50 protein-coding genes and 1 pseudogene (1 of these 51 running past the window's edge) are annotated in these 56,012 nt (G+C 72.5%); 22 read left to right on the plus strand and 29 right to left on the minus strand.

Annotated features, from left to right (window positions below):
* Positions 1–123 precede the first annotated feature (123 nt).
* The 3 genes from ACBJ32_RS23250 to ACBJ32_RS23260 all read right to left on the minus strand — a co-directional run bounded on the left by ACBJ32_RS23250 (position 124) and on the right by ACBJ32_RS23260 (position 4,450).
* A complete protein-coding gene (locus tag ACBJ32_RS23250; protein WP_375128469.1) occupies positions 124–1,623 on the minus strand; it encodes a glycoside hydrolase family 43 protein in 1,500 nt (499 codons plus the stop codon).
* Between the two features lie 2 nt (positions 1,624–1,625).
* Positions 1,626–4,004 (minus strand): glycoside hydrolase family 3 N-terminal domain-containing protein, encoded by a 2,379-nt coding sequence (locus ACBJ32_RS23255; protein ID WP_375128470.1) that lies wholly within the window; start codon positions 4,002–4,004, stop codon positions 1,626–1,628.
* Positions 4,005–4,258: 254 nt separating this feature from the next.
* The gene (locus ACBJ32_RS23260) at positions 4,259–4,450 is read right to left on the minus strand and encodes a hypothetical protein (protein WP_225272985.1); all 192 of its coding nucleotides are present in this window, start codon (positions 4,448–4,450) and stop codon (positions 4,259–4,261) included.
* Positions 4,451–4,853: 403 nt separating this feature from the next.
* On the opposite strand from ACBJ32_RS23260, the gene ACBJ32_RS23265 reads away from it, so the two are divergent.
* Complete coding sequence (locus tag ACBJ32_RS23265; RefSeq protein WP_375128471.1) at positions 4,854–5,168, plus strand: hypothetical protein; 315 nt, start codon at positions 4,854–4,856, stop codon at positions 5,166–5,168.
* A 168-nt stretch (positions 5,169–5,336) separates the two neighbouring features.
* Here ACBJ32_RS23265 and ACBJ32_RS23270 read toward each other — a convergent pair whose 3' ends face one another.
* The 7 genes and pseudogenes from ACBJ32_RS23270 to ACBJ32_RS23300 form a co-directional block, all read right to left on the minus strand.
* A complete protein-coding gene (locus ACBJ32_RS23270) occupies positions 5,337–6,065 on the minus strand; it encodes a class I SAM-dependent methyltransferase (RefSeq protein ID WP_375128472.1) in 729 nt (242 codons plus the stop codon).
* A 38-nt stretch (positions 6,066–6,103) separates the two neighbouring features.
* Positions 6,104–7,126 (minus strand): LacI family DNA-binding transcriptional regulator, encoded by a 1,023-nt coding sequence (locus ACBJ32_RS23275; protein ID WP_375128473.1) that lies wholly within the window; start codon positions 7,124–7,126, stop codon positions 6,104–6,106.
* Positions 7,127–7,202: 76 nt separating this feature from the next.
* Positions 7,203–7,895, minus strand: coding sequence for a cupin domain-containing protein (locus ACBJ32_RS23280; RefSeq protein WP_375128474.1), 693 nt, complete (start codon positions 7,893–7,895; stop codon positions 7,203–7,205).
* Complete coding sequence (locus tag ACBJ32_RS23285; RefSeq protein WP_375128475.1) at positions 7,892–8,794, minus strand: PmoA family protein; 903 nt, start codon at positions 8,792–8,794, stop codon at positions 7,892–7,894. The genes ACBJ32_RS23280 and ACBJ32_RS23285 overlap by 4 nt, the downstream gene beginning before the upstream one ends.
* On the minus strand, positions 8,791–9,885 hold the full coding sequence (locus tag ACBJ32_RS23290) for a Gfo/Idh/MocA family protein (RefSeq protein ID WP_375128476.1): 1,095 nt from the start codon (positions 9,883–9,885) through the stop codon (positions 8,791–8,793). The genes ACBJ32_RS23285 and ACBJ32_RS23290 overlap by 4 nt, the downstream gene beginning before the upstream one ends.
* Positions 9,886–10,014: 129 nt before the next feature.
* Positions 10,015–10,824, minus strand: coding sequence for a LacI family DNA-binding transcriptional regulator (locus ACBJ32_RS23295; protein WP_375128984.1), 810 nt, complete (start codon positions 10,822–10,824; stop codon positions 10,015–10,017).
* A 111-nt stretch (positions 10,825–10,935) separates the two neighbouring features.
* Positions 10,936–11,037, minus strand: a pseudogene (locus tag ACBJ32_RS23300) (LacI family DNA-binding transcriptional regulator); the annotation flags it as partial.
* 186 nt (positions 11,038–11,223) lie between these two features.
* On the opposite strand from ACBJ32_RS23300, the gene ACBJ32_RS23305 reads away from it, so the two are divergent.
* A complete protein-coding gene (locus ACBJ32_RS23305) occupies positions 11,224–12,492 on the plus strand; it encodes a serine hydrolase domain-containing protein (RefSeq protein WP_375128477.1) in 1,269 nt (422 codons plus the stop codon).
* Positions 12,493–12,614: 122 nt separating this feature from the next.
* Positions 12,615–13,034 (plus strand): hypothetical protein, encoded by a 420-nt coding sequence (locus ACBJ32_RS23310; protein ID WP_375128478.1) that lies wholly within the window; start codon positions 12,615–12,617, stop codon positions 13,032–13,034.
* Positions 13,035–13,063: 29 nt separating this feature from the next.
* On the opposite strand, the gene ACBJ32_RS23315 is transcribed toward ACBJ32_RS23310, so the two are convergent.
* From ACBJ32_RS23315 to ACBJ32_RS23340, 6 genes are all read right to left on the minus strand, one after another.
* Complete coding sequence (locus ACBJ32_RS23315) at positions 13,064–14,041, minus strand: phosphotransferase enzyme family protein (protein WP_375128479.1); 978 nt, start codon at positions 14,039–14,041, stop codon at positions 13,064–13,066.
* Positions 14,042–14,095: 54 nt separating this feature from the next.
* Positions 14,096–15,310: an amidohydrolase family protein gene (locus tag ACBJ32_RS23320; protein ID WP_375128480.1), complete on the minus strand. Its 1,215-nt coding sequence runs from the start codon at positions 15,308–15,310 to the stop codon at positions 14,096–14,098.
* A 134-nt stretch (positions 15,311–15,444) separates the two neighbouring features.
* Complete coding sequence (locus ACBJ32_RS23325) at positions 15,445–18,339, minus strand: M36 family metallopeptidase (RefSeq protein ID WP_375128481.1); 2,895 nt, start codon at positions 18,337–18,339, stop codon at positions 15,445–15,447.
* A 270-nt stretch (positions 18,340–18,609) separates the two neighbouring features.
* A complete protein-coding gene (locus ACBJ32_RS23330) occupies positions 18,610–19,560 on the minus strand; it encodes an ARPP-1 family domain-containing protein (RefSeq protein ID WP_375128482.1) in 951 nt (316 codons plus the stop codon).
* Positions 19,560–20,849 carry a hypothetical protein gene (locus ACBJ32_RS23335; protein ID WP_375128483.1) on the minus strand — a complete coding sequence of 430 codons (1,290 nt, stop codon included), beginning with the start codon at positions 20,847–20,849 and terminating at the stop codon, positions 19,560–19,562. Before ACBJ32_RS23335 ends, ACBJ32_RS23330 begins: the two co-directional genes overlap by 1 nt.
* A 120-nt stretch (positions 20,850–20,969) precedes the next feature.
* On the minus strand, positions 20,970–21,545 hold the full coding sequence (locus tag ACBJ32_RS23340) for a TetR/AcrR family transcriptional regulator (protein ID WP_357871296.1): 576 nt from the start codon (positions 21,543–21,545) through the stop codon (positions 20,970–20,972).
* A gap of 99 nt (positions 21,546–21,644) precedes the next feature.
* Here ACBJ32_RS23340 and ACBJ32_RS23345 point away from each other — a divergent pair, with 99 nt between their 5' ends.
* Complete coding sequence (locus ACBJ32_RS23345; protein WP_375128484.1) at positions 21,645–22,832, plus strand: MFS transporter; 1,188 nt, start codon at positions 21,645–21,647, stop codon at positions 22,830–22,832.
* Between the two features lie 66 nt (positions 22,833–22,898).
* Here ACBJ32_RS23345 and ACBJ32_RS23350 read toward each other — a convergent pair whose 3' ends face one another.
* The 4 genes from ACBJ32_RS23350 to ACBJ32_RS23365 all read right to left on the minus strand — a co-directional run bounded on the left by ACBJ32_RS23350 (position 22,899) and on the right by ACBJ32_RS23365 (position 25,578).
* Positions 22,899–24,092: an endonuclease/exonuclease/phosphatase family protein gene (locus tag ACBJ32_RS23350; RefSeq protein ID WP_375128485.1), complete on the minus strand. Its 1,194-nt coding sequence runs from the start codon at positions 24,090–24,092 to the stop codon at positions 22,899–22,901.
* An 82-nt stretch (positions 24,093–24,174) separates the two neighbouring features.
* Positions 24,175–24,696, minus strand: a complete 522-nt coding sequence (locus ACBJ32_RS23355) for an NADPH-dependent FMN reductase (RefSeq protein ID WP_375128486.1) — start codon at positions 24,694–24,696, stop codon at positions 24,175–24,177.
* Entirely contained in the window at positions 24,693–24,827 is a 135-nt protein-coding gene (locus ACBJ32_RS23360; RefSeq protein WP_357871285.1) for a hypothetical protein, read from the minus strand. The genes ACBJ32_RS23355 and ACBJ32_RS23360 overlap by 4 nt, the downstream gene beginning before the upstream one ends.
* A gap of 1 nt (position 24,828) precedes the next feature.
* Positions 24,829–25,578, minus strand: a complete 750-nt coding sequence (locus ACBJ32_RS23365; RefSeq protein ID WP_375128487.1) for an ABC transporter ATP-binding protein — start codon at positions 25,576–25,578, stop codon at positions 24,829–24,831.
* Positions 25,579–25,693: 115 nt separating this feature from the next.
* Here ACBJ32_RS23365 and ACBJ32_RS23370 point away from each other — a divergent pair, with 115 nt between their 5' ends.
* A complete protein-coding gene (locus ACBJ32_RS23370; RefSeq protein ID WP_375128488.1) occupies positions 25,694–26,023 on the plus strand; it encodes a putative quinol monooxygenase in 330 nt (109 codons plus the stop codon).
* Between the two features lie 37 nt (positions 26,024–26,060).
* Here the strand turns inward: ACBJ32_RS23370 and ACBJ32_RS23375 are convergent, their stop codons facing one another.
* Positions 26,061–27,098, minus strand: coding sequence for a BtrH N-terminal domain-containing protein (locus ACBJ32_RS23375; protein ID WP_375128489.1), 1,038 nt, complete (start codon positions 27,096–27,098; stop codon positions 26,061–26,063).
* Positions 27,099–27,437: 339 nt separating this feature from the next.
* Between ACBJ32_RS23375 and ACBJ32_RS23380 the strand changes: the two genes are divergently transcribed.
* The 8 genes from ACBJ32_RS23380 (at position 27,438) to ACBJ32_RS23415 (ending at position 36,352) form a co-directional block, all read left to right on the plus strand.
* A complete protein-coding gene (locus ACBJ32_RS23380; RefSeq protein ID WP_375128490.1) occupies positions 27,438–28,655 on the plus strand; it encodes an ROK family protein in 1,218 nt (405 codons plus the stop codon).
* Positions 28,652–29,461 (plus strand): ABC transporter permease, encoded by an 810-nt coding sequence (locus tag ACBJ32_RS23385; RefSeq protein ID WP_375128491.1) that lies wholly within the window; start codon positions 28,652–28,654, stop codon positions 29,459–29,461. Before ACBJ32_RS23380 ends, ACBJ32_RS23385 begins: the two co-directional genes overlap by 4 nt.
* Positions 29,458–30,237, plus strand: a complete 780-nt coding sequence (locus ACBJ32_RS23390; RefSeq protein WP_357871268.1) for an ABC transporter ATP-binding protein — start codon at positions 29,458–29,460, stop codon at positions 30,235–30,237. The genes ACBJ32_RS23385 and ACBJ32_RS23390 overlap by 4 nt, the downstream gene beginning before the upstream one ends.
* A gap of 31 nt (positions 30,238–30,268) precedes the next feature.
* Entirely contained in the window at positions 30,269–31,237 is a 969-nt protein-coding gene (locus ACBJ32_RS23395; protein WP_375128492.1) for an aliphatic sulfonate ABC transporter substrate-binding protein, read from the plus strand.
* Positions 31,234–32,700, plus strand: a complete 1,467-nt coding sequence (locus ACBJ32_RS23400) for a sulfatase-like hydrolase/transferase (protein WP_375128493.1) — start codon at positions 31,234–31,236, stop codon at positions 32,698–32,700. The genes ACBJ32_RS23395 and ACBJ32_RS23400 overlap by 4 nt, the downstream gene beginning before the upstream one ends.
* 201 nt (positions 32,701–32,901) lie before the next feature.
* Positions 32,902–33,765, plus strand: a complete 864-nt coding sequence (locus tag ACBJ32_RS23405; RefSeq protein ID WP_375128494.1) for a hypothetical protein — start codon at positions 32,902–32,904, stop codon at positions 33,763–33,765.
* The gene (locus tag ACBJ32_RS23410) at positions 33,732–34,061 is read left to right on the plus strand and encodes a hypothetical protein (RefSeq protein WP_375128495.1); all 330 of its coding nucleotides are present in this window, start codon (positions 33,732–33,734) and stop codon (positions 34,059–34,061) included. Before ACBJ32_RS23405 ends, ACBJ32_RS23410 begins: the two co-directional genes overlap by 34 nt.
* A gap of 305 nt (positions 34,062–34,366) precedes the next feature.
* Positions 34,367–36,352, plus strand: coding sequence for a glycosyl hydrolase family 28-related protein (locus ACBJ32_RS23415; RefSeq protein WP_375128496.1), 1,986 nt, complete (start codon positions 34,367–34,369; stop codon positions 36,350–36,352).
* 47 nt (positions 36,353–36,399) lie between these two features.
* On the opposite strand, the gene ACBJ32_RS23420 is transcribed toward ACBJ32_RS23415, so the two are convergent.
* From ACBJ32_RS23420 to ACBJ32_RS23435, 4 genes are all read right to left on the minus strand, one after another.
* On the minus strand, positions 36,400–37,284 hold the full coding sequence (locus tag ACBJ32_RS23420; protein WP_375128497.1) for a LysR family transcriptional regulator: 885 nt from the start codon (positions 37,282–37,284) through the stop codon (positions 36,400–36,402).
* A 175-nt stretch (positions 37,285–37,459) separates the two neighbouring features.
* Positions 37,460–38,326, minus strand: a complete 867-nt coding sequence (locus ACBJ32_RS23425; RefSeq protein WP_375128498.1) for a fumarylacetoacetate hydrolase family protein — start codon at positions 38,324–38,326, stop codon at positions 37,460–37,462.
* Between the two features lie 97 nt (positions 38,327–38,423).
* Positions 38,424–40,013, minus strand: coding sequence for a multicopper oxidase family protein (locus tag ACBJ32_RS23430; protein WP_375128499.1), 1,590 nt, complete (start codon positions 40,011–40,013; stop codon positions 38,424–38,426).
* Positions 40,010–40,426, minus strand: coding sequence for a hypothetical protein (locus tag ACBJ32_RS23435; RefSeq protein ID WP_357871243.1), 417 nt, complete (start codon positions 40,424–40,426; stop codon positions 40,010–40,012). The genes ACBJ32_RS23430 and ACBJ32_RS23435 overlap by 4 nt, the downstream gene beginning before the upstream one ends.
* A gap of 152 nt (positions 40,427–40,578) precedes the next feature.
* Here ACBJ32_RS23435 and ACBJ32_RS23440 point away from each other — a divergent pair, with 152 nt between their 5' ends.
* Together ACBJ32_RS23440 and ACBJ32_RS23445 are read left to right on the plus strand one after the other, a co-directional pair.
* Positions 40,579–41,727, plus strand: a complete 1,149-nt coding sequence (locus ACBJ32_RS23440; RefSeq protein WP_375128500.1) for a sensor histidine kinase — start codon at positions 40,579–40,581, stop codon at positions 41,725–41,727.
* Positions 41,724–42,401, plus strand: coding sequence for a response regulator (locus ACBJ32_RS23445; protein ID WP_375128501.1), 678 nt, complete (start codon positions 41,724–41,726; stop codon positions 42,399–42,401). Before ACBJ32_RS23440 ends, ACBJ32_RS23445 begins: the two co-directional genes overlap by 4 nt.
* A gap of 695 nt (positions 42,402–43,096) precedes the next feature.
* On the opposite strand, the gene ACBJ32_RS23450 is transcribed toward ACBJ32_RS23445, so the two are convergent.
* Positions 43,097–44,290: an Ig-like domain-containing protein gene (locus tag ACBJ32_RS23450; RefSeq protein WP_375128502.1), complete on the minus strand. Its 1,194-nt coding sequence runs from the start codon at positions 44,288–44,290 to the stop codon at positions 43,097–43,099.
* Between the two features lie 164 nt (positions 44,291–44,454).
* Here ACBJ32_RS23450 and ACBJ32_RS23455 point away from each other — a divergent pair, with 164 nt between their 5' ends.
* The 3 genes from ACBJ32_RS23455 (at position 44,455) to ACBJ32_RS23465 (ending at position 48,214) form a co-directional block, all read left to right on the plus strand.
* Positions 44,455–45,108: a hypothetical protein gene (locus ACBJ32_RS23455; RefSeq protein WP_357871235.1), complete on the plus strand. Its 654-nt coding sequence runs from the start codon at positions 44,455–44,457 to the stop codon at positions 45,106–45,108.
* Positions 45,109–45,194: 86 nt separating this feature from the next.
* Positions 45,195–46,634 (plus strand): cytochrome bc complex cytochrome b subunit, encoded by a 1,440-nt coding sequence (locus ACBJ32_RS23460; RefSeq protein WP_375128503.1) that lies wholly within the window; start codon positions 45,195–45,197, stop codon positions 46,632–46,634.
* Between the two features lie 68 nt (positions 46,635–46,702).
* Positions 46,703–48,214, plus strand: a complete 1,512-nt coding sequence (locus tag ACBJ32_RS23465; RefSeq protein WP_375128504.1) for a cytochrome bc complex cytochrome b subunit — start codon at positions 46,703–46,705, stop codon at positions 48,212–48,214.
* Between the two features lie 84 nt (positions 48,215–48,298).
* Here ACBJ32_RS23465 and ACBJ32_RS23470 read toward each other — a convergent pair whose 3' ends face one another.
* The 3 genes from ACBJ32_RS23470 to ACBJ32_RS23480 are packed head-to-tail and all read right to left on the minus strand — an operon-like array spanning position 48,299 to position 51,945.
* Positions 48,299–49,612 (minus strand): MFS transporter, encoded by a 1,314-nt coding sequence (locus ACBJ32_RS23470; RefSeq protein WP_375128505.1) that lies wholly within the window; start codon positions 49,610–49,612, stop codon positions 48,299–48,301.
* Between the two features lie 9 nt (positions 49,613–49,621).
* Positions 49,622–51,187 (minus strand): acyl-CoA synthetase, encoded by a 1,566-nt coding sequence (locus ACBJ32_RS23475; protein WP_375128506.1) that lies wholly within the window; start codon positions 51,185–51,187, stop codon positions 49,622–49,624.
* The gene (locus tag ACBJ32_RS23480) at positions 51,184–51,945 is read right to left on the minus strand and encodes an enoyl-CoA hydratase/isomerase family protein (protein ID WP_375128507.1); all 762 of its coding nucleotides are present in this window, start codon (positions 51,943–51,945) and stop codon (positions 51,184–51,186) included. Before ACBJ32_RS23480 ends, ACBJ32_RS23475 begins: the two co-directional genes overlap by 4 nt.
* Positions 51,946–52,056: 111 nt before the next feature.
* On the opposite strand from ACBJ32_RS23480, the gene ACBJ32_RS23485 reads away from it, so the two are divergent.
* The 4 genes from ACBJ32_RS23485 to ACBJ32_RS23500 form a co-directional block, all read left to right on the plus strand.
* A complete protein-coding gene (locus tag ACBJ32_RS23485) occupies positions 52,057–52,950 on the plus strand; it encodes a LysR substrate-binding domain-containing protein (protein WP_375128508.1) in 894 nt (297 codons plus the stop codon).
* A gap of 142 nt (positions 52,951–53,092) precedes the next feature.
* Positions 53,093–53,923 (plus strand): polysaccharide deacetylase family protein, encoded by an 831-nt coding sequence (locus ACBJ32_RS23490; protein ID WP_375128509.1) that lies wholly within the window; start codon positions 53,093–53,095, stop codon positions 53,921–53,923.
* 90 nt (positions 53,924–54,013) lie between these two features.
* On the plus strand, positions 54,014–54,724 hold the full coding sequence (locus tag ACBJ32_RS23495; RefSeq protein ID WP_375128510.1) for a hypothetical protein: 711 nt from the start codon (positions 54,014–54,016) through the stop codon (positions 54,722–54,724).
* 221 nt (positions 54,725–54,945) lie between these two features.
* Positions 54,946–56,012, plus strand: the 5' portion of a protein-coding gene (locus tag ACBJ32_RS23500) for a PepSY-associated TM helix domain-containing protein (RefSeq protein ID WP_375128511.1). Its footprint extends 388 nt past the window's final position; the window shows 1,067 of its 1,455 coding nt (coding positions 1–1,067); the start codon lies at positions 54,946–54,948; the stop codon falls past the right edge of the window.

Consider the following 56,012-nt stretch of genomic DNA (forward strand, 5'->3'; position numbering starts at 1 on the left):
TACAGCCGGCCACCGGCTGAGGCCATCCAGCGGGCAACAACCCAGGGCCGCTTCACCATCAAACCTCGATCGCCAGACCCTCAGCCCGTGATCCATCACGCCAGCAACATCTTCAGAGGGGTCCTAGGTGGCGGGCTGGTAGTCGAACCAGTCGAAGGCGACGCTGCCGCGCGTGACGTACATGCCGGCGACCCGCCCGGTGAAGCCGCCGGCGACCTGCGTGGCGACGTACCGGCCGTCGAGCTCGGCGAGCACCTGCCCGTCCACGGCGAAGGCGATCGTGTCGGGGCCGCCCGCGCCGACGCCGAGCGGCTCGGTGGCCGGGGCCGTCACGGAGGGCGGGAGCAGGTCCGTCGTGCGGAAGGTCAGGGTGAGCGTGACGGGCCCGGCAGGCACCGGCCGCTCGGCCACGCACTGCCGCACCGGCCCGATGCGGGCGATCACCCGGGCCGTTCCCTCGCCCACCTCCAGGTCGTAGTGGTGAGCCTCGTCCAGGCGGACCGACAGCCCGCCGGTGCCGGACCCCGGGTCGAGGCGGGCGCGGATACGGCAGTCGGGATGCTGCTGCCGGCGGCCGATGAACGTGTACCCGGGCCGGTCGAGCGTCGGGCCGGTGGCGTGCAGGGTGAGCAGCCCCGGCCGCTCCGACAGCGACCAGGAGCCCTCGGGTCGGGTGCGGGGCGAGATCCAGTACGGGGCCAGCGTGCCGGCGTCGAAGTCGTCACGCGACGGCGCCGGCGGGAACGGGTGCCAGGCGGCGGGCGCCGGATGCCGTTCGAGCACCGGGCCCGCGACGGGCCAGCCGTCCCGCCACTCGACCGGCACCAGGAACGTCTCCCGTCCCAGCACGTGGAAGCCCGGGGTGTGCCCGCGCGGCCGGGTGCCGAGCAGCACCATCCACCACGTCCCGTCGGCGGCCTGCACGAGGTCGGCGTGGCCGGTGCACTGGATCGGCAGGTCGGTGCTGCGGTGGGACAGGATCGGGTTCGCCGGCGCGGGCTCGAACGGGCCGCGCGGCGAGCGGGCGCGCGCGATCGAGACGGCGTGCCCCCGGTCGGTGCCGCCCTCGGCGATCAGCAGGTACCACCACTCGCCGATGTGGTAGAGGTGCGGCGCCTCCGGCCACTGCAGCCCGGTGCCGGACCAGGTCGGGAACGGCCCCTCCAGCACCTTGCCCGTCTCCGGGTCGATGCGCGCCAGCTTGACCCCGGACACGGCGCACCAGCACGAGCCGTCCTCGTCCCACGCCAGGTCGGGATCGACGCCCGGCAGGTCGATCCAGACCGGGTCGGACCACGGGCCCTCGGGGCGGTCGGCGCTGACGATGAAGTTGCCGCGGTCGCTCACGTTCGTGTCGACCAGGTAGAACCGGCCGTCGTGGTGGCGCAGCGTGGGCGCGAACACGCCGCCCGACGACGCGGTCCCGGGCGGGAGCCTGAGCTGCTCGGGCCGGTCGAGCGCGTTGCCGATCTGCCGCCAGTGCACCAGGTCTCGGCTGTGGAAGATCGGGATGCCGGGGAAGTACTCGAAGCTGGAGCAGGCGAGGTAGTAGTCCTCGCCGACCCGGCACACGCTGGGGTCGGGGTGGAAGCCACCGAGCACCGGGTTGTCGTAGGTCCGCACGTTCAGCCCTCCAGGAGGCGGGTTCGGGTGGTGAGGCGCCGCGCGCCACGTAGCTCGCGGGTGTCGCCGGTGAGCCGGATGACCTGGCGCAGCGGCGGCTCGTCCGCGGACGGGCCGGCGGCGAGCGTGACGATCCCCGGCTCGACGATGCGGCGCAGCTCGACGCCGGTGTAGGAGAACGCGTCCGCGGGCACGTCGAACGCCACCACGCGGCTCTCCCCCGGCGCCAGCGCCACCCGCGCGAAGCCGACGAGCTGGATCGCGGGCCTGGCGACCTGCGCGACCGGGTCGGAGGCGTAGAGCTGCACGACCTCCTCGGCCGGTCTGTCGCCGGCGTTGCGCACGGTCACCGACACCTCGATCTCGCCGTCCACGGGGTACTCCGCGAGTCCGGTGGTCATGGCGACGTACTCGATGGCCGCGTACGACAGCCCGTGCCCGAACGCGTACGCCGGGGTCGGGTCGAGCACCGTGATGCCCTCGGCCTTCCTGCCCAGGGGCGGCTGCAGGTAGGTGGAGGGGTTGATGGCCGGCGAGGCGGGGATCTGGACGGGCAGCCGCCCCGACGGGTTCACCCGGCCGCTGAGCACGCCGGCCAGCGCCGCGCCGCCCTCGACGCCGGGGAAGAACGCCTGGATCGCCGCCGCGACCCGCTCCTTGTACGCGCCCAGCGCGTACGGCCGCCCCGACACCACCACGAGCACCGTCGGCGTGCCGGTGGCCAGCACCGCCTCGACCAGGTCGGGTTGGAGGCCGGGCAGCCGCAGGTCGGCCGCGTCGCAGCCCTCGCCGGAGGTGCCGCCGCCGAACAGCCCGGCCCGGTCGCCGACGAACAGCAGCGCCAGGTCGCACCCGGCGGCCAGCTCCGCCGCCGGCCCGATGCCCGACCGGTCGTCGCCCGTCACGTCGGCCCCGGGCGCGTGGCACAGCTCCGCGTGCGGGAACTCCTCCGCCAGCCGCTGCCTGACGGAGGGGATCGGCAGGCCCGTGCCGTGCTCGGGGTAGCGGTCGAGCACGTGGTTGGGGAAGGCGTAGCAGCCCAGCAGCGTGCGCGGGTCGTCGGCGCACGGCCCGATGACCGCGACGCGGGAGGTGGTGTCCGGGGGGAGGGGCAGGACGCGGGCGGTGTTGCCGAGCAGGACGATGGACCGTTCCGCGACGGTGGCGGCGAGGCGGCGGTTGCGCGGGCTGTCCAGGTCCAGCGCGTCGGCGGTGCCGGGGACCGGCGAGGGGGCCGGGCCGGCGCCGTTCCCGCCGGCCTGCGGGGGCGCCGCCGGGTCGCCGTCGAGGAGGCCGAGCTCGATCTTCTGCCGCAGCACCCGCCGCGCCGACTCGTCCACCAGCGTCTCGTCCACCCGCCCCGCGCGGACGTGGCCCACCAGGTGCTCGCCGTAGCCGTGGGTCTCGGGCAGTTCCACGTCGATGCCCGCCAGCATGGCCAGCGCCCCCGCCGCCGGCAGGTCCTCGGCCACCCCGTGCATGGACGCCAGGAACGGGATCGCCCAGTAGTCGGCCACCACCGTCCCCTCGAACCCCCACTCCTCGCGCAGCAGGCGGCGCAGCAGGTGCGGGTTCGCGCCGACCGGCACGCCGTCGAGGTCGGTGTAGGAGTTCATCACCGAGCGCGCCCCGCCCTCGCGCAGCGCCGTCTCGAACGGCGGCAGGATCACGTCGGCCAGCTCCCGCGGCCCGATGCTGACCGGCGCCTGGTTGCGGGCCGCGCGCGAGGCGGCGTACCCGGCGAAGTGCTTGAGCGTGGCGATGATCCCGGCGCCCTCCAGGCCGCGCACGTACGCCGCGCCGAGCTGCCCCACCAGGTACGGGTCCTCGCCCAGCGTCTCCTCGACCCGCCCCCACCGGTAGTCGCGCACCACGTCCAGGACGGGCGAGAGCCCCTGGTGCACCCCGGCCGCGCGCAGGTCGGCGCCGATCGCCGCGGCCATGCGCTCGATCAGGCCGGGGTCGAAGGTGGCCGCCCAGGCCAGCGGCGTCGGGTACGCGGTCGCCCCGTACGTGGCGAACCCGGTCAGGCACTCCTCGTGGGCGATCGCCGGGATGCCGTGCCGGTTGGCGGCCATCACCTGCTCCTGCAGCGAGCGCAGGCGGGCCGCGCCCTCGGCGGGGCTCAGCGGCGCGGTGCCGTAGACGCGGGTGAGGTGCCCGAGCCCGTAGCGCAGCCGCTCCTCCATGCCGCCGTCCACCACGAAGCGGTCCTGCAGGGGCGCGACGTTGCCGGGCTCGTCGCTCTGGATCCAGATGGATCCGAGCTGGGCCACCTTCTCCTCGAGGGTGAGCTCGGCCAGCAGGCTCTCCACCCGCTCCTCGGTCGTACGGGCGGCGTCCTGCCAGGGCGCGAGGCCCGGCACGTTGACAGATGTCATGGTTGCGACCTTCGAGAGATTCATCCCGATCATTAAGCCGGGACTTTAGGTGCCGGCCGCAAACTCGTCAAGAATATTTCGAAGCCGTACCGAAAATTTCGGTGCCACCTTTCCGGAAGGCTGGAACGGATCCGTCGACCTGGGTTCTGACCAGCGATCCCCTTTCGTCGCTACCGGTGAAACTTTCAGGAAACCTGCCGGAACGGAAGCGCCCGCCCCCTTGCGGGGAGCGGGCGCCGTCGTGCTGCGGAAGGTCAGGCCACGTTGCTCTGCTCGGCCTGGCGGTTGAGCGTTTCGAGGTCGAACGCGCCGGACTTGACGGCCGCGGTGAACGCCTCCCAGTCACGGCGAGGAACTTCCAGCACCGTGTCCGGGTTGTCCGCGTGGATGACCTCCACGTGGTCGTTGATCCGCTTCGCCGCGACGCGGCTGGCGTCGTGTGACATCTGCAGCACTCCTCTCGGTGCACTTGCGGGGCTCCGCCCCGGTCACCCGTTCGCAGGAGGACCGGGGCGGTTGCGGGCAGCCTCGCATCCCGGCGGGCGATCGGCCACCGGTATGTCGACCGCACCGGGTGAGGAAAACCCATCCACAGATGACGATCTTTAGACCTCGGTGGTAGAAAGGCTGACCGCCATGCCGGACACACCCGACATAGGCCGCATCCGTCACAGGGTTCGCTCCCGGCCGAGCATGGGCTCCAACGGGCCGCCGGCCGGGTGCGCGGCGGCGGGCGCAATTCATCGGGACAAAGCATGGGAAGCGGGTCGGTTTCTGACTTGAGAACGATGAATGATCAGTGAATGACATCGGCCCTTGACCGCGGTCGCGTGTTACAGGGTGGATGGCGTGAATCCGGATACGCGTCACGTCACCCCTGACGCCATCGGGGAGGTCCGGCGCAGCATCAGGGAAGAGCTGCTGCCGATCTTCACCGAGGTGCGCCAGATCTTCGAGGAGAACAAGGCGGTCGACTTCCCCGGCTGGGGGGCCGCGGGCGAGTGGACGGTCGGCGCGCTCTACCGGTCACTGCTCGACTCCTTCCTGCGCGACGCCGACGCGGTGCTCGCCGTGCTCGGCCGGTGGGAGGGCGAGGACCCCAAGCACGCGGAGCAGAACTGGCGCACGGCCGAGGCCCTGGCCGTCCAGCGGGCCAAGCCCTGAGCCGGCCGCTCCAGCCCGCGCCTGACCTGCCGGTGTCCGAGCTCCGGATGCCGGGAGACGTCCGGGTCAGGGGGCGTGCCGGTGCCGGTCCTCGACGGACTGGAGCTGCTCGGCCATCGAGGCGGCGCGCGGCGCGAGCTCGACGTGCGCGAGCCGGCCCTGGGCGGGTTACCGGGCGACGGCCAGCAGGGCGAAGCGGCGGGCGGTGGCCCTCAGGGGGCGGCCCCGGGCCATGTCCTGGTGGACGGCGCGCAGCCGGTCCCCGTACGCGGACACGTCGAAGCCCGGCACCTGCCAGGGGACGGCGCGCAGGAACAGCACGAGCGCGCCGACGTCGTGGAACGTGGTGGTGAAGGACGCCTCCTCGCTCCAGGTGATCTCCAGGCGGTCGAGGGCGGCCGTCGCCGAGGCGAGGTCCCAGGCGTGGTGCGGGTGCGGGGGGCCGCCGAGCGCCGCGTTGAGCTCCTCCAGGTCGCGCCCGGACACCTGCTGGGTGAGGTACCTGCCACCGGGGGCGAGCAGGCGGCGGACCTCGGCCGGGTCGTAGGACTCGTGGCGGTTGAGCACGAGGTCGAAGGAGGCGTCGGGGAACGGGCGCGTGTCCTCGGCGACCTCGACGCCCAGCGGCTCCAGGCGGGCCCTGGCGATCGGCAGGTTCGGCGCGTACCCCTCGGTGGCCGCCGTGCGCGGGGGCAGCGGCGCCAGGCCCGCCAGCAGCTCGCCGCCGCCCGTGCCCAGGTCGAGGAGGGAGGCGGCGTTCCGCAGGTGCTCGCGGGCCAGGCGCTCGTAGTCCCAGGGCAGCTCGCCCTCGTAGGTGACGCGGCCGCGGAGGAAGGAGAAGTCCCAGCCCTCGAAGGGGGTGTCCCGCGCCTGGTGGATCAGCTCCTCGAAGTCCATGCGCGTGATCTTGCCGCGTGGAGCCGGGAGCTCGCACCTCAATTGCGGGGCGGGGTGCTCTCGCGGAGGACGACGGTGGCCGGGAGGCGCGTCTCCTCCGGCGCGTCGTCCGACAGTGCCAGCCGCATGGCGCTCAGCCCCGCCTCGCGCAGCGGCACCGCCACCGAGGTCAGCGCGGGCACGACGTCCACCGTCGAGGCGATGTCGTCGAAGCCCGCCACCCCGATGTCCCTGCCCGGCAGCACGCCGGCGTCGCGGAAGGCCGTCATCGCGCCGATCGCCATCACGTCGTTGACCGCGAACACCGCCTCCACGTCCTCGAATCCCCGCTCCACCAGCCGCCGCGCCGCCTCGTAGCCGCCCGCGCGGGTGAAGCCGGTCTCGAAGGCGAGCACGCTTCCCGCTCCGTCCAGGCCGGACAGGAAACCCTCGTGGCGGTCGCGGGAGGTGCGCAGCGAGGGCGGGGCGTGGAAGACGGCGAAGCGCCGGTAGCCCGTGCCCAGCAGGGCTCGGGCCAGGCCGGCGGAGCCGCCGTGGTTGTCGATGGTGACGGTGCCGAACGGCAGGTCGCGCTGGCTGATCAGGACGGCCCGGCCCCCGGCCGTCCGGTACGCCTCCAGCTCGTCGGCGAGCTCGTCCCTGGTGCCCGCCCCGTCGATGCGGCTGCCCGCGACGATGATGACGCGCGGGCGCTGGCCGCGCAGGGTCCTGACGATCTCCAGCTCGCGCTCCGGCGAGCCGCCGGCCACCGCCATGGTGACGATGAGCCCGGCCTCCTCCGCCGCCTGGCCGACGCCTGCGGCGATGGAGGAGAAGTACGGGTCGGCCACGTCGCGCACCACCAGCGCGACGGTCCTGGTCGAGCCCTTGGCGATGGCCTGGGCCGACAGGTGCGGCTCGTAGCCGAGGCGGGCCGCCGCCGCGCGTACCCGATCGGCGTTCTCCGTCCTGACGTTGCGCGAGCTGCCGTTGAGCGCGCGGGAGGCGGTGGCGACGGACACCCCCGCCTCCCGGGCGACGTCGTGCAGGGTGGGCGCGGGCCCCTCGTCCATGGCGGTCATCTTGTCACCACGCGCAGCGGTTCGCTGCCGCGTCGTACCTGCCTTCCTCGTGGTGGGGAGCTGGCGTTGGCGAAGATCAGTGCACGACGGGGTCGGCGACGTCGTGGGCGCGCAGGTGGCCGCACATGCCCCAGCGCTCCTGCGGCGGGCTCTCCATCAGGGCGGACTCCTGGAGGTGCGTGCCGTCGCCGCGCTCCAGGGCGTCGAGGATCCCGGCGGTGCGGCGGGCCTGCTCGGCGACCGTCGACTCCCAGATCTCCCGCCAGCCCGCCACCTTCGGCCGGACCAGGGCGACCGCGCCGGCGTAGAAGCGCCGCAGCGCCTCGGGGCCGCCCTCGACCAACCGGTGGAAGCCGTCCACGGCCAGCTCCCGCCGCCGCTCGACCGCCTGCTCGACATCGACGGCGGGCAGGCTCGCCGCGGCGGAGTAGCGGCCGGGGTCGGCCACCACCTCGGGCGGGAACGTCATGACGGCGTCCCCCGCCTCCGGCAGCCCGGCGTTCGACATCACCACCACGACCTCCAGCCCGCCGCGGTTGACGGCGCGGTGGATCGTGCCGGGCGTGAACCAGACGGTCGAGCCGGGGCCGAGCTCCGTCTCCCGCAGGCCGTTCACGTCGAGCGTCTGCAGCGTGCCGCGCCCGCCGATCACCACGTACGCCTCGGTGGAGGCCGTGTGCAGGTGCGGCGTGCCGCCTTCCAGGCCGTCGGCGCAGGCCCCGGTGTAGACGGTGAGCCGGCTGATCGACGTGCCGCCGGGGAAGCTCATCGCAGCGCGTCCCTGCCCTGCTTCGCCAGCACCGCGCAGCCGTCCTCGCCCCGGTCGCCGTCGGCGATCACGACCGCGTACCGGAAGCGGATGGTCTCGCCGCCGGGCAACGGCACCTCCTCGCTGAAGAACGGCGCCGGGTTCAGGCAGGCGAACTGCTGCGTGCGGGCGAACCACTGCGGCGGGTGCTGCGGGTTGGCGGTGTCGTCCACGATGACGATCGTCGAGCTGTCGCCGGTCTCGTCGTGCCTGCCGCGGAAGCCGAACCACTCGGCGCGCTTGCCACGCAGCTCGTCGCCGCCCGCCCCGTCAGGGGACTGGATGACGCCGTCGGTGAACGAGCGGGGCCCCCGCCAGAACAGGCCGCCGTAGCCGGCGTTCTCGCGGCCCTTCGTGGTCGGGGAGCCGAAGTCGATGGTGGCGCCCGACACGTTCGTCATGGCCGTCTCGAAGACCAGCGCCCAGGTCTCGCCGTCGACCAGCGTCGCGGTCAGCGCGCGCCGCTCCTCGATGACGGGCGCGCCGTCCTGGGCGGTCCAGTCGAGCGCGTGCCCGATCACGGCCCGGTCGGGCCCGGCCGTCAGGGTGGTCATCTCGCGGTGGGTGGCGCTGCCGTTGTTGTCGAGCTGGACGTACTCGCCCGCGACGTACGTGGGCCCGCCCCAGAAGTTGTGCTCGCCCACGCACGGCAGCGACCAGGCGATGCCCTTGTGCCAGACGTGGTCGTGCGGCCGGAACAGCGACACCAGCCGGCCGCCGCGGGTGCGGATCGGGTGCAGGTACGGCTTCGGCGACTCCAGCACCGGCGTGTCCGGGCGGTAGACGTAGGTGAACAGCTCGACGTCGCCCGCCGTGACGGCGATCGAGCGGCCGAGCGCGTGCGTGGCCTGCAGGGTCACTTCTCGTTCCTCCAAGGGGCGCCCGTGCCGTCCATGCGCAGGGCGAACGGGCTGTCTGCGGTGATCTGTCCGGCCTGGACGCGCTCGCCGGTGAAGGCGGAGGCGTACAGGGCGGCGATGAACTCCATCGTCCGCCGGGCGTCGGCGGTGCCGACCGGCGGCGCCTGGCCCTGGTCGAGGGCGTCGAGCACGGCCGCGAGCCAGCCGCCGTGGCCGCTGGAGGCGCTGCTGCGATCCTGGCCCCACAGCTCGGACAGGGCGTCGTGGCCGGGCGCGGGGGTGATCGTCCAGTCGTCGTCGGTGTAGCCGTACAGGTGCTCGACCTCGACCGTGGCGTGCTCGTAGTCGAAGCGCAGCTCGGAGGTCTGCCGCGGGGACAGCACCGAGTTGACCACGGTGGCGACCGCGCCGCTCTCGAACGTCACCAGCGCCATCGACACGTCCTCGGTGTCCACGTCGCGGGCCTGCCGCGCGGCCACGGCCGTGACCTCGCGCCACGGGCCGAGCACCGACAGCAGCAGGTCGAACTGGTGGATGCCGTGCCCCATCGTCGGCCCGCCGCCCTCCGACTCCCAGGTGCCGCGCCACGGGACCGCGTAGTACGCCTCGTCCCGGTACCACTGCGTGTCGCAGGTGGCCAGCAGCGCGCGGCCCAGCCTGCCCTCGCCGGCCAGCCGCCGCAGCCGTACGGCGCCCGCGCCGAAGCGGTGCTGCAGCACGGTCGCGACGCGCGCCGTGGAGCGCCCTTCCGCCTCGATCAGGGTGTCGAGCTCGGCGAGCGACAGCGTCGGCGGCTTCTCCACCAGCGCCGTCACCCCGGCCTCCAGGCACGCGAGGGCGAGCGGGGTGTGCAGCGCGGGCGGGGTGCACAGGTGCGCGAGGTCGAGCTCCTGCGCGGCCAGCAGCTCCTCGGCGCTCCCGTACGCGTCCGGCACCCCGTACTTGGCGGCGAACTCGCGGGCCCGCCCGGCGTCCACGTCGGCCACGGCGACGAGCTCGGCCCGGCCGCCGGAGGCCTGCACGGCCTGGGCGTGCGCGTGGGCGATGCCGCCGGTGCCGATGATCGCGGCCCGGTATGTGCGTTGAGACAAGGTGTTCCTTCACGTCGATGGGGAGAGGGTCAGGCGCCGTCGATCCCGGCCTGGGCGGGAAAACGTATTCCGCAGTTTGCATGCCCCGTCGCACGAGCGTCAAGGGTGCCGCCGAGGGAGCCGGGGCGGTTACGGGCGCCGGCGCGTGCTGTCGCGGACGATCAGGCGGCCTTCCAGAATCAGGCGCCGGGGAGCGTCCGACTTCTCCAGCGCGAAACGAATCGCCTGCACGCCCCATTGCGCGAGCGGCAGCGCCACTGTGGTCAGTCGCGGCGTCACGTCACAAGCGAGGGGAATGTCGTCGATCCCCGTCACGGAAATGTCGTCGGGCACCTTCACACCGGCTTCCCGAAAGGCCGAAAGGGCGCCTATCGCGAGCGCGTCATTGGTGGCCAGAACGGCCTGCCCGGGAGCCATTCCCCCGGCCGCCAGCCTTTGGGCCGCGTCGAATCCGCCCTGCCGGTTGACCGGGCAGCGAATGATGCGGATATCGCGCTCGTCCACGCCTCCGGCCCGCAGGCCCTCGACGAATCCGTCCGTCCGCTCGGCCATGTTGCGCATATCCGGGCCGCCCGTCAGAATCACCGCCCGGCGGTGCCCGGTTTCCGCGACGAAAGCGCCCATCGACCGCCCGGCGCCGTGATTGTCGATGTTGATCGAATCGTAGGTCATGTCCGTATGACCGACGATCACGATCCGCCCGCCCTCCCGCTCGTACGCGGCCAGTTCCCTCGACAGCCGCTCGTCGTCGAGGTACCGGCTGGACGTGAGCACGAGCGCGCGCGGGCGCAGCGAGCGCAGCACGCGGACGGTCTCCGCCTGCCGCTCGGAGGCCGCCATGGTGGACGACACCGTGACGAACGCCCCCGCGTCGCGGGCCTCGTGCTCCATCGCGGCCACCACCATGCCCATCGACGGCGTGGTGAGGTCGTCGGCCACCAGCGCGATCGAGTCGCTGGCCCGGCGCATCGCCCTGGCCGAGGCGTCCACCGTGTACCGCAGGGCCGCCGCCGCGGCCAGCACGCGGGCCTCGTACTCCGGCGCCACCTTCCTGGAGCTGCCGCCCAGGACCCGGGAGGCGGTGGCGACCGAGACGCCGGCCGCCGCGGCCACGTCGTGCAGCGTGACCGTGGGCCTCGCCGCGTGGGGCATCCGCAGTGTCCTTCCCGAGAACGAGCCGGCCGCCGATGAGATCCGGCAATGAAGCGTACTGTCATTCCCGGCTCCGGACCGCCGCGCTGTCAACAGGAGCGGCCGCACTCCGGATGACACCTGTCATACGCAGTGCATGACACGCACAACTGACCCGGAACGCCCCGTTTCCAGGAAGCTTGCGGCATGAAGATGCGAGTGTCTGGAAAGAGCACCTCCCGCCGCCTCGCGGCCGCCGCGATGACGCTCGGCGCGCTGATCGCCGCGGCCCCCGCGCCCGCCGCCGCGGACACCGGGCTCGACCGGCAGGCCCTGCGGCATGCGCTGGACGCCGTGCACGAGGCCGGCATGTACGGCCTCTATTCCCAGGTACGCGACGGCTCGCAGACCTGGCAGGGCGCCTCCGGCGTGGCCGACGTGGCCACGAGCCGCCCCGTGAAGCCCGGCATGGTGCACCGGGTGGGCAGCATCACCAAGACGTTCACCGCGGTGGCCGTGCTCCAGCAGGTCGCCCGCGGCGCCGTCGAGCTGGACGCCCCGATCGCCCGCTACCTGCCGGACGTGGTGCCCGGCGAGCGCGGCGAGCGGATCACCGTGCGGATGTTGCTCAACCACACGAGCCACATCGCCGACCACGTCGCCCCGGCGTTCCCCTCGTTGCTGCAGGGCTCGGCGCAGAGCCTGGACGACAACCGGTTCCGCGTCTTCACCCGCCCGGAGCTGGTACGGCTCGGCCTCGACGCCGCCCCGACCGGCGAGCCGGGTGCCACGCCCGGCGTCTACTCTAACACCAACTACCTGATCGCCGGCCTGCTCCTGGAGAAGGTGACGGGCATGGGCGCCGAGGAGTACATCACCCGCAACGTCATCCGCAAGGCCGGCCTGCGGCACACGTCGTTCCCGCGCACGCCGCACATCCCCGGCCCGCACTCCAAGGCGTACGAGTCGTTGTTCGGCTGGGTCGACCCGCCCCGCGACTACAGCGTCTACAGCCCGACCTGGATCACCACGGCGGGCGCGATGGTCTCCACGATGGACGACCTCAACCGGTTCTACCGGGCGCTGCTGCGCGGCGAGCTGATCGGCGCGGCCGAGCTGGCCGAGATGAAGAAGACGGTGCCGGTGCTGGCGGGCGGCGTGCTGAACTACGGCCTCGGCCTCTACTACCTCGACCTGCCCTGCGGCCGGTTCTGGGGGCACAGCGGCAGCGTCTTCGGCATGGCCACGGAGTCGATGACCAGCGAGGACGGCGCCCGCCAGCTCTCCATGGGGGTCAACCGCACGAAGTACCAGAGCGTGGACGAGAACGGCAACGTCGTGCTGCACCCCATCGACTACGCCAGCGGCGACTACTTCCTGCTGGCGGCGTGCGGCCAGAGCGCGGGAGCCCAGACCAGGGCGGCACAGCCGGCGTACGTCCCGTTCGCGGTGGACCGGGTGTCGGTCAAGCGCTGAGGTGTGTCCCTGATCACCTCCGATGTGTGGATTCCTCCACAGATGATCCCTTGCGGCCTCCGTAATGTCCCTGCTGCCGGAACAAACCCCGGCAGCACCGACAAGGGGGAGGAAACCCGATCATGCGTAAGACCCTCACGATCGCCGCTCTGGCCGGTTCGATGGCCGTCACCGGCCTGGCCCTGAGCCCCGCCGCCGCGCAGGCGGCCACGCAGAGCGCCACCACCGCTTCCGCGAGCACCGTCACCCTCGTCAAGTGGGGCAAGTTCTTCTCCAGCGACGGCAAGGCCTACACCTACGGCAAGACGTGGAAGTCGGGCGGCAAGGTGTTCACGAAGTGGTACGGCGTGGACAGGGCCGGCGGCAAGAAGGCCTGGGTGTGGTTCGAGTACTACCAGAACGGCTCCTGGCACAAGTTCAACAAGGCCTGGGACGGCAAGGTCGTAGGAACCTGGGGCGGCAAGGGGATCAAGAAGGTCTACACGTTCACCTGCTGGGCCGGCAAGTTCGACAACTGCGGCAAGAAGTACCGCATCTACTAGTCGTTCCCGGGGCTGAGGCGGTGGGGGCCTCAGCCCCGTTCGTCCAGCGTGTCCAGCACCCCGGCGAGCTGCCGGGGCGCCGGCATGATGCGCAGCGCCTCGTCGATCTCGAGCTCCGCCCAGGCGCGGTGCCGCGGCTCGGCCCGGGGGTCGGTCGCGATCCGGGTCTGGAGCAGCAGGAAGTTCAGGCGGGACGCGATGAGCATCGAGAAGTCGGCCGCCGCGGCGACGCGGCCCGGCCCGCCCTCGCGCCGGTACGCCCGGTACATGCGGCTCATGGCGGCCAGGTCGGGGGCCGGGTCGCTGAACCAGTCGAACAGGGCCCTGGCCAGCTCCCGCCCCGGCTCGGCGGGGCCGAGCCCGTCCCAGTCGACGACCACCAGCGTGCCGTCGCGGCCGGCCAGCACGTTGCCGGGGTGGAGGTCGCGGTGGCAGACGATCAGCTCGCCGGGGGCCGGTGGGGTGATCGTGGCGCACAGCTCGGGCACCGCGGCCAGCCGTTCGCGCAGCAGCCCGGCCCAGGCCGCCCCTGACGCCAGCGCCGGCTCCCACGCGTGGAGGGCCGGCGGGCGGTGGTACCAGGGGGCGGGCGGCTCCCCGCCGGGCTCCGCCGTCGCGGGAGGCGCGCAGCGGTGCAGGCGGGCGAGCAGCGTGCCGAGCCGGTCCGGCGTGGCGGGCGCCGCCAGGTCGACCGGGGTCAGGTCGAGCCAGTCGTACAGGCGCAGCCACGTCCCTCCCGGCGTCCGCACCAGGTAGCGGCCGCGCAGGTCGGGATGGCCGGCGGGTGAGCGCACCCCCGCCCCGGCCGCCCGGCGCGCGAACGCGAGCTCCGCCACGACCAGCGCCTCCGGTGGCGGCTCGCCGAAGATCTCCTTCAGCGCGTAGGCGGTTCCCCCGGTCTCCACCCGCCGGATCTGCCCGAGCGCGCCCCGGCGCGGCTCGCCCACCGCGACGCCGTCACCCCACCCGAACGCCTCCCGCGCGTACGCCGTCAGCTCGTCCACCATGACGCCTCCCTCACCACAGCGTCCACCCGTGACAGCGGAAGGGGAAGCCGGCGGTCATCGCTCGCCCTGGCGCACGCCGCGCCGCCACACGTCGGCGATGGCCCGGGTGGCGGTGATGTCGGTGGTCGGGTCCCCTTCCACGAGCAGCAGGTCGGCCCGCAGGCCAGGAGCGATCCGGCCGCGGTCGGCGAGGCCGAAGCAGCGCGCGGTGACGCCGGTCGCGGCGGCCAGCGCCTGCTCGGCCGTGAGGCCCGCCTCCGTCAGGAGCAGCAGCTCGCGGTGGAAGCCCGCCCCGTGCACCGGCCCGAACGGCGTCGCGTCCGTGCCCGCCAGCACCGGCACGCCCGCCCGCAGCAGCGCCAGCGCCGAGCGGGAGGCGTTGACCACGCCGGCCGAGTGCATGGGGACGCCGGCGACCTGCTTGTCGAACGTGGCCTTCGACCGCTCCGACATCCGCCCGGCCACCCGGGGGTCCCGCAGCAGTTCGCCACCGCCGGTGCCGCCGGTGACCGCCTCGATGTAGACGATCGTGCTGATCACGAAGGCGTCGTACGAGGCGATCCTGGCCGCCGTCTCCTCGGCTTCCTCCTCGGGCACGTCCGAGTAGAGGTGCGCCAGGCCGTCCACGCCCGCGTCCAGGGCGATGAGCGCCTCCCTGGCGGTCACCGTGTGGGCGATGACCTTGAGCCCGGCGGCGTGCCCGGCCTCCACGAGGGCGGCGGCGAGCTCGGGGGTGAGGACGGGGAGGTTCATGCCGGACACCGCCCCGTCGTCCACGGCGATCTTCAGGTAGTCCGCCCCCTCCGCCAGCCTGGCCTCCACGAACGCCCTGGCCTGGCCGGGGTCGGCGACCGTGTCGAGGCCCGCGCCGGAGTCGCTGCCGAGGGCCCGCAGCAGGTCCGGGGTCATGAGCTGGCTGGGGTGGCCGCCCGGCGCGGTGGCGATCATGCTGGAGCTGCGCAGGTCGGCCACGTCGTCGCGCTCGGCGGCCAGCCGGCGCTGGGCGGCCAGGATGGGCGGCAGGTTGTTCATCTCCAGCTCCGTGGTGACACCGAACGTCAGCGCCTCGGCGAGGTCGCCGTCGTAGGCGTGCGTGTGGGCGTCGATGAGGCCGGGCAGCAGGGTCTTGCCGGTGCCGTCCACCTCCACGTCCACGCTCACCGCGCTGCCGTCCGGCTCCGCGATGCGGTCGCCGTCGATGAGCACGTCGGTGCCGGGCACGGTCCGCTCGCCGTCGAAGACGCGGACGTTACTGATCAGGGTGCGCATGGTTCTTCCCGTCGATGTAGTTTGACGTCGAACTAACTTGATTCCATCCAGAATAGTACGGCATCTAACTACCGGGCGCGCAAGAAGAGGGCCGCCGTCACGGGGACGGCGGCCCTCAGCGAGACGTCATCGCATCAGCGGGAGAACGCCTGGAACTCCGCCGCCCTGACGTGTTCCCTGGCCGGGCTGGCCGTGGCGCAGTCCGTCGCCGAGTTCGGATCGTTGTCCTGCTCGCCGGCGTACAGCGGGTTGCCCGTGCACTGCGTGGTGAGCGCCCGCAACATCAGGTGCGTGGCGCTCGTGCTCCGCACGTCGAACGACTTGATGAGCATGTCCGCGCCGCGCGGCCGGGGCAGCGTGGTGTCGAACGCGTTCGCCTTGCTGGTGTAGATCTTCGTGAAGCTCGCCGGGTCGGCGCAGTTCGCGCTGCAGGCCAGCACCTCGAAGGAGCGCAGGCTGGAGAAGCGGTTCTGCGTGCCCGGGTCCGCCGGGTCGGTGCCGGGCCGCAGCATGGCGCTGACCTGCACCCTGCGGATCCTGACCGGCTCGTCGCCCGCCAGGTCCACCACGACCGACTTGCCAGCGGGGGCGCCGGTGCGGGAGGCCCAGTTCGTGGCCTCGGTCTCGTCGATCAGCCTGGCCTGGTTGACGCCGTCGCCCGTCGCGGTCGCCCCGCTCGCCGCCGAGGCGTGGTTGCGGGACAGGGCCAGCGGGAGCGGCAGCTCGACACCGGGCAGGACCGCGTACTTCAGCCGCTTGTGGCCGAAGCCCGCGCCCGCGACGACGAAGTCGTACAGTCCGGGCGTCATCTCGACCGTGTCGCCGAGCTCGGTCGCCGGGTCGGTGTCCGCGACCGGGACGACGCGGCCCTCGTAGTCGCCCACGTACAGCCGCAGCGCCGCGCCCTTCGCCTCGCCCAGCGGCTTGAGCTGCAGGGAGCCGTTCTTGCCCGCCGGGTTGACGAAGCTCGGCGTCGCGTCGGCGTCGTTCGGGCCGTTGCTGGCCGCGTTCGCGCCCAGGCCGTGCTCGGCGAAGGCGCGCCACATGATGTCCTGGTTCGCCCCGCCGAAGCGGATCGTGTCGGCCGCCAGCAGCGCGTCACGGTGATCGACGTAGTCGACCGCGCCCGAGGCCATCAGCAGCAGGGCGTCGAACGAGAGCTGCGCCCATCGCCGGTTGCCCGGGCACTTGTCCACGGGGGTGCTGCCCTCCGCGCACGAGCGCTGCAGCCTGGCCGAACCCTGGCCGTACCGCTTGACGAAGGCCGCCCGCACGTCGAACTGCGTGGCCGACCAGATCTCGCCGTCCGCGTGCACCTGCGTGCCGACGATGTCGTAGCCGAGGTTGCTGTAGTTGAGCGGCGACCTCGACATGTCGTAGTTCCTGATGCCGCGCGACTTGTCCCCGGTGACGTAGCCACCCGTGACGTACGGGGTGTCGCCAGCGGGGCGGTGGCCGTACTCGAAGAGCTGCTCCATGGAGAACAGGTCGGAGGTGCTCTCGTTCATGGCCCCGGCCTGGGCACCGCTCCAGCCGGCGGTGGGCCCGCCGATCATGCGGCCGGAGATGGCGTGCGTGTACTCGTGGCCGATGACCGACATGTCGTAGTCGCCGTCCACGCAGGGCGCGTAGAACGACCCGGCGATCGGCTGCCACAGGTACATGTTGGTGATCGGCGCCGTCCCGTCGGGGCCGGTGATCTGGTTGGCGTTGTCACGTACGGTCAGGATCCGCGCCCCCGCCTGGGCGTTGCCCTGCTCGGGGTCGTTGCCGAGGCCGCCGCGCCCGCCGTTGTCGGCCTGCATGTTCCAGGCGGTCTCGGTGAAGCCGAGCCGGTAGGACCAGTCGTGCATGCGGTTGTGCATGGCGTTCAGGTTGGCGATGGCGGCTTCGAGGTCGGCCTCGCCCGGCTGGTCGAAGACGGCCGGGTCGCACTTGGCCTCGTACCAGGTGTTCTTCCAGGGGTAGGCGTAGTTCCTGCTCGGCGTGAGCACGTTGGGCCGGGTGCCGACCGTGAACGGGTCGCCGCTGGCCCGGTTCTCGAAGGTCCTGGCCGCGTTGCCGAGGCTGGTGAACGTGGGCTCGTTCGTCGCGTGGTCGACGTCCCACGCCTTGCCGGTCGCCGGGTCGCCGCCGGTGGCCTCGTCGCAGCCGGGGCCGGGCGCGTGGCACCAGGTCTGGCGGGTGTCCTTGGAGGAGTAGTCGCCGGGCGGGTTCGCCGGGAAGACGTCCCAGCGCGGGTTGTCCGGGTCCTGGTGGTGGTCGACGAGGTTCTCGCGCGTGATGATGCCGCCGCTGACCGCGTCCACGTGCGTGGTGTATCCCGCCTCGGCGCCCTGAGCCCCGCCGATCAGAACCACCTGGTACGCGCTGTGCACCCCGTCGGGAGCGGGCACGGCCACCGGCGTGGCCTGCTTGGTGACCGCCGAGGCCAGGTCGATGCCGCCGTCCCTGGCCGCGATCTCCATGGCCTGCTGGGCGCTGATCCGCGCGGCCGGCGGCGCCTCGGTGCGGCGCGACAGGGAGGACGTCACGTGCCTGACCTGCCCGCCGGACACGCCGATCGCGACGAGGCCGTCCACGCCGGCCGGCAGGTCGCCGAAGCGCTGCCGCAGCAGCACGGCGGCGCCCGCGCCGATCGGGTTGACCGCGACCGTCTCCAGCGCGTCCACGGCCTCGGCCGTCAGCCCGAAGACGGCCTCGTTGTCCTTGAGGTAGGCGCGCGCGGCCTGGACGGGGTCGCTGCCGAGGCCCTCGGCCAGCGGCTCGGCGCTGACGATGGCGGCCGGGGTGCCGAGAGCGTTCCAGCGGATCTTGCCGGCCGGGCCGGCGAGACGCAGGTTGGCCGGGGGTTGCACCCGGCCCTGGCGGTTGTCCACATCCGGTCTGCCGGAGTTCTCCGCCTGGAAGTCGTGGATCTCCGGGGCCTGCCCGCCGGGTTCGCCCCGGGCGGCCCCTGCGAGGGGGAGGATCGACGCGGTGAGCGCCGTGACAATGAGCGTGCTGCGTAACCAGGACTTGGTCGACACGTTTTCCCTCCTGCGTGCCAGGGATGCGCAGGTTTCGCGCATCTCGCAAGAGGTAACACCGCACTCAGAGGCTGACAAGATCTTGTAAAAACGGAAATATCAGCGTATAAGCAGTTGATAAGTGCGGGACAGGTGGCCGGCGCCTCGACGAACCAGAAGAGTCGTTCTCAGCGACCATCCCTTATCTGGAATGAGGGTGTCGTCCGCCGCGCCCGGCGCAGTTCCCGCACTGATCATTCAACCGCCGCCCCCGGCGGGGCCGCAACGGATTTATCGGTCGGCGAAGACGGAGGCGTAGACGGGCCGCCCGTGCTCGGTGACCACCTGCCCCGCCAGCCCGTCGCCCGTCAGCGTGGACAGCCGCAGGTCGAGGTAGCGCTCCTCCTCGACCAGCCGCACCTCGCCACCGGGCGCGGGCAGCCAGGAGGCCACCTCGGCCAGCCGCGCCGCCCGGTCGCGCGCCAGCTCGGCGCGCAACTCGGCCAGGCTCCCCGCCTCGTACGGCTCCGCCGCCGCCCGCTCCGGCTCGGCATGCCAGGCGGCCACGCCGTACGCGAAGCAGACCAGCGCCATCCACACCTCGGCGAAGTACGCCGGATCGGGCGCCAGCTCCAGCCCCGCGAACCGCTCACCGACGAAGAACAGCGCCCCGAGCTGCCCCGGCATCAGCTCCAGCCGGCTCTGGAACTGCGTCAGCACCGCCCGCTTGCGCGACAGGATCTGCTCCAGGTGCCCCCGCGAGGGCAGCCCGTACGCGCGGTTGAGCTCGCTGATGTCCGGCCAGAGCTTGGCGTAGTCGTGACGGCCGCGCAGCCGCATGGCCTTGCCGCGCAGCTCCAGCGGCAGCACGAAGAACCACTGGTCGCGCCCCTCCAGGTAGCCGCCCTGACCCGCCTGCACGCAGCAGGCGTCGTCGAAGCGCCTGGTCTGCCCGGCGCCCAGCAGCGCCGAGGAGCACAGGGCGTGGTTCTGGGCGGCGTCCTGGATGTAGCCGAGGTGCAGCGGCACGATCGCCACGCCCTCGCGGGCGCCGTTGGTCAGCTCCACCTGCCCGTAGCCGACGACCCGCTTGAGCTTCAGCCCGGAGCGGGGCGGCACGATGCCGGGGCGGACGGGGCCGTAGACGGGCACCATCGTCAGCGCTCCGGCGCGCTGCGGGGTGCCCGCCCGGTAACCGCCCAGATCGAGCGGCGCGGGCAGGATCGTGGTCAGGCTGGTCATCACCGTCCTCCTTCCAGCCGGGTCAGCATCGCCGTACGGATCCACTCGGCGCCTGCGCCGGAGTGGGCGAACACCCACGGCAGCAGCGCGGCGAAGTCGTCCTGGTGCCAGAACGGCCGGTGCGGCAGCTCCGGCGCCGGGTCGCGCAGGGTCAGGTCGTCGCCCCGGGTGAAGGCCGCCTGGCACAGCACCACCGGCGTCGTGACACCGGCGCGCGGCAGCGTGGCCGCCACCCTCGCCAGGTCGCCGGGCAGGTGGTTCTCGTAGCCGTCGGTGACGACCACCACCAGGTCGGGGCCCGTGCCGAGCGCGTCGAGCAGGGCGCCCGCCAGGTCGGCCGAGCCCGCGGGGGCCTGCGCCGTGCCGCCGGTCTCGACGACCGTCAGCCGCTCGCAGACCTCGGACAGCACCAGCCGCAGCGCCATGGCCTGCGACATGACCGCCCACTCGCGCTCGCCGTACCCGCGCATGGAGCGGGAGGTGTCCAGCACCAGCGCCACGTTCGCGGCCAGGCGCGGCAGCCCGCGCGCCGCCTGCGCCACGTACCCCGCCAGGGCGGGGCGCAGCTCGGCGGCCGGTCCGCCCCGGTACAGGTGCACCAGCGTCGCGGCGATGTCGCCCCGGTTGGTGGGGGTGACGATCGGCGGCTGCTCGGTGACCGGGTCGAGCGGCGCCGGCGGCTCCTGCGGGGCGGGCGCGCCGTACGTGCCGGGGCCGTGGAGCGCGCGCAGCCGCACGATCGCCGCCGCCGGGTCCGCGGTGAACCGCAGCAGGCTCCTGCGCAGGTACGCCGAGCCGGCGCCGCCCTCGGAGACCAGCCGGGCGCAGGCGCGCGCGGTCGCCTTGCCGAGCGCGTGCTCCAAGCAGTCGATCAGCGCCGGGCGGCGGGCCTCGATGAGCGCGTCAGCGTCCGGGTGCTCCAGCACGAAGGTGACGATCGCCCTGGTCGTGTGCTTGTGGTTGGCCCGCAGCCGCCGAAGCGCGAGCAGCGCCGTGATGGCGTACGCGGGCGGCAGGCCGAACATCAGCGCCCTGGTCACCTTGGCCAGGGTGGCCCGGGTGGCCTCGCCGAGGCCGTCCTGGGACGCGGCGAGCGTCTCCAGGAGCACCCGGGCGCGCTGCCACGGGAGCGCACCGGGCACCAGCGCGAGCAGCGCGTATCCCTCGGGGTCGCTCAGCCGGGCACTCCGGTGGAGCTCCGCGTCGTCCCAGACCGGCTCGCCGCCCCTGGACAGCTCCAGCGGGACGTCATGAGTCCGGAAATGCGTGAGAAGAGTTGGGATGTCCACGAAATTCGAGTTTAAGAATGATCTTCCGGAAATGACACTGATTTTTCGCCGGGTTACCGGCTCATCGCCGGGTTACCGGCTCATCGCATTTCCCTTTCCCGATCCCGTGTCACCCGCATTTCACTGGGCGGCGAGCATCCGCACGGCATAGTCGATCGTGGCGGCCAGGCGGGCGGGGTCGTGACCGGCGCGTTCCCGCACGCGCAGGCCGAGCACGGTGGTGAAGAGCAGGTCCACGGCGGCGTCGAGGTCGAGACCCGCCGGCAGCTCGCCCGTGCGGCAGCCGCGGCGCAACAACGATTCGAGGGCTCTCCTGGTGACCTCGAACGCGGCCTCGGTCCGCCGCCGCACCTCCGGGTCGGTGGCGCCGAGCTCGGTGGCGGTGTTGACGACGAGACAGCCGCGGCCGGCCTCCTCGCCGACCATGCAGGTCAGCCAGTCGCGCAGCACCTCGCGGACGGGACCGGGCCGCTCCAGCAGCTCTTCCGCCTGGGACGACTCGGTGGCCCGGTAATGGTCGAGAGCACGCAGGAACAGCCCGCGCTTGTCATGGAAGGCTCGATAGAGGCTGCTCTGCTTGAGCTCCAGCTCGGCGCCCAGCTCCCGGACGCCGGTCGCGGTGTAACCGCGCCGCCAGAACAGCCCGGTAGCCCTGGCCACCACGTCCTGCTCGTCGAACTCTCTCGGTCGCGCCATGCCATCACCCTACCCCAGTTGTGGAGCGACCGCTCCCATACTAGGGTGGGCCGCCATACGGGAGCGATCGCTCCAAAATTGCGAATCTGAGGAGATCTCGTGACGACGACTTCCGCGGCAGAGCCGGACGCGCCGGCGAGGAGCCACTGGCCGGCGGTGGTCACGGTGACCGTGGCGACGTTCCTGGTGGTGACCGCCGAGCAACTGCCGATCGGGCTGCTGACGTCCGTCGGCTCCGCACTGTCGGTGTCGGAGGGGACCGCCGGGCTGATGGTGACGCTGCCCAGCCTGGTCGCGGCGGTCGCGGCGCCGGTGGTGCCCGTGCTGGTCGGGCGGATGGATCGCCGGCTGCTGCTGATCGGGCTGGTCGCGCTGACCGCGCTCGCGGGGCTGGCCTCCGCCCTGGCGCCGACGTACCCGCTGCTGCTCGCCGCCCGCGCGGTGGTCGGCGTGGCGATCGGCGGCTTCTGGGCCGTCGCCGGCGGGCTGGCCGTCCGGCTGGTCCCTGCGGCGCACGTGCCGCGGGCCACGGCGGTCATCTTCGGCGGCGTTGGGGCCGCGAACGTGCTCGGCGTGCCGATCGGCGCCGTGATCGGCGAGCTCGCCGGCTGGCGGGTGGCGTTCGGCGCGCTCGGCGGGGTCGGGCTCGTCGCGCTCGTCGCACTCCTCGCGGTCCTGCCTCCCCTGACGGCCGCCCAGCCGGTCGCGCTACGGCACCTCGCCGAGCAGCTCCGCAACCCGGGCGTGCGGGCCGGGGTGGTGGCGACGTTCCTCGTCGTGATCGGCCACTTCGCCGCCTACACCTACGTCAGCCCCGTGCTGCAGGACCTGTCGGGCATCGGCGCGCAGCTCGTCGGCCCGCTGCTGTTCGCCTTCGGCCTGGCGGGGATCGCGGGCAACTTCGTGGCCGGCGCGGCGGTGGCGCGCAGGCCGCACAGGACGGTGCTCGTCATCGTCGCCGCCCTGGCCCTGACCGTGCTGCTCTTTCCGCTGGTGGGCACCGGGCCCGCCGGAGGGATCGTGCTGCTGGGCGTGTGGGGGCTGGCGTTCGGCGGGGTCTCGGTGAGCCTGCAGACGTGGATGATCAAGGCGGCGCCGCGGGCTGTCGAGGCGGCCTCCGCGCTGTGGGTGGCGGTGTTCAACCTCGCGATCGGGCTCGGCTCGCTGGTCGGGGGCACGATCGTGAACGCCGTCGCGCTCCGGGGTGATCTGTGGGCCGCGGGTGGCCTGCTCGCACTGGCCGGGGTGGCGGTGTGGAGCGCCCGCCACAACCCCAGCCTGCGGTGACCGGCCTGCTCCTGGAGCGCCCACCGGGATCCCGCAGTCCTGCGGGATCCCGGCCCGTTCGCCGGGTCAGGGTGTCCTGACGTCCAGCCAGACCAGGCGGTGGTCGGAACTCGGGAACGGGAAGACGCCGGTCAGCCGCGACAGCGGGTCGGCCGCCGGAGGCCAGAACACGCCGCCGCCCACGGTCCTCAGCCGCCTGGCCGGCAGCACGTAGTCGGCGCGCAGGTTGCCGGGCGCGGTGTCGGCGAAGTCGGCCGTGTCGTGCCTCGGGTCGCCGGTGTGCGTGGCGTTCGCGCCGCCCTGCAGCGCCGCCGCCTCGGCCGCGCCCGCGCTCGACGGGGCGGCCCTGCCGTCGATCCTCGGGTGGTCGAGGAACTGGTGGATGGCGTCCTGGTAGCTGTCGCCGTCGCTGGGGTCGGCGTTCTGGTCGCCGGCGATCACGAAGGCCGCCCCGGCGTCGAGCCCGCCGCGCCTGCCCCGGTCGTCGTAGAGGTAGCCGCCCCCGCCGGGCCGGGTGTAGTCGGCCCAGAGCCTGATCTCGTCGTGGTTGCGGCGGCCGTTGCGGTCCTCCGCGCCGTCGAACGTGGGCGGCGTCGGATGGCTGACCAGGAAGTGCACGGTACGGTGCCCGACGCGTACGGGCAGGTCCCAGTGGCTCTTGGAGGACAGGCGCAGCACCTGCTGCTCCTCGGCCGAGTACCAGCCGGCGGGCATCGCGTTCCCCGGCATGTCCTTCCACAGGAAGTTCTGGAACGTGCGCACCCCGCGCGCGTCGATCGGGTACTTCGAGTAGACGACCATGCCGTACTGGCCGGGGAAGGCGCCGAACCCGAGCGCGTCGTCCCCGTAGCCGGGGGCGCCGGGCGTGGTCACCACGGTGCCGTCGTTGTTGAGGTCGAAGCCCGAGGCGATGCCGGTGTTGCTGGGGGCGGTGTAGCGGTACCGGTAGGTGATCGGCCGCGCGCCGCCCTGCCCGATCGACAGGTAGTTGTCCTGGAACAGGCGGGCGGCCCGGCCCGCGGCGTCGTGGTCGAACTCGTTGATGAGCAGCACGTCCGGGCGGTTGCGCTGGACGATCTCGGCGATGACCTTGGCCTGGGCGTCGCCCGGGGTGGACAGGTCGCTCACCAGCTCGCCCTCGGCGGCCCGGTTGAGCGAGGCGTTGAAGGTGGCGAACCTGACCCGGCTCGTGGCGCCGGCGGGCAGCGGGGCGAGGATCGCCGCCGCCACCACGGCGGCCAGGACAAAGCGGAAGAACATCGCGTCTCCCCTCGGATGGACCTGGGCCGGATCATGGCATCCCAGGGGGCGGCGCACCACTACATCGAGGTGAAGTTTTCCCTCAGCCCAGCACTCCGTCCCCGATCGCGACCGCCGCCTGCGGCGCCACCCTGCCGGCCCAGGCCGCGACGACCTCCGCCAGGCGCGGCAGCTCGGACTCCAGCACCGCCAGGCCCGGCGTGGGCACGGTGGCGCCCAGCTCCACCAGCAGCGGGCGCAGGTGCACCTCGACCGCCAGCGCGTGCCTGGCGTCCCCCATCACGAGCAGCGGCAGCGCCGCCTTGCCCGCCAGCGCCTGGGGTGGCAGGCGGTCGAGGAACGCCTTGAGCAGGCCCGTGTAGGTGCCCTTGTAGGTGGGGCTGGCCACCACCAGCACGCTCGCCTCCGCCACCAGCTCCAGCGCCACCTCCACGCCGGCGGACGCGCCGGGCGCGAGCAGGTGCGGCCCGAGCGCCGCCAGGTCCACCACCTCGCAGGTGTCTCCTGCGTTCAGCCGCTGCCCGACCGCGCGTGCCGCCTCGACGGCCACGGTCAGCGTCCTGGAGCCCGCGCGCGGGTTGCCCACCAGCGCGACGACGCTCATCGGGCCACCCCCAGCTCGCCAGGCATCCAGCGCTCCTGCGTCCGCTCGTCCGGCACCCAGTCCTCCTCCGCCTCGTCGTCGGGCAGGTCGTACCAGTGGATGTCACCTTCGTACTCGCGCAGCCCAGCCATCTCAGGCCGCCACCTTCCGTCCCCGCGCCACCGCGATCTCCTCGCGCAGCAGTCGTCCCACGTGCCCGCGCGGGCTCCCCGTGAGGGAGCGCACGTCCACGACTTCCTTGATCCGCCCCGGCCCCGAGGTCATCACCGCGACCCGCCGCCCCACCCGGACGGCCTCCTCGACGTCGTGCGTGACGAGGAGGACGGTCGTGCCGGTGCGTTCCCGGACCCGTACGAGCTCATCCCCCACCCATTCGCGCGTGCCCCGTTCCAGCCCCGCGAACGGCTCGTCCAGCAGCAGCACCCCGGGCTCGAAGGCCAGGCTGCGGGCCAGCGCCACGAGCTCCCGCCTGCCGCCGGACAGCTCGTGCGGGTAACACTCCTCGTACCCCGACATCCCCACGATCGACAGCAGCTCACGCGCCCGCTCCCGCCTGGCCTCCGGCCTGCCCTCCAGCGCGAACGCCACGTTGCCGAGCGCGGTGCGCCACGGGAACAGGGTGTGCTGCTGGACGGCCACGCACCGGCCCAGCGCCGGCCCGGTGACGGGGACGCCGTCGATGCGGATCTCGCCGCTGGTCGGCTCGGTGAGGCCGGCGATGAGGGCGAAGAGCGTGGACTTGCCGCAGCCGCTGGGGCCGACGAGCGTGAGCAGCTCGCCCGGGCGCACGTCGAGGCTCAGGCCGGACAGCGCGGTGAACGGCTCGTCGCCGTGGAACGTCTTGGTCACGTCCCTGATGCTGAGATGCGGGCCCTGGCTCATGCGTACGAAGGTACGAGCCCCCGCACCCTTAAGTCAACATTTCCTACATGATAACTAGAGAATTGGCCGATAGTCTCGTCCCGTAGTGCCGCCGACCAGCCAAGGAGCGTTTCAGATGATCTTCATCACCGCGAAGTTCCGCGTCCTGCCCGAGCACGCCGACCGCTTCCCGGAGATCACCGCCGCCTTCACCTCGGCCACCCGCGCCGAGCCGGGCTGCCTGTGGTTCGACTGGTCGCGCAGCCTCGACGACCCGAACGAGTACGTCCTGGTCGAGGCGTTCAGGGACGGCGAGGCGGGCGCGGCCCACGTGCAGTCGGCCCACTTCAAGCAGGCCCAGCAGGAGCTCCCGCCCTACCTCGCCGAGACGCCCCGCATCGTCAACACGACCATCGACCAGGACGGCTGGTCCGAGCTGGGCGAGATGGCCGTGCCGAAGCGCTGACCCGCCCGCCTCAGGGCCCGCGCCCTCACTCCGGCGATCAGCCGGACAAGGGTCCAGGGATCCCGGCGAGCGCCCCGGCTGCCCGCTCCTCCAGCCGCACGGCCCGCGTGACGAGCGCGGCCACCTCGGCCAGCGGTTCCCGTGCGGAGGCCGCGGCGGCCACCCGCGACCACTGCCGGCCGCACTCGCGGTAGAGCGCCGCCGCCCCGGCATGCCCGGTCTCGGCCAGGAAGTCGGCGTAGAGCGGCCTGGTGGCGCCGGGCGCGGTGTAGTCGACCTCCAGGCACTCGGCCAGCCGGTCGAGCGCCGGCCCGAGGTCGGCGAACCTGCGGGTCCAGCCCTGCCTGCCGGTGGTGTCGGCGAGCTGGGCGGCCAGCTTGCGCATGCCGGACAGCCCGAAGTTGACGTCGAAGGTGTTGCCCAGCACCGGCCCGGTCAGCCTGGCGGCGGTGTCCTTGATCGCTGCGCGCACGTCGGGCTCGCCGCCGGCGGGGCCGGTGACCTCGATGAGCAGGTGCTTGGACTTGGGGACGGCCGACCAGGCCGCCATGAAGCCGGCCAGCGGCAGCTCGCCGGGGCCGTCGTCCCGCACGCGTACGGTGTCGCCGGACAGCCCCGTCACCGCCACGTCCACGGGGTCGGGGAACGGCAGCGTCTCCCGCCAGGGCAGCAGGTGGCGGCCGACCCGGCAGATCGGCCGGCGCCCGGCGTCGAGCGCGGCCCGCAGGTTGCGCTCGGCGACCCTGGCCGAGCCCGTCCGCCGGATCTCGTGCGGGACGCCGGCCCGGGCGAGCGCGAGCGGGATCATCGGCTCGGGGTGCGCCTGGGCGACGACCGTCAGCATGGGCGGGTGGCCGGCGTACTCGAACACGAAGTACATGAACCCGATGCCGCCGCCCAGCCCGAGCAGCATGGCCTCGGACAGGCTGCCGCCCAGCACGTCACGCAGCAGCGCCGACTCGTGGTGGTGGCGGCGGGCGCGGCCCGCGACGTGGCGCAGCGCGGTGGTGTAGGACTCGCCCGTCCTGGCCATGCGCTCGCGTACGCGGCGTTTGAGGTGCTTGTGATCGGTCATGGCAGTGCTCCCTGGGGCGGCCCCGTGCGCCGGACCCACGCTCCCGCACGCACGGCTCGCCGCACGGGGAAGAACCGGCACGATCGAGTCGTCACCCCGAGGACATCGATCCCCTCTGCCTCCGCGTCGCCGCACGGCGTGGGTGTGCGGTCAGGAGGTCGGGCGCGGGACGGCGCCGGTCGTCGAAGCCTACTACCAGCACCCCGTTACGCGAACGTTACGAGTGGCACGAATCCCCCGGTACGCCTATTCTCCCAGCTCACAGCCCTGATATCGGGACGGGTAAGTTTTTTTCCGGGTTATTGACGAAAAACACCGGGCGTCGGCAGACTCTGCGTCATGTCACAACCCCGTGGCCCCCTGTCACAACTCCGGCGCGGGCACGAAGAGCTCGTGCTGGGCCTGCTGCGCAAGCACGGCCCCCTCAGCAGGGGCGAGCTGGGCAAGCGTTGCGGGTTGTCCCGTACGACCCTCTACGACATCCTCGCCGAGCTCGTCGCCGGCGGCGCCGTGGTCACCGCCTCCTCCCAGGAGGCGCCGCGCGGCCGCGGCAGGCCGGCCGAGACGCTGACCCTCAACCCCGACGCCGGCCAGGCCATCGGCATCGACTTCGCCCGCCGCGCGCTGCACGTCGCGGCCGTCAACCTGGCGCACGAGGTCGTCGGCTCTGCCAGCGAGCCGCACGACGCCGACCTGCCGTGGGAGCAGCGGGTCGAGCTGGCCGCGCGGCTCGTCGGCTCGCTCACCGGCACCGGCGCCGGCACGCTGCGGCTGGGCGCGCTCGACGCGGTCGGCGTCGGCGTGGTCGGTGTCGTGGGGGCGCAGGCCGCGGAGGAGGACCGGAGCGCGCCGCACCCCGTGCAGGTGCTGCTGCGCGAGCGGTTCGGCGTCCCGGTGCTGCTGGACAACAACACCCGGCTGGCCGCGCTGGGCGAGGCCATCTGGGGCGCCGCCGCCGGCGGGCAGGACGTGCTGTACCTGCGCCTGTCCCACGGTGTCGGTGGCGGGCTGGTGGTCGGCGGGTCGCTGCACCGCGGCGCGTACGGGCTGTCCGGCGAGTTCGGCCACATCACGGTCGAGCCCGGCGGCGCCCCCTGCGACTGCGGCGGCACCGGCTGCCTGGAGACCGTCGCCTCGATAAGAGCCGTGCTGGACGCCTTCCGCGCCGCCGGCGGCCGGGCCGCGGACGTGCCGGAGCTGGTCAAGGCCGTCCGGGCGGGCGACCAGGCCGCGCTCACCCTGCTGAGCGGCGTCGGCGCCAGGATCGGCGAGGTGCTGGCGGCCCTGTGCAACGCCATCGGCCCGAGCGTGATCGTGATCGGCGGCGAGCTGGCCGAGACGGGCGCCGCGCTGGTCGAGCCGATCGAGCGGGCGCTGCACGATCACGTCATGCCGGTCTCCCGGCACCGGGTGAGCCTGCGCCGCGCCACGCTCGGCGAGGTCGCCGGCGCCCTCGGCGGCATCGCCCTGGTGCTGCACGAATCCCCCCTGCTTTCCCGCTATCCGGGCGGCCCGGATCTCGCGGAGGACCCGATCCCCGACAAGGAGTCTCGATGACCGAGCTCACCGCGCTGGGCAAGTCGCAGGCGGCGCAGCCCGCCCGGCGCGCCACCAGGCGCTCCCAGCGCGCCATCGCTCTCAACCTGATCGCCGTCGTCATCGGCCTGGTCGTGTGGACGTTGCTGGCCACCCTCGGCGTGCAGGGCCTGCCCGGGCCGCTCGAGGTGGCGGCCAAGGCGGGCGAGCTGATCGCCGACGGCACCCTGTTCACCGACGCGCTGGCCAGCCTGCGCAGGGTGCTCATCGGCTTCCTGCTCGGCACGCTGCTGGCCATCCCGGTCGGCTTCCTGATGGGCTGGTACGCCACCGCGCGCGGCCTGCTGGAGCCGTACGTGCAGTTCTTCCGCACGATCCCGCCGCTGGCCATCATCCCGCTGGCCATCGTGCTCATGGGCATCGACGAGCGGCCGAAGATCTTCGTGATCTTCCTGGCGGCGTTCCTGTCCAGCGTCGTCTCGACGTTCCAGGGCGTCGTGGACGTGGACAGGACCCTGATCAACGCCGCCCGCGTGCTGGGCGCCTCCGACCGCACCATCTTCCTCAAGGTCGTGGTGCCGGCCTCGACGCCGTTCATCCTGGTCGGGATGCGGGTCGGGCTCGGCTCGGCCTGGGGCACGCTGGTCGCCGCCGAGCTGATCGCCGCCCAGGAGGGCCTGGGCTTCCGCATGCAGCAGGCCCAGCTCTACTACGACCTGTCCACGATCTTCGTGGGCCTGATCACCATCGGCGTGCTCGGCCTGCTGATGGACCGCCTGCTGCTGCTCGCCGAGCGCCACCTCACCGACTGGCAGGAGCGCCGTTGAACGCCAAGATCTCGTTCAGGGACGTCGTCAAGACCTACCCCATGAAGGACGACACCTTCACCGCGCTGGACCACGTGTCGCTGGACATCGCCGACCGCGAGTTCGTCACCGTCGTGGGCCCCTCGGGCTGCGGCAAGAGCACGCTGATGAGCATGGCCGCCGGCCTGGTCGAGCCCACCTCGGGCGAGGTGCTGGTGGACGGCTCGCCGGTCGACGGGCCCGGCCCCGACCGGGGCGTGATCTTCCAGCAGTACGCGCTGTTCCCGTGGCTGACCGTGCGCAAGAACGTCGAGTTCGGGCTCAAGCTCAAGGGGCTGCCCGCCGAGGAGCGCAGGCGGCGGGCCCAGCGGGCGATCGAGCTGGTCGGGCTCGCCGACTTCGCCGACGCGCTGCCCAAGACGCTGTCCGGCGGCATGAAGCAGCGCTGCGCCATCGCCCGCGCGTACGCGGTCGACCCGCAGGTCCTGCTCATGGACGAGCCGTTCGGCGCGCTCGACGCGCTGACCCGGGTGCAGCTCCAGGACCAGCTCCTCGACACCTGGAGCAAGGACCAGCGCACGGTCATGTTCATCACGCACGACGTGGACGAGGCCGTCTACCTCGCCAACCGCGTGATCGTGATGGCCGCCAGGCCCGGCCGCCTCCACAAGGTCATCGACGTGGACCTGCCGTATCCGAGGACCGAGGAGATGCGGCTCTCGCCCGAGTTCGGGCGCATCCGCAACGAGGTCTGGCACGCCGTCTACCACCAGGCTCCGGCCGTACCCGCGGCCTAGCAACCCTCCCCCCAGAAAGGACTGATCCGCCATGCGTTCTCTTCGCCGCGCCCTGACGGCCGCCACGGCGGTGAGCCTGCTCGCACTCTCCGTGACCGCCTGCTCCGACGACGGTTCCACGGTCCGGTTCGGCTACATCAGCGACTACAACGGCGCCAGCCTGCTGGCGATCGCCCAGCAGCAGGGCCTGTGGGAGAAGCAGGGGCTCACTCCCGAGATCAAGGTCTTCACCAACGGCCCCCTCCAGATCCAGGCGCTCGGCGCGGGCGACCTCGACTTCGGCTACATCGGGCCGGGCGCCATGTGGCTGCCCGCCACCGGCAAGGCCAAGGTCGTCGCGATCAACACGCTCGCGTACGCCGACCGCGTCATCGGCCGGCCGGGCGTCAAGTCCATCGCGGACCTCAGGGGCAAGAAGGTCGGCGTGCCCGAGGGCACGTCCGGCGACATGGTGCTCAACCTGGCCCTGCAGAAGGCCGGCATGACGGTCAAGGACATCCAGAAGGTGCCCATGGACCCGGCCACGGTCGTCTCGGCCTTCGTCGCCGGGCAGATCGACGGGGCCGGCATCTGGTACCCGCTGATCGACAACATCAAGCAGAAGGTGCCGGACATGGTCGAGCTGGCCAGCACCAAGGAGTGGCCGGACAGCTCGTTCCCGACCGCCTTCGTGGGCGGCACGCAGGTGAACGAGGAGCTCACCAACAAGGTGATCAAGGTGCTGCAGGAGGCCAACGACTGGCGGGCCGCGCACTACGAGGAGTCGATCACGCAGGCGGCGTCGCTGCTCAAGCTGGACGCGGCCAAGGTCAAGGCCGACGCGGCGAACGTCACCGTGATGACGACGCAGGACCTGGTCAACAAGACCAAGGACGGCACCGTGGCCAAGTGGCTCAACAGCCTGGGCGACTTCTTCGTCAGCACCGGCAAGCTCAAGTCCCGGCCGGAGCCCGCGACGTACTACACCGGCGATCTCTACACGAAGGCCTTCACCAAGTGAACCTGCTGTTCCTGATGACCGACCAGCACCGCGTCGACACCCTGGGCTGCTACGGCAACCCGCACGTGGCCACGCCCCACCTGGACAGGCTGGCCGCCACCGGCACGCGGTTCGACCGGTTCTACACGCCAACGGCCATCTGCACGCCCGCGCGGGCCAGCCTGCTCACCGGGCAGGCCCCGTTCAGGCACCGGCTGCTGGCGAACTACGAGCGTAACGTCGGCTACCTGGAGGATCTGCGGGAGGACGCGTTCACCTTCCCCGAGGCGCTGAAGGAGCGCGGCTACAACCTCGGGCTGATCGGCAAGTGGCACGGCGGCACCAGCCGCAACGCCGCCTCCTACGGCTTCGACGGCCCCGACCTGCCCGGCTGGCACAACCCGGTCGACCACCCCGACTACCTGGCGTACCTGGAGGAGCGGGGGCTGCCGCCGTACCGGATCTCGGACCTGATCCGGGGCACCACGCCGAACGGCAACCAGGGCAACCTCCTGGCCGCGCGGCTGCACCAGCCGATGGAGGCCACGTTCGAGCACTACCTGGCGGACCGGGCGATCGAGCACATGGAGCGGTACGCGGCGGAGGGCAAGCCGTTCTTCCTGGCCACCCACTTCTTCGGGCCGCACCTGCCGTACCTGCTGCCGGACGAGTACTTCGACATGTACGACCCGAGCCTGGTCGAGCTGCCGCCGTCGATCGCGGAGACCTTCGAGGGCAAGCCGCCGGTGCAGCGCAACTACAGCGAGCACTGGACGTTCGACACGATCCCGATCGAGGTCACGCGCAAGCTGATCGCGGTCTACTGGGGTTACGTCACGCTGATCGACCAGCAGATCGGCCGCATCCTCGACCGCATGGACGAGCTGGGCCTGTCGGAGCAGACGTCGGTGTTCTTCACCTCCGACCACGGCGAGTTCACCGGCGCCCACCGGCTGCACGACAAGGGCCCGGCGATGTACGAGGACATCTACCGCATCTGCGGCATCGTCCGGATCCCCGGCGCGCCACCGCAGGTCAGGAACGAGTTCGTGACGCTCACCGACTGCACGGCGACGATCCTGGAGCTGGCGGGCTGCGACCCGAAGCCGGCGGTGGACAGCCGCAGCCTGGTGCCGCTGGTGCGCGGCGAGCACCCCGAATGGCCGGGCGAGCTGCTCGCGGAGTTCCACGGCCACCACTTCCCCTACCCGCAGCGCATGATCCGCGACGACCGCTACAAGCTGGTCGTCAACCCGGAGTCGGTCAACGAGCTGTACGACCTGCACGCCGACCCGCACGAGCTGAGCAACCGGTACACCCATCCGGAGATGGCGCCCGTCCGGCGCCGCCTGATGCGCAGGCTGTACGACCTGCTGCGCGAGCGCGGCGACAACTTCTACCACTGGATGACCCCGATGTACGACATCGGCGCCCTCGACTACGACCCCACCCTGAGCTCCTTCGAGAAGGAAGGCACTGGATGAGGAGACCCCGCGGCGGTGAGGACATGGTGACCTGGGAGTACACCGGCGAGGTGTTCACCGTGGAGACCAGGCCCGCCTGACACGGGGACCCGGCTCCCGGTGGCTGCTGGGCCATCGGGGGCGATTCCCGTTCTGCGAAACGTGTCCCCTCCGGTACGTCGAGTGTGCTTGACTCCCGCCTGGCGACCTCTGGGAGGGTTCATGGGGGAGTTGGTGGGGATCGACCCCCGCGGCGCGCATGACCTGATCCGCCGGATGGAGACGGTGAAGGCGTTCCTGGGCAGGACGCGGCCCGGGCTCGACGCGGCGATCGCCGAGGCGGGCCAGGACTGGGCCGGCCGCCAGGGCAGCGCGGCCCTGCACCGCGCCTGGGCGTTCCTCCACGAGTCCCAGCATGACCTGAAGTGGCGCATCGACACCGTCGAGCAGCTCGTGCCGGTGCGCGAGCGCGGCATGCTCACGGCGACCTTCCCGTTCGGCGCGGAGTCCGAGGCCCGGCGCGAGGCCGAGCAGGCGGCCGCCGCCATCCGCGCGGCCCTCGACGACCCGGCGGCGGTGGAGCGGGCGGTCTCGGCCGCCGCAGGCAGCGCCGGCGACCCGGCCTACGCGGCGGCGCTGCTGACGGCCCTGGGCCCCCAGACCTTCACCCGGCTCCTGGACGGCAGCCGGAAGGAGGTCCTGGCCAGGGCCTTCGCCAGCGCCGAGCGCACCGGGCGGCTCGGCGAGGAGTGGCACGACCTGGCGCGGACGGCGCCGCCGGAGGCCCTCACCGCGCTGGTCTCGCTCGCCGGGCAGTCCGGCACGTTCCTCGGCCAGGTCGCGCTCACCCTGCTCGACCGTCCGGAGCCGGGCCGGGACCTGCACGGCCTCGTCGTGGCCTACGCCGGCAACCCGCTGGCGTTCCAGCAGTTCCTGGCCGAGCATCCGCGCGAGACCGGGATCCTGCTGGCCACCGGCGACCCCGCGCTGCGGGCCGCGCTGGACGAGGCGCTCAAGCCCGGCGCCGGCGCCGACGGGCTGCGGGAGCGGGCGTGGGCGAACGTCCGGAGCCTCGGCGGCGGCTGACGATGCCGACCAAGGACCAGCTGCTCCGCGAGGCCGCCGACAAGGAGGCGCTGGCCGTCACCTTCCTGCGCTACGCCAGGACGCTGCCGGAGGCGTTGGAGGGCATCCCGGCACGGCCGGGCGACTGCGAGCCGTTCTGGCGCGGGCCGGCCGCGCAGCGGTTCGTCACCCAGGTCCTCAGGCTGCGCCGGGAGCTGGACGACCTGGAGGACGACTGCCTGGCCACCGCGGAGAGCCTGCGCCGCCGCGCCAGGCGGCTGCGCGAGCAGGCCGCCCAGGCCGCCGACCCCGCCTGAGGGGTCAGTGCGGCCGGGCGCATCGTGGCGTCCAGCACCGCCGAGTGGATCGGCCGGGTCGCCGTTCCGCGGCGCGGCCGTGTCGCCGTTCCGCGACGGGACGATGTCGCCGTTCCGCGGCGAGGCGGGGTTCGACGTGCATCCGTGCGACGGGCTGCCGCTGTCGTTCGTCGCCGCAAACAACGCAAGCCTCTTGCGTTCTCTACGCAAGAATTTGAGGTACCACTGAAAGTAGTTCACAGGGCCTTGTGGAGCGGTGTGCGGGCGGCCTAAATTCGCCTCACCCCCGAGAGAATCGAGCTCGCATGCCCCGCCCCACCCTCACCGCGGCGCTCCTCGCCGCCGCGCTGGCCTGCGGCCTGCCGGCCCCGCCCGCCTCAGCCGACTCCGCCGCGCCTGTCGTGACCAGGGCGGCCCTGGATCCGGCGCTGGTCGCGGGCCGGGGCGCCACCGTGGCCTTCGCCGAGCAGGAGGCGGAGAACGCCGTGACGTCCGGCACGATCATCGGGCCGGACCGCACCGCGTACACGCTGCCCGCCGAAGCGTCGGGGCGCAGGGCGGTGCGGCTGGCGCTGGGGCAGCACGTCGAATTCACGCTGCCGGCCCGGGCGAACGCGATCACCGTGCGCTACAGCATCCCCGACGCGCCCGGCGGAGGCGGCATCACCGCGCCGCTCGACGTCACCGTCAACGGCGGGCGCCGCACCACGATGACGCTGACGTCGCAGTACGCCTGGCTGTACAACCAGTACCCGTTCTCCAACGACCCCGGCGTCGGCCTGCTGCACCCCGACTGGTGGATCACCGAGTGCGCCTGCGTGCCCAGCGCGACCACGCCCCCGCCGGTGATCGCCAAGCCGTTCCGGCCGAACCACTTCTACGACGAGCAGCGCCTGCTCCTCGGCCGCACGTACCGGGCGGGCGACCGGGTGCGGCTGACCGTCCCGGCGGGCAGCAGGGCCGAGTGGACGGTCATCGACCTGCTCGACTCCGAGCTCGTCGGCCCGCCCAAGGTCGAGCTGCGGGCGGCCAACGTGCTGGCGTTCGGCGCGGACCCGACCGGGCGGCGCGACTCGGCCGGGGCGATCGACCAGGCCATCGCCTACGCCAAGCGCAAGCGGCTGAAGGTGTACCTCCCGCCGGGGACGTACCAGGTGAACCGGCACATCGTCGTGGACGACGTGACGATCACCGGCGCGGGCAACTGGTACACGATCGTCAAGGGCCGCGAGGTCGCCCTGCCGGGCCCGGCGCCGGACGGCTCCGTGCACACGGGCGTCGGCTTCTACGGCAGGCCCGCCGCGGAGGGCGGCAGCCGCAACGTGCACCTGTCGGACTTCGCGATCGAGGGCGACGTACGCGAGCGCATCGACACCGACCAGGTCAACGGCGTCGGCGGCGCGATGAGCGACTCGACCATCGACGGCCTGCACATCCGGCACACCAAGGTCGGCATGTGGTTCGACGGCCCGATGACGAACCTGCGGATCACGAACAACATCATCGTCGACCAGATCGCCGACGCCATCAACTTCCACACCGGCGTCTCCGGCTCGCTCGTGGCGAACAACTTCATCCGCAACACCGGTGACGACGCCCTGGCCATGTGGTCGGAGAAGAGCGCCAACACGGGCAACACGATCGACCACAACACCGTGCAGACGCCCGTGCTGGCCAACGGCATCGCCGTCTACGGCGGCGCCGACAACACGATCTCCAACAACCTGGTCGCCGACCCGATCAGGGAGGGCAGCGCGCTGCAGGTCGGCTCCCGCTTCGGCGCCGAACCGTTCGCGGGGCGGCTGGACATCACCGGCAACACCACCGTGCGGTCCGGCACGTACGAGCTGAACTGGAACATCGGGCTGGGCGCCATCTGGTTCTACGCGCTGGAGCGCGACATCTCCGCCGACATCCGGGTGACCGGCAACGACTTCCTCGACAACACCTACAACGCGATCATGCTGGTCAGCGAGTGGTCGGTGAAGGATCTGTACGCGATCACCGGCGTGCGCTTCAAGGACATCCGGGTGGACGGCACCGGCACGTCGGTGGTCAGCGCCCGGGTGAAGGGCTCGGCCACCTTCGAGAACGTCGACGCCAGGAACGTGGGCGCGGTCGGCGTCAACAACTGCGGCTCGTTCGGCTTCCCCGCCACCGGCTCGGAGTTCTCGCTCGCGGACCACGGCGGCAACGACGGCGGCTGGCTGGCCCCCTGGCTCCTGCCCAACGCCATCACCTGCGACGACCGCCCACCGGTCGTCCCGCCCCCGGCCCCGTCCCCCTGGTGAACCGGCCGCGCCGCGCCGCGCCGGCGAGGCGGGGCGCGGCGGGGCCGTCAGGGGGCGGGGAACAGGTCGCGGAAGTTGCGCACGACCGGGTTCGGGTCGCCGGTGCGCCAGGTCAGGTCCAGCGTGACGACCCTGGTCGCCGGCGACAGCGGCCGGAACACCACGTCACCCCGCCGCAACCGGGCCACCGACTCCGGCACGATCGACACCCCGATCCCCGCCGCCACCAACCCCACGATCGTCTGCATCTGCACGGCCTCCTGCACGATCACGGGCTCGAACCCGGCCGTCCTGGCCACGGCCGTGATCTGGTCGTACAGCGCGCTCCCGTACCGCCGGGGGAACATCACGAACGGCTCCCCCGCCAGCGCCGACACCGGGAGCGGCGCGCGGGCGGCGAGGGGGTGCCCGCTGGGCACGGCGGCCAGCAGCAGCTCCCGCGCCACCGTGCGGGTGGACAGCACCTCGGCGGCGGGCCCGGCCAGCGGCGCGTGCAGGAGCCCCACGTCGAGCAGGCCCTGCCGCAGCTCCTCCGCCTGCTGCGCGGTGGTCAGCTCGCGCAGCTCGACCTGGACGCCCGGGTAGCGGGCGCGGAAGCGGCGCAGTACGCGCGGCAGCGTGAGGTTCGTGGCCGACCCGACGAACCCGATCGCCAGCCGCCCCGCCTCTCCCCTGCCCGCCCGCCTGGCCGCCTCGGCCGCCAGCTCGGCGTGCGCCAGGCTGGTACGCGCCTGCGCGACGAACGCCTCGCCCGCCGCGGTGAGCCGCACCTGCCTGGTGGTGCGCTCGAACAGGCGCACGCCGAGCTCCTCCTCCAGCTTGCCGATCTGCTGGCTGAACGGCGGCTGCCGGACGCCCTCGCGCAGGGCGGCCCGGCCGAAGCTGAGCTCCTCGGCCAGCGCCACGGCGTAGCGGAGCTGCTGGAGGTTCATACGCCTTGTATATCAATGGCGGCCGGCTCATCTCTCGAAGCCGGGTAATGGCGGTGGCCGGCCAAGGTGGGGCGCCGGCCTCGCCCGTCTCACTCGTGACGTGGGCCGGGGTCGTCGCCTGCGGCCGCCTGATCCCTGCACCTGACACCGCCACGCGGCTTCCTGGCCCGGCCGGTCAGCCCAGGTCGGGCACGCCCCTGACCACCGTGGTCGACAGCGTGCCGATCTCGCCGATGCCGATCGTGACCGTGTCGCCGTCGTGCAGCGTGAACGGCAGGTCAGGCACCAGGCACGTGCCGGTGGCCAGCACGGCACCGTCGGGGAAGACGTCGGCGCGATAGAGGTAGCCGGCCAGGTCGTCCAGCCGCCGGTTGAGCTGGGAGGTGCTGGCCTTGCCCGCCCACACGGTCTCGCCCGCCCTGGCGATGCTGAGCGAGATGTCCAGCGCGTACGGGTCGGCGACCTCCCACGCGGGCCTGATCGCCGGGCCGACCGCGCAACCGCCCAGGTAGATCTTGGCCTGCGGCAGGTAGAGCGGGTTGACGCCCTCGATGGTGCGCGAGCTGACGTCGTCCACGACCGTGTAGCCGACGATCTCGCCCGACGCGTTCAGCACCAGGCCGAGCTCCGGCTCGGGCACGTCGATCTCGGAGTCCTCGCGGACGGCGATGCGCCCGCCGTGCCCGGCGACCTTCCACGCCACCGACTTGAAGAACAGCTCGGGCCGCTCGGCCTCGTACACCAGCTCGTACACGTCGGCGGCCCGCTCGCTCTCCAGCACCCGCGCCTCCCGCGAGCGCCGGTACGTCACGCCGGCCGCCCACACCTCCATGCGCCCGTCCACCGGAGGCAGCAGCGGCACGGAGCCGGACGGGTGCCGGGTCCCGTCCGCCGACGCGCAGCGCTCCCGCAGCTCATCGGACGACAGGCGGAGCAGCTCTCCCACACTGGTGATCCCCGCCAGCTCCACCACCTGCTCACCGTCGTCCACACCCACCGCGTCGGCGCTGGTCAGAGGGCTGGTGAACCGTACGATCTGCATGCCTGCTCCTAGCTCCATCAGACGAGGGGGCACTTGTCATCCGATGAATGTCCCCTATGGGATCAACTTAGTAGTTCGCCGGGGTGAGCGGGAGGGCTCAGACGACCTCGAAATCGGCCATCATCGCCATGTCCTCGTGTTCGAGGTTGTGGCAGTGGAGCATGTAGCGGCCCCGGTAGCCGTCGAAGCGGGCCAGCACGTCCACGACCTCGTACGGGCGCACGTCCACGGTGTCCTTCCAGCCCGCGTCCGTGGCGGCCGGTTGCCTGCCGTTCCTGGCCAGCACCTGGAAGTGGGCCAGGTGCACGTGCACGGGGTGGTGGAAGTCGCTGGTCAGCCGCCAGATCTCGGCGGTGCCGAGCCGCGGGCGGGCCAGCGGCGCGCCGGGCCGGTAACGGTGGCCGTTGATGGTCCAGGAGTCGTTCGTCCTGCGGAAGTCGAACGTGCGGGTGGTGACCGGGCGTGGCCGTCCGGGCGGGCGGGACAGGGTGGCGGGTACGGCGGTGTCGTCGGGCGCCTTGCGGGTGACGACGAAGCGCATGACGTTGCCTGCCGGGCCGTCGGCGAGGGTGTTCAGCAGCGTGATCCTGCTGCCGGGCGGGTAGGCGGAGAAGTCCACGACGACGTCGTACCGCTCGCCGGGGGCCATGGTGATCGTGTCGTGCACGACGGGCCCGGCCAGCAGGCCCGCGTCGCTGCCGATCTGCGTGAACCGGCCGCCGGGGGAGAGCCGGAGCCGGTACCTGCGGGCGTTGGAGGCGTTCACCAGGTGCAGCCGGTGCCGCGTGGCCGTCACCTCGGCCACCGGCCAGGGCGCGCCGTTGACCAGGATCACGTCGCCCTCGACGCCTTCCATGTAGTCGGCGGCGAGCGCGTACGTGCCGCCGGCCGGCCCGTGCGCGCCTCCACCGTGCCCTGCCGCGCCCCCGCCGTGCCCCGTCGGGCCTCCGCCGTGCCCGTCCGCGTGGTGTGCGGCGTGCGGGTAGCGGAAGGAGCCGTCCTCCTCGAACGCCCGGTCGCAGATCATCAGCGGCAGCTCCCGCTCGCCCCTGGGCAGCGGCAGCGCGTCCTCCTCCTCGTCCCGGACCAGCACCATCCCGGCCAGCCCGCGCCACACCTGCGGCGCGGTGAAGTCCATCCGGTGGTCGTGGTACCAGAGCGTGGCGGCCCGCTGCTCCACCGGGTAGCGGTAGTCCCTGACGACCTGGTGGTGGACCTCGCCCGGGTGGGCGTGCGGGGAGGAGGGGTAGCCGGCGGGCACGACGAGGTCGGTCGGGTAGCCGTCCGACTCCGGCGGGGTGACGCCGCCGTGCAGGTGGGTGGAGGTGGGCACGGGCAGCTCGTTGCGCACGCCGAGCACGGCGGGGGTGCCACGCCGCAGCTCGAACGTGGGCCCGGGGAAGGTGCCGCCGTACCCCCACACCTCGGTACGCAGCCCGGGCAGGATCTCGGCGGCCGCCACCCGCTGCGTCACCTCGTACCGGCCGGGACTCACCGGCCGGGCCACCTCGGGGATCGGCAGCGGCACGGTGAACGGCTCGGGCAGCCGCGCCCTGCTGGCCAGCGACTCCCCCGCGCTCTCGCGCCCGCCGCCGCACCCGGCCACGGCCAGCCCGGCCCCGCCCAGCACGCCGAGGAACGCCCGCCGGGAGACCCCTCCGGACCCAGCAGGGCCAGCTGGAGTCATGCCGCACCCGCCACGCCCGCGCGGCGGAAGGCCAGCCACGTCCAGGCCGTGAAGACGGCCGACAGGCCGAAGATCGCCATCCCGAGCGGGAAGTGCCCCGCGATGATCCGGTACTGCCCCAGCACCACCTGCACCGTCTCCAGCGCCACCAGCACCGCACTGGCCAGCGCCGGCCACAGCGCTCCCCTGCCGGGCCGCCACAGCAGGACGGCCGCCAGGAGCTGCAGGTAGAGCAGGCTGTGGGTGACGCCGCCGTTGTTGCGGTGCCAGGTCAGCAGGTCGACGTCGCCGGTGACGAACAGCCCGGCCAGGGCGGCCTGCGCGAGCACGCCCGCCAGGTGCGCCGTCGCCGTCACCCGCAGCGACCAGGAGATCCAGCCGGGCGGCGCCGGTGCGGAGTTCGAGGAGGTCATGCCGGGAATGCTCCTCCGGCGGGCCTCCTGGCCACATCCCACGCCGGACGGCACCACGCCGTACTCCCGGGGGCGTACGCGGCACGTTCGGAGCCGGAAACGTACGCCCCGGGGATGACGTGTCCCCGAAGGACGATCGCTACCTTGTGGGCATGGACAGCCGCAGAACGGACCCGCTCGTCGCGCTGGGCAGCCTGGTGACGATCGTGCCGGCCACGTACGCGAACCTGTCGTGGACGGGCCCCTACGAGCGGCCGCTCGACCCGGCGGGGCTGATACTGATCACGATCGCGGCCCTGTCCCTGGCCTTCCGGCGCACCGCTCCGCTGGCCGCCGGGATCGTCGCGGCGGCCTGCGGCGTCGTGTACTACGCCGCCCACTACCCGGGCGTGTTCGCCGCCGCGCCGGCGCTGGCCGCGATCTACACCCTGGCCGTGCTGGGCCGGCGCGCGGATGCGATCTGGCTGGCGATCGGGTTGGCCGTGCCGGTGTACGGGCTGATGGCGCTGTCGTCCGACGACCCGGCGGCGGGCAACTGGATGACGCTGCTGAGCGGCTGGCTGGTGGCCATGGTGGTGATCGGCGAGATGACCAGGAGCCGGCGCGCGTACCTGCACGCGGTGGAGCAGCGCGCGGAGGCCGTGGAGCAGCGGGCGCGGGAGGCCGAGCGCACCCGGGAGGAGGCCGCGCTGCGGCGGGCGGGCGAGGAGCGGCTGTGGATCGCCCAGGAGCTGCACGACTCGCTCACCCACAGCATCTCCGTGGTCAACGTGCAGGCGGCGCTGGCCATGGAGCTGCTGGACAGGAAGCCGGAGCGGGTCAGGGAGGCGCTGGCCGCGATCAAGGAGTCGGGGCACGAGGCGATGAACGAGCTGCGCGCCACCCTGGGCGTGCTGCGGCAGGGCGAGCCGGAGGGGGCCGAGGCGGGGCTGTCGGGGCTGCCGCGCCTGGTGTCCAGGGCGGAGGGGGCGGGCCTTCGGGTGGCGCACACGGTCTCGGGCGAGCCGTACGCGCTGTCGCCCGAGACGGACAGGGCCGCGTACCGGATCGCCCAGGAGGCGCTCACCAACGTGCTGCGGCACGCGGGCGCGGCGGCGGTCACGGTGGCCGTCGAATACGATCCCTCGAAGGTCGTGCTGCGGGTGGAGAACGACGGCGAGCCGGGCACGCCCGGGCCGGGGATGGGGTTGATCGGGATGCGCGAGCGCGCGGTCGCCGTCGGCGGCTCCCTCACGGCGGGCCCCGGGGAGCGCGGCGGCTTCACGGTACGCGCGGAGCTCCCGGCCGGAGCGGTGGCATGACACCGCAACCCGTCAGGGTGCTGCTGGCCGACGACCAGCCGCTGATCCGCGCCGGTTTCAGGGCCCTGCTGGAGCTCACCGACGACATCACCGTCGTGGGCGAGGCCGGTGACGGCGCGCAGGCCGTGGAGCTGGCCAAGCGGCTGCTGCCCGACGTGGCGCTGCTGGACGTGCGCATGCCGCTGCTCGACGGCATCCAGGCCACCCGCAGGATCGGTGCCACCCCCGAGCTGAACGGCGTGCGCGTGGTGATCCTCACCAACTACGCCCTCGACGAGTACGTCTTCGCCGCGCTCAGGGCCGGCGCCAGCGGCTTCCTGCTCAAGGACATCGAGCCGGGCGACCTGCTGCAGTCGGTCAGGGTGGCGGCGCGCGGCGACGCGCTGCTGTCGCCCTCGGTGACGCGCCGCCTGATCGAGGAGTACGTCAGCACCCCGCCGCGGCCGGCCCCCGTCCCCGGGCAGGACCGGCTGACGGTCCGCGAGCGCGAGATCGTCACCCTGGTCGCCAGGGGCCTGTCGAACGAGGAGATCGCCGAGCACCTGGTGATCAGCGCCGCCACGGCCAAGACCCACGTGAGCAGGTCGATGATCAAGCTGGGCGTGCGCGACCGGGCCCAGCTCGTGGTCTTCGCGTACGAGTCGGGCCTCGTCGTCCCCGGCACCGCCCCCTAGATGGCCAGCAGGAACTCGTAGGCGTTCAGCACCCACACCAGCAACCACAGGGCGATGGCCGGGAGCCGGTGCAGCCCCCGCCAGGCTTCTTCAGCAGGCACCCGTTATCACGTCACCTTCCCCTGTGCCCGGGACCGCCGCCCACGCGCCCATCCGGCGAGCACAAAGCTTTTCTCCGAATTCACCCCTCCAACGGACCCGGTTTATATGCTCAATTGAACGGGACGGCGCTCCTGTTTCCCCCATGGTAAATCGCCCGGGCCGCAAAGGGAGCATTCATGGACAAAGGATTCCCTCTCCTCAGCTCCGGGCTCCACCGGGGCGAGGCGGCCGCCCGGCCCGGCCACGCCATCGTCACCTGACCCCCGACCCCCTCGGCCTCGGCCGCTGCCGGCCGCACGGATCGTCGATCTCCCGGAGCCGGTCAAGCTGTTCCCCGGCCCGCGTCACGTCCTCGCCATTCCGGCGGTCGCCAGGAGCGCGGTCGAACCATGACATCGCCATGAAATATCCGGAATTCGGATTGGACGCCGCCAAAGTGCTGGGAAATCGGCGATGAATGCCCGGACACAATGCTCCGGCTCCCGCTGAACCTCATGCCCGTCCGCCCCGGCGGACTTCCGATGGCCGCGCGGGCCGAGCCGCGGCAGGCGACCACCGGCCCGGCGGCGCGCACCAGCCGGACACCCGTCCGTTCACCCGTTCACGGGCTTGCCGAGCGCGCTGCCGGCCAGCCAGTCCTCCCACGACTTGGCCCACGGCGTCGGCCCGTTGCCGAACTGCAGCTTCCTCGACGTCCCGGTGACCTCGATGATGTCCCCGCGCTGGGTGAACTCGTAGAACCACTTGGCGTTGGCCGGGCTGGCGTTCACGCAGCCGTGGCTGACGTTGGAGCTGCCCTGCGCGCCGGTCGACCAGGGGGCGGCGTGGAAGAAGGTGCCGCTGTAGGTCATGCGCACGTTCCACTTGGTCTTGATGCGGTACTCGCCTGGCTCGCCGATCGTGGCGGAGTCCATGACGATGTCGGAGGCCTTCTCCTGGGCGATCATGACGCCCGAGTAGCTGTCGTCGCCGGGCTTGCCCAGGCTGACCGGGATGGTCCTGACGACCTCGCCGTTCTCGCGTACGACCGCCCGGTGGGTCCTGGCGCTGACCTTGGTGATGTGCTCGGGACCGACGGTGAAGGACAGGCTGCGGTCCTTCGTGCCCCACAGCCCGGGCCCCGCGCGCAGCCCCGCCAGGTGGGCCACGACCGTGACCCGCTCCCCCACCGGCCAGTACTCGCGCGGCCTGAACTGGACCTCGCGGTCGCTCACCCAGCTCCAGGCGCCCTCGACCGGTTGCGACATGCGCACCACCAGCGACCGCTCGATCGCGGCCCTGGCCTGCTGGGAGGTGATCGGCTGGGAGAGCAGGAGCTGGACGGGCATGCCGACGCCGACCTTCTCGCCGTCCAGGGGCGACATGCCGCTCTCCAGCACGCGTTTCGGCTTGAGCGTGGTGAAGGTGGAGGTGCCGGTCACCTGCTTGCCGTCCGTGCCCTTCGCCTCGGCGCTGACCGTGTACGCGGTGGACGGCTTCAACGGCCACCGGGGCCGCCACTGCCCGTCGGCGCCCACGGCGCCCTTCACGGCGCGGCCCTTGGCGTCGGCGACGGCCACCTTCGTGACCTGGCCATCGGTGACCTTGACGCTGACGCCGGTGTCGGGGGCGACCTTCTTCGTGCCGTCGCCGGGCGTGATCGACAGCTTGGCCACGGGCCCCTGCTCCTGCGACGGCTCACCGGGCGCCGCGCCGCCGCCACCACCCGGGGAGGTGCATCCGGCGGTCACGGCCAACGCCGCCGCGCAGATGGTGACGAGTGTCTTGATGGTCCGGCCGTTCCGCATCACTGATGCCTCCCGCGCCTGACAAATAGGCAATCATTCACAGTGGTCAGTTATCGGCGATCCGGCGGACTCCTTCCCGTATTGACCGAACCCATGCGAACACGGCGGCGCGGCGCGTTGCGATGATCTTGATCTGGCGTTCCGCCGCCCACAATCATGGGCCGGTGGACTACTACCTGATCTCCGCGACGGCGGGCGATCGATCGCCCGCAGGGCTCCTGGTGGAGGAGTTCGTCCTGTGCGACGACTACACGGCGGCCGGCATCGACGGCGCCGAGTGGGTGGCGGAGATCAGGGCCTGGTCCGCCTCGGCCGAGCTGAGCCGGGCCATCCGAGCCGACACCGCGCTGCGCTCGCGGGTGAAACCGGTGAGCAGGCAGGAGGCGGTCCGGGCCTTCAAGCTGCTCGGCGGCGGCGGGCTGCCGGAGGAGGCCGGGCTGCGCACGCTCTTCCAGGAGCGCCGCCCGCTGCCCACCACGGCCCCGCTCCACCTGGGCAACGGCTCCGCCAAGGCACGCCGCTACCGCATCCTGTTCGCCGGCGAGCTGGGCGAGACCGGGCTGGCGAACGCCAGCACGGCGCTGCGCCTGGAGCCCACCGGCGACTCGCGCGTGGTCGGCACGGCCTCCGCCAGCGCCGGCGGCCACGGCTTCAGCTGGGAGCTGCGCCGGATCGGCGCGGGCATCGCCTGGTGCGTGGACGTGACCGCGCGCCTGGGCTCCGGCCCGATCACGGCCCTCGGGGCGCTGCTGCACCACCACCGGCAGGCCGTGCGCGAGCAGGGCCCCATCCCCGTCACCGTGGAGCGCTTCGCCTGACGTTCCCCGGCCGGTGAGTGTCACGACTCGCCACCCCTGCCCGGTCCCTCTTGCGACGAGGCAACCGAGCCAGGTGCGGGGTGACGATGAAGGCGAGCTCACTGATCAGGGCGCTGGACGAGCGGGTCGGCGGCGCCCGGTTCCTGGACCGGGCGATGCGCAAGGCCTTCAACAACCACTGGTCGTTCCTGCTGGGCGAGATCGCCCTGTACGCGTTCGTGGTCGTGCTGGTCACCGGCGTCTTCCTGACGTTCTTCTTCAAGCCCGGCATGAAGGAGGTCGTCTACGACGGGGCGTACGTGCCGCTGCGCGGCGTCACGATGAGCGAGGCGTACGCCTCCTCCCTGGAGATCAGCTTCGACGTGCGCGGCGGCCTGCTGATGCGGCAGATGCACCACTGGTCCACGCTGATCTTCCTCGGCGGGATCGTGGTGCACCTGCTGCGCAACTTCTTCACCGGGTCCTTCCGCAAGCCGCGCGAGCTGAACTGGCTGATCGGCGTGGCCCTGTTCGGCCTGGTCATGCTCAACGGGCTGTTCGGCTACTCGCTGCCCGACGACCTGCTGTCCGGGGCCGGGCTGCGGATCCTGCACGGGGTGCTGGTCTCGGTGCCGCTGGTGGGGACGTACCTGGCGATGTTCCTGTTCGGCGGCGAGTTCCCCGGCCAGGACATCATCCCCCGGCTCTACAGCCTGCACGTGCTGCTCATCCCCGGCCTGCTGCTCCTGCTCATCCCGCTGCACGCGGTGGTGCTGACCTGGCGGCAGACGCACACGCAGTTCCGGGAGAAGGGGGTGCGCAACCACCAGGTGAGCGGGGCGCCGTTCTTCCCCGCGTTCATCGCGAAGACGGCGGCCTACCTGCTGTGGGTGGCGGGGGTGGTCGCGCTGCTGGCCACCGTCTTCCAGATCAACCCGATCTGGCTGTACGGGCCGTACGTGCCCAGCACGGTCAGCGCCGGCTCGCAGCCCGACTGGTACATGGGGTTCCTGGAGGGCGCGCTGCGGCTCATGCCGCCGTGGGAGTTCACCGTGTTCGGCCACACCGTGACCATGAGCGTGCTCATCCCCGCGCTGGTGGCGCCCGGGCTGCTGTTCACCGGGCTGGCGCTGTACCCGTTCGTGGAACGGTGGATCACCCGTGACCGGGCCGTGCACAACCTGCTCGACCGGCCGCGCGACGTGCCGAGGCGGACGGGGATCGGGATCGCGGGGATCGTCTACTACGGGGTGCTGTGGACGGCCGGCGGCAACGACGTGATCGCCGCCAACTTCCACATCTCGCTGTACGCGACGACGTGGATCTTCCGGGTCGCGCTGCTGCTGGGCCCGGTGGTGGCGTTCGAGGTCACCCGGCGGCTCTGCCTGGCCCTGCAGGCCCGCGACCGGCACCTGGTCGAGCACGGCGTGGAGACCGGCCTGATCGTGCGCGGGCCCGGCGGCGAGTACACCGAGGTCGAGCGGCCGCTGACGGAGGAGGAGAGGGCGGTGATCGCCGACCCCCTGCCGAAATCCGTCGGCCGATGAGTGTCACAATTCGCCACCCTGCGACGTCTTGGTTCTGACGAGACAACCGAGCCGTATGCGGGGTGGCAATGCAGGGCAGCTCACTGGCCAGGGCGCTGGACGACCGGGTCGGCGGCGCCGGGTTCCTGAAGAAGGCGATGCGGAAGATCTTTCCCGACCACTGGACGTTCCTGCTCGGGGAGATCGCCCTGTACGCCTTCGTGGTGATCCTTCTGACAGGCGTCTTCCTCACGCTCTTCTTCAAGCCGAGCATGCGGGAGGTCGTCTACGACGGGGCGTACGTTCCGCTGCGCGGCGTCATGATGAGCGAGGCGTACGCCTCGTCGCTGGAGATCACCTTCGAGGTGCGCGGTGGGCTGCTGATGCGGCAGATGCACCACTGGGCGACGCTGATCTTCCTGGCCGCCATCGTGGTGCACGCCCTGCGCAACTTCTTCACCGGCGCCTTCCGCAAGCCGCGCGACCTGAACTGGCTGATCGGCGTGCTGCTGTTCGTGCTGGTGATGTTCAACGGATTGTTCGGTTACTCGCTGCCGGACGACCTGCTGTCCGGGGCGGGGCTGCGGATCCTGCACGGCATCACGATCTCGATCCCGCTGGTGGGCACGTACCTGGCGATGTTCCTGTTCGGCGGCGAGTTCCCCGGCCAGGACGTCATCCCCCGGCTCTACAGCATCCACGTGCTGCTCATCCCCGGCATTCTGCTCCTGCTCATCCCGTTGCACGCGGTGGTGCTGACCTGGCGGCAGACGCACACGCAGTTCCGGGCCAAGGGGCTGAACGAGCGGGTGGTGCGCGGGGCGCCGTTCTTCCCGACGTTCCTGGCCAAGACGACGGTGTTCTTCCTGTGGGTGACCGGGGTGGTGGCGCTGCTGGCCACCCTGTTCCAGATCAACCCGATCTGGCTGTACGGGCCGTACGTGCCGGGTCACGTCAGCGCGGGCTCCCAGCCGGACTGGTACATGGGGTTCATGGAGGGCATGCTGCGGATCATGCCGCCGTGGGAGTTCACGGTGTTCGGCCAGACGGTGAGCATGAGCGTGGTGATCCCGGCGCTGGTGGCGCCCGGGCTGCTGTTCACCGGGCTGGCGGTGTACCCGTTCGTGGAACGGTGGGTGACGCGTGACCGGGCCGTGCACCACCTGCTCGACCGGCCGCGCGACGTGCCGGTGCGGGCCGGGCTCGGGGTGGCCGGGGTCGTGTACTACGGGGTGCTGTGGGCGGCCGGCGGCAACGACGTGATCGCCACCACCTTCCACATCTCGCTGTACGCGACGACGTGGATCTTCCGGGTCCTGGTCGTGGCGGGGCCGGTGCTGGGGTTCGTCGTCACGCGGCGGATCTGCCTGGGGTTGCAGGCCCGCGACCGGCACACGGTCGAGCACGGCGTGGAGACCGGGGTGATCGTGCGCGGGGCCGAGGGCGGCTACACCGAGGTGGAGCGGCCTGCCGACGAGGAGGAGACGGCGGTGCTGGTGCCCGCCGCGCGGGCCGAGCTGCCGCCGGCGGACTACGGCGACGTGCCGCCCCCGCCCAAGCGCCGGCTCCAGGACGCGTTGCAGCGTTCCTGGAACCGGTAGCCGGGAGCCGGGTAGCGCGGGGCGGCGTCCGGGCCTTTCGTGGGTGACCGTCCGCCCCGCGCGGCTGTCACCCCCGCGCGGGCGTCACCCCCGCGTGGCGGGAACGGTGGCGTCCACGCCGCGGTCCAGGCGCAGCCCCCGCGTCTCCCTGAACGACGTCAGCACCACGACCAGCGACACCACCGCGATCACGATCATGTAGAAGGCCGGCGCGATCGCGCTGCCCGACGCCGACACCAGCCCCGTCGCGACGAACGGCGCGGTGCCGCCGAACAGCACGTACGCGGCGGTGTAGCCGATGGCCGAGCCACTGGCCCGCACCTTGGCGGGGAACATCTCGACCAGCGCCGGCACGTTCGAGGTGCCGATCACCGACACCAGCATGGCCAGCAGCGACGTGCCCAGCATGGCCCCCGCCAGCCCCGACCCCATCAGCCAGAACGCGGGCAGCGGCAGCAGCACGAACCCGGCGCACGCCGCGATCAGCATGGGCCGCCGCCCGAACCGGTCGCTCGCCATGGCGGCGAAGACGCAGGCCACGCTGTACGCGAGCATCGACACGACGTTCGTGAGCTGCGACTCGCTCTTGGAGTAGCCCAGCTCCTCCGACATGTACGCGATCATGTAGCTGCTCATCAGGTAGTACCCGACGGCGTTGGTGATGCTGTAGCCGAACAGCGTCGCGATCTGCCGCCCGCAGCGCCGCACGGCCTCGCGCAGCGGCGCCGGCTCCACCTCGTCGTGCTGCTCCAGCGACCGGAACACGGGCGTGTCCTCGACCTTGGAACGCAGGTACAGCCCGATGAGCCCGAGCGGCGCCGCCAGCAGGAACGGGACGCGCCACCCCCAGCTCTGCAACGCCTCGGCCGTCAGCGTCGAGGTGATCAGGAAGCCGACGCCGGAGCCCGCCACGCTGGCCAGGCCCACGGTCACGGGCACGGCGGCGGCGAAGCGGGCCCTGCGGCCCTCGGGCGCGTACTCGACGATGAACGCCGACGCGCCCGTGTACTCGCCGCCGGTGGAGAAGCCCTGGGCGCAGCGCAGCAGGAACAGCAGGATCGGCGCGGCCATGCCCCAGGAGGCGTAGGTGGGCAGGATCCCGATGAGGAACGTGGCGCCGCTCATGGTGAGCACGGTCAGGGCCAGCATCCGGTTGCGGCCGAGGCGGTCGCCGTACCGGCCGAAGAAGGCCGCGCCGAGCGGCCTGGCGATGAAACCGCCCGCGAAGATCGCCCAGGTGGCGAGCAGCGCGGCCGTCTTGTCGTAGTCGGGGAAGAACAGCGCGGCGATGGTCGCGGACATCACGGCGTACGCCGCGGAGTCGAACCATTCGACGAAGTTGCCGATCGCGGAGGCCAGCGAGACCTTGCGCCGCACAGCGGAATCCTGGGGGGTCATGGGTGCTCCTTACTTGGTGTGCCTGCTGCGGAGCCGGGCGCGCTGGATCTTCCCTGTCGCCGAGCGGGGCAGGTCGTCGACGAACTCGATCTCCCGCGGGTAGGCGAAGCGCGAGTGCGTGGTCTTCGCGAACTCGCGGATCTCCCGTGCCAGCTCCTCCCCCGGCCGGTAGCCGGGCGAGAGCAGGACCCACGCCTTGACGGCCTGGCCGCGTACGGGGTCCGGCACCCCGGCCACGCCCACGTCGGCGACGGCCGGGTGGGCGCGCAGCGCCTCCTCGATCTCGTCGGGCCCGACGCGGTAGCCGGAGGTCTTGATCACGTCGTCGACGCGGCCGAGGAACCAGTAGTAGCCGTCCTCGTCCACGCGCGCGTGGTCCTTGGTGTGGAACCACTGCCCGCCGAAGGTCTCCCGCGAGGCCTCGGGGCGGTTCCAGTAGCCGAGCGGGAACTGCGGGTTGCTCCGCGCCCGCAGGCAGATTTCGCCGACCTCGCCCGGGGGCACCGGCCGCTCGTGCTCGTCGAGCAGCGCCACGTCCCAGCCGGGCAGCGGTCGGCCCATCGAGCCCTCCTTGACCGGCGTGCCCGGGAGGTTCCCGATCAGCGGGTACGACTCGGTCGAGCCGTAGTAGTCGAGCAGCGTGACGCCGAACTGGTCGCGGAACCACCGGATCAGGTCGGCGGTGAGCGGCTCGTTGGCGCAGCAGACGGTGCGCAGGCGCTGCGGGTGGCGGGTGCCCGCGTCCGGCACCTGCTCGCGCATCTTCCGCAGGAACGTGGGGTTGACCAGCCCGGTGGTCACCCCGTTGCGCGCCATGCCCTTGAGCAGCCCCTCCGGGTCGAAGCCCGCGGCCGGCCGGTACACGTAGTGCACGGCGCCGGCCCGCAGCGGCCCCATGAGCTTGGCCATCGACCAGGCCCACTCCCCCGCGCCGTAGAAGACGTCGCCGGGGCGCAGGTCGTGGCAGACCTCGAACTCGTTGTGGCCGAGCAGCGTGCGGTGCGCGTGCACGATGCCCTTGGCGGGGCCGGTCGTGCCGGAGGTGTAGAAGATCAGCGCCGGGTCGTCGGCGGCCGTGTCGGCGTCCTCGAACTCCGGCTCGAACCGGGCGATCACCGGGTCGTCCACGTCGACCACGATGCCCTGGTAGCCGCCGGCCCTGCGCACCGCGCCGGCCTCGGTGACCAGCACGGACGCGCCCGAGTCGGCCAGCCGGTAGGCGATCTGGTCGTCGGCCCACAGCAGCGACATGGTCACCAGCACGGCCCCGGTGCGCAGCACGCCGAGGTAGGTGGCGGGCGTGTCGGTGCGCTGCGGCAGCATGACGGCGACGCGGTCGCCGGGGCGCACCCCGGCGCCCTTCAGGCAGGCGGCGATCCGGCGGGAGCGGTCCTGGATCTCGCCCCAGCGGATCTCCTCGTGGGCGCCGGTGTGGTCCTCGAAGATCAGGGCCAGTTTCTCGCGGGGGTGGCGGTCCGCCACGTCCACGGCCATGTTGTAACGCTCGGGCACGCGCCACTCGTAGCCGGCGGGACGGCTGCCGCCGGGAACGCTCCACTGCGACATCTCGGTCATCGGGCGCCCTTCCCCAGGAAGCGGGTCATCTCGCGCTGCGGCTCGCCGGAGGCGTACGCGGCGGCGTGCACCTTCTTGGCGGCGTCCACGGCGTCGGCCAGCGCCTGGCTCTCCAGCTCCCGCAGCCGTCCCTTGGTCAGCGCCACGGCGCCGGGCGGCAGCGCGGACAGCTCCTTGGCCTGCCTGACGGCCTCCGCCAGCACCTCGCCGTCGCCGACGAGCCTGGTCAGCAGGCCCAGCCGCTCCGCCTCCGCCCCGTACACCAGCCGCCCGGTCAGCGCGAACTCGGTGGTCCTGGCCCGGCCGAGGATGTTCCACATGGCCCAGATGCCGGTGATGCTCGGGATGCCGGACAGCACCTCGGGCTGCCCCATCCGCACGCCGGGGTGGCCGATGCGCAGGTCGGCCAGCAGCGCGTACTGGAAGCCCGATCCCGCCGCCACCCCGTTCACCGCCGCCACGACCGGCTTGTCCAGGTCGAGCACCGCCCGGTAGAGGCGGTCGAAGCCGTCGATCCAGGCGTCGGAGGCGGCGTGGTCGCCGGGGTCGATCGTGGCCGTCTCGCCCAGGTCCTGCCCCGCGCAGAAGGCCCGCCCGGCGCCCGTGAGGACGACCGCGCCCACCTGGGGGTCGGCGCCCGCCTCGCGCAGCAGCCCGATCAGCCGCTCCCGCATCTCGGCGGTCCAGGCGTTCAGCTTCTCCGGACGGTTCAGGGTGATCACCGCGACGGGTCCGTCACGGTCCAGCAGCACAGTCACTAGCGTCCCTTCGCAGGTCAACGGGCTTGCCGGGATACAACCAGGTGTGACGGGGCCGTGGCCAACATCAATGAAGTCCCTTGGCGATATCAGAGCGATATGGTGAGACCGATGGAGCTGCGTCACCTGCGTTACTTCGTCGCCGTGGCCGAGGAGCTGCACTTCGGCCGGGCGGCGGAGCGGCTGCACATGGCCCAGCCGCCCCTGTCCCAGCGCATCCGCGATCTGGAGCGGGAGCTGGGCGTGCGGCTGTTCGACCGCAACCCGCACCGCGTCTCGCTGACCGAGGCGGGGGCGCTGCTGCTGGAGCACGCCCGCGGCGTGCTCGACCGCGCCGACGCCGCCCGCGAGGCCATGCGCCGCATCCGCCCCGGCGCGTCGGGGGTGCTGCGCGCGGGCGTGCCGCCGGACACGACGCCGATGGCGCTGCGGACGCTGGTGGCCCGCTTCACCGAGCGCGTCCCCGACGTGCTGCTGGAGCTGCACGAGCTCACCACGGCCAGCCAGCTCGCCAAGCTGCGCGCCGAGGAGCTGGACGCGGGCCTGGTGCGGCACCCCTGCGACACGGTGGGGCTGGAGTCCAGCGAGGTCGTGCACCGGCGGCTGGGCGTGGTGCTCCCCGCCGGTCACCGGGCGGCCCAGCAGGACGTGGTACGCCTGCGCACGCTCGACGGCTCGCCCCTGGTGATCTTCCCCAGGGAGATGGCGCCGCAGCTCTACGACCACGTGCTGGAGGCGTGCCGCGACAACGGCTACCTGCCCAGCGCGATCCGGCACGCCCGCAACCCGCACTTCGTCCACGGCCTGGTCATGTCGGGGCTGGGGGCGCACCTCAACGAGGAGCCGTACGACGAGCTTCCGGCCGGCCTGGTGTGGCGGCCGATCGACGAGCCCCGGCTGACCTGGTCCACCTCCGCCGTGTGGCCGCCCGTGCAGGGCGGGGAGGTGGTGGGCGCGTTCGCCGAGGCCGCGCTGGCCGGACTGCGCTCGGTCGGGCACGCCTGAATCCCTGTCATCCGGTTCGCATTCCGGTGCGAACCAGGAGCGGACGACGCTAGTCCAATCCTTTGGAACGATCCTGGCCTGTCTGGCGAGGGTCGTCCTTCAGGGGACATGCACCGGGGGCGGTGCTCGTACAGGGGGATTCATGGACATCGGCGTGACGTCGCGCCGGCCTGGGCCGGCCGGCGCGAGACGGGGGACCGCGAGGGCGATCGCCGCGGTCGTACTGACGGCGGGGCTGGGGGGCGCGGGCACGCTCGTCACCACCACGGAAGCAGCCGAGGCCGCCACGGCGGCGGCCACTTCCGCGACGGCGGCGGCCACTTCCGCCGAGGCGGCCTTATCCGCGAGCGCTCGCGCCGCCGCCGATGCCAAACCGGTGAACTGCCGGCGCGTCAAGTGCGTGGCGCTCACCTTCGACGACGGCCCAGGCAGGTACACGGACGCGCTGCTGCGGAGCCTGGCGGCCTACCGGGCGCGGGCCACGTTCTTCGTCGTCGGGCAGAACGTCGCCGCCTACCCGGGGATCGTGCGCAGGACGTACGCGGCGGGGCACGAGATCGGCAGCCACACCTGGTCGCACCCGGACCTGACGAAGCTGCCGGCCGCGTCGGTGCGCTCGCAGTTCGCCCGTACCGACAAGGCGATCAAGAAGGCCATCGGGATCAGGCCGGAGCTCGTCCGCCCGCCGTACGGGGCGTTCAACGCGACCGTGCGGCGGCAGGCCGAGCGGCCGGTGGTCATGTGGAGCGTGGACACCCTGGACTGGCGGTTCCGCAACAGCGCCAGAGTGGCCCGCAAGGCCACCAAGTCGGTACGTCCGGGCAGCGTCATCCTGTTCCACGACATCCACCCCTCGACCGTGCGGGCCATCCCGCGGGTGCTGAAGAGCCTGTCCAAGCGCGGCTACCGGTTCGTCACCGTCAGCCAGCTCTTCGGGGGCAAGCCGCCGCGGGTGGTCTACAGCCGCGGCTAGCGGTTTCGTGAGCGGGCGCGAACTTCTCTCGCGTCCGTTGAACCCCGCACGCCGGGCCGGCGTATCCGTCCATGTGAGCGGTGATCGCGCATGAACCCCGACCGGAAAGGATGCGGCACCGGCAGCAGGGACACCGCGCAGGCCGGGCGGCCCGGCCTGCGCGGGCTGCGGGCGGCGGTGTTCGCGGTCGTGTGCGTGCTCGCCGCCCTCGGGATGCACGTGCTGGCCGGAGGGCCGATCGCCGGCCTGGGCACGGTGGTCGCGGCCACGGTCGCGACGGGTGCGGGCGCGTTCGTGCTGGCCCGGCGGCGACGATCCCCGGGGACGCTCCTCGCCGCCTCGTTCGCCGCCCAGTACGGCATGCACCAGCTCTTCACCGGCGGCACCGGCTCCCTCACCGGCCTGCTCACCACGGTCACCGCCCCGTTCACCACGGTCACCGCCCCGTTCGCCACGGTCACTGCCCCGTTCGCCACGGTCACCACCCATCACCACTCCCTGGGCCCGCCCGGCCACCATGGCGGCGGCCTCTACGGCGGGATGGGGATGTTGCTGGCGCACGTCCTGGTGGCCGCCGTCTCGGCGTGGTGGCTGGATCGCGGCGAGACGGCGCTGGCCACGCTGCTGCGGTTGCTGGCCTGCTCGTTCCACGATCTGTGGGCCCTGCTGGCCGCCCGCGACACGCCGCCCTCCGCCACGCTCCCCCGCCGGCTGCCGGCGACGGTGTGCGCGGGAGCCGGCGGCGTCCTCACCGCCCAGGTGCTGGCCTGGGCTCTGTGCCGGCGGGGGCCGCCCCGGTAGGTGCCAGGGAATCGACGTCTCGGCCGTTCGCGGTTCGCAGCCGCGACCCAGGTGACCGGCGCGGCGTGGCACGCGAGCGCGCCCGCCCCGGTCACGCCCGACCTTCCCATGCCCTGCACGGGACAGCCCGTGACCTCGTGACACGCGCTCGTCCGCTGCCCGCCTTCGCGCGGCACGCGCCTGTCCTCGTGCATGCGCGCACCTCCGGAACGGAGCCCCCCATGACCTCTGTCGAAACACGCCCGGAAGCAACCCTCCCCGCCCCCGCGAGGGCCTCGTCGCCCTCCTCGTCCCAGCGCTACCGCGCCGTGTGGCGCTGGCACTTCTACGCCGGCCTCTTCGTCGCCCCGGTGCTGCTCGTCCTGGCCATCACCGGCGCCGTCTACCTCTTCAAGGAGCCGTTCGAGGAGTGGCGCTACCAGGACGTCCGCACGCTCGCCCAGCCCGCCGCCACGGCCCGTCCCCTGTCGGAGCAGATCGCCGCCGCCCAGCAGGCACGACCGGGTGCTGCGGTCATGTCCGTCATCCCGCCCACCTCCCCCGACCGCACCACCCGCGTCATCCTCCAGGGCGCCGACACGGGCCCCTGGGCGCAGGGCGTCTCCGTGTACGTGGATCCGGGCACGGCCACCGTGGTCGGGCAGATCGACGACGGTGCCACGTTCATGCGCGTCGTCCGTACGATCCACGGCGAGCTCATGTCCGGCACGGCCGGCGACCGCGTCGTGGAGACCGCCGCCTGCTGGGCCCTGATCCTCATCGCCACCGGCACGTACCTGTGGTGGCGCGGACGGCGTACCCGCAGGAAGCCGACCCGCCCAGGACGCGGGCGGCTGCGGCGGCTGCACATCCTGACGGGGCTCGGCGGAGGTGCGGTGGTCGTCTTCCTCGTCCTGTCCGGCCTGCCGTGGTCTGGCGTGTGGGGTGACGGCCTGCAACGCCTCCAGGCCGGTACGGGCTCCACCTACCCCAGCGCCGACGACTACCCGCACACCTCAAACCCGCCCCTGTCCGGGGACCTGTCCACCAACCCGGACGCCAAGGTCCCCTGGGCGGCCGAACGCCTCCCCGTCCCGCCCTCCCAGGACGGGCACGCCGGGCACGGCACCGCGCACGGCGTCCTCCAGCCCGGCGCCCTGCCCGTCGAGAACGCCCTGGCCGCCGCGAGGCCCGCGATCCGGTCGTGCCCGCCGGCCGAGTGCGACCTCAAGGTCCTGCTACCGGACGGCCCCCAAGGGGTCTACACGATCGTGACCGACCCGCGCCGCGACCCGTCGGCCGCGCAGAC

The organism is Nonomuraea sp. GTA35, from assembly GCF_041950525.1.
Taxonomy (GTDB): Bacteria; Actinomycetota; Actinomycetes; order Streptosporangiales; family Streptosporangiaceae; genus Nonomuraea.

What these genes read in the sequence shown, in the direction of transcription:
- ACBJ32_RS23255 (WP_375128470.1), bottom strand. Translation starts at nt 4,004, where the DNA reads ATGACATCTGTCAACGTGCCGGGCCTCGCGCCCTGGCAGGACGCCGCC.
- ACBJ32_RS23260 (WP_225272985.1), bottom strand. Translation starts at nt 4,450, where the DNA reads ATGTCACACGACGCCAGCCGCGTCGCGGCGAAGCGGATCAACGACCAC.
- ACBJ32_RS23270 (WP_375128472.1), bottom strand. Translation starts at nt 6,065, where the DNA reads ATGGACTTCGAGGAGCTGATCCACCAGGCGCGGGACACCCCCTTCGAG.
- ACBJ32_RS23275 (WP_375128473.1), bottom strand. Translation starts at nt 7,126, where the DNA reads ATGACCGCCATGGACGAGGGGCCCGCGCCCACCCTGCACGACGTCGCC.
- ACBJ32_RS23280 (WP_375128474.1), bottom strand. Translation starts at nt 7,895, where the DNA reads ATGAGCTTCCCCGGCGGCACGTCGATCAGCCGGCTCACCGTCTACACC.
- ACBJ32_RS23305 (WP_375128477.1), top strand. Translation starts at nt 11,224, where the DNA reads ATGAAGATGCGAGTGTCTGGAAAGAGCACCTCCCGCCGCCTCGCGGCC.
- ACBJ32_RS23310 (WP_375128478.1), top strand. Translation starts at nt 12,615, where the DNA reads ATGCGTAAGACCCTCACGATCGCCGCTCTGGCCGGTTCGATGGCCGTC.
- ACBJ32_RS23315 (WP_375128479.1), bottom strand. Translation starts at nt 14,041, where the DNA reads ATGGTGGACGAGCTGACGGCGTACGCGCGGGAGGCGTTCGGGTGGGGT.
- ACBJ32_RS23320 (WP_375128480.1), bottom strand. Translation starts at nt 15,310, where the DNA reads ATGCGCACCCTGATCAGTAACGTCCGCGTCTTCGACGGCGAGCGGACC.
- ACBJ32_RS23330 (WP_375128482.1), bottom strand. Translation starts at nt 19,560, where the DNA reads ATGACCAGCCTGACCACGATCCTGCCCGCGCCGCTCGATCTGGGCGGT.
- ACBJ32_RS23340 (WP_357871296.1), bottom strand. Translation starts at nt 21,545, where the DNA reads ATGGCGCGACCGAGAGAGTTCGACGAGCAGGACGTGGTGGCCAGGGCT.
- ACBJ32_RS23350 (WP_375128485.1), bottom strand. Translation starts at nt 24,092, where the DNA reads ATGTTCTTCCGCTTTGTCCTGGCCGCCGTGGTGGCGGCGGCGATCCTC.
- ACBJ32_RS23355 (WP_375128486.1), bottom strand. Translation starts at nt 24,696, where the DNA reads ATGAGCGTCGTCGCGCTGGTGGGCAACCCGCGCGCGGGCTCCAGGACG.
- ACBJ32_RS23360 (WP_357871285.1), bottom strand. Translation starts at nt 24,827, where the DNA reads ATGGCTGGGCTGCGCGAGTACGAAGGTGACATCCACTGGTACGACCTG.
- ACBJ32_RS23365 (WP_375128487.1), bottom strand. Translation starts at nt 25,578, where the DNA reads ATGAGCCAGGGCCCGCATCTCAGCATCAGGGACGTGACCAAGACGTTC.
- ACBJ32_RS23370 (WP_375128488.1), top strand. Translation starts at nt 25,694, where the DNA reads ATGATCTTCATCACCGCGAAGTTCCGCGTCCTGCCCGAGCACGCCGAC.
- ACBJ32_RS23375 (WP_375128489.1), bottom strand. Translation starts at nt 27,098, where the DNA reads ATGACCGATCACAAGCACCTCAAACGCCGCGTACGCGAGCGCATGGCC.
- ACBJ32_RS23380 (WP_375128490.1), top strand. Translation starts at nt 27,438, where the DNA reads ATGTCACAACCCCGTGGCCCCCTGTCACAACTCCGGCGCGGGCACGAA.
- ACBJ32_RS23385 (WP_375128491.1), top strand. Translation starts at nt 28,652, where the DNA reads ATGACCGAGCTCACCGCGCTGGGCAAGTCGCAGGCGGCGCAGCCCGCC.
- ACBJ32_RS23395 (WP_375128492.1), top strand. Translation starts at nt 30,269, where the DNA reads ATGCGTTCTCTTCGCCGCGCCCTGACGGCCGCCACGGCGGTGAGCCTG.
- ACBJ32_RS23405 (WP_375128494.1), top strand. Translation starts at nt 32,902, where the DNA reads ATGGGGGAGTTGGTGGGGATCGACCCCCGCGGCGCGCATGACCTGATC.
- ACBJ32_RS23415 (WP_375128496.1), top strand. Translation starts at nt 34,367, where the DNA reads ATGCCCCGCCCCACCCTCACCGCGGCGCTCCTCGCCGCCGCGCTGGCC.
- ACBJ32_RS23420 (WP_375128497.1), bottom strand. Translation starts at nt 37,284, where the DNA reads ATGAACCTCCAGCAGCTCCGCTACGCCGTGGCGCTGGCCGAGGAGCTC.
- ACBJ32_RS23425 (WP_375128498.1), bottom strand. Translation starts at nt 38,326, where the DNA reads ATGCAGATCGTACGGTTCACCAGCCCTCTGACCAGCGCCGACGCGGTG.
- ACBJ32_RS23430 (WP_375128499.1), bottom strand. Translation starts at nt 40,013, where the DNA reads ATGACTCCAGCTGGCCCTGCTGGGTCCGGAGGGGTCTCCCGGCGGGCG.
- ACBJ32_RS23435 (WP_357871243.1), bottom strand. Translation starts at nt 40,426, where the DNA reads ATGACCTCCTCGAACTCCGCACCGGCGCCGCCCGGCTGGATCTCCTGG.
- ACBJ32_RS23440 (WP_375128500.1), top strand. Translation starts at nt 40,579, where the DNA reads ATGGACAGCCGCAGAACGGACCCGCTCGTCGCGCTGGGCAGCCTGGTG.
- ACBJ32_RS23445 (WP_375128501.1), top strand. Translation starts at nt 41,724, where the DNA reads ATGACACCGCAACCCGTCAGGGTGCTGCTGGCCGACGACCAGCCGCTG.
- ACBJ32_RS23450 (WP_375128502.1), bottom strand. Translation starts at nt 44,290, where the DNA reads ATGCGGAACGGCCGGACCATCAAGACACTCGTCACCATCTGCGCGGCG.
- ACBJ32_RS23460 (WP_375128503.1), top strand. Translation starts at nt 45,195, where the DNA reads ATGAAGGCGAGCTCACTGATCAGGGCGCTGGACGAGCGGGTCGGCGGC.
- ACBJ32_RS23465 (WP_375128504.1), top strand. Translation starts at nt 46,703, where the DNA reads ATGCAGGGCAGCTCACTGGCCAGGGCGCTGGACGACCGGGTCGGCGGC.
- ACBJ32_RS23470 (WP_375128505.1), bottom strand. Translation starts at nt 49,612, where the DNA reads ATGACCCCCCAGGATTCCGCTGTGCGGCGCAAGGTCTCGCTGGCCTCC.
- ACBJ32_RS23475 (WP_375128506.1), bottom strand. Translation starts at nt 51,187, where the DNA reads ATGACCGAGATGTCGCAGTGGAGCGTTCCCGGCGGCAGCCGTCCCGCC.
- ACBJ32_RS23485 (WP_375128508.1), top strand. Translation starts at nt 52,057, where the DNA reads ATGGAGCTGCGTCACCTGCGTTACTTCGTCGCCGTGGCCGAGGAGCTG.
- ACBJ32_RS23490 (WP_375128509.1), top strand. Translation starts at nt 53,093, where the DNA reads ATGGACATCGGCGTGACGTCGCGCCGGCCTGGGCCGGCCGGCGCGAGA.
- ACBJ32_RS23495 (WP_375128510.1), top strand. Translation starts at nt 54,014, where the DNA reads ATGAACCCCGACCGGAAAGGATGCGGCACCGGCAGCAGGGACACCGCG.